Source organism: Pseudomonas entomophila (genome assembly GCF_013523125.1).
Lineage (GTDB): Bacteria > Pseudomonadota > Gammaproteobacteria > Pseudomonadales > Pseudomonadaceae > Aquipseudomonas > Aquipseudomonas entomophila_B.
Map to the genome: position 1 here is coordinate 1 of NZ_JAAMQJ010000013.1, position 57,671 is coordinate 57,671.

Here is a 57,671-nt window from a genome sequence, read left to right on the forward strand (position 1 = left end):
GGCAGCAACGAGAACACGAACGGCCTGCTCCGGCAGTACTTACCCAAGGGCACCGATTTGTCGCTGGTTAGCCAGGAGCGGCTGGACGAGATTGCCGACTTGCTCAACACCCGACCTCGTCAGACATTGGGCTGGAAATTCCCTGTTGAAGTGTTGACGGATCATCTGCAACTGCTGGCAACCAATCGGCTCAACATTATCAACTGACTGTTGCACTTGGAACCTGAGGCCGCCGTGTCGATCCTGAGCGTCCTGCGTCTCTGGTACTCTGTGACCCCTAGAGTAAAGCACTTATTCAGTCAGGAAACATTCATACGCTTGGAGGCAATGTGTACCTTACCATTATGAGACCCGAAATCGTCGATTGGGTTGCGATGCTTTCAGGGGGGCTAGGAATCCTGCACTGCGATATATCGAGGTTGGACAGCACGGTGCTGATCATCAAAGCATCGAAAGAAACGATCCTCACGGCCAAGGTTAATGGTGAGTTCAAATTCTACCTGGCGCCGGTGCAGATTGGCGGTAAGAGCTGCCTGGCGGTGATAACGGCATTCTTTGACGACCCTGATAACCCCCTCACCATCCTCTCCCCTCTAATCGTAAGCGAGCGCTTACCTCAAGACCTGGAGCGCTTGCCGGATGCATTCAACGTTTGCTTTTTTGACGAGCAGAATCGTGAAGTCTTTGCCTGCAAAGCCGATGCTGAGTTGACTGACTTCCGAAAGGCTTTACAAGCATGTGTCAAAGCTGCACGTAGCGAAGGTAGTCACCTGATGGAATGCGCGGAACGTTGGTTCGCTCAGCGCACTGAGTGCGATGATCTGAAAGCATTCACAGTGAAGCTGAACGACATCCTGTGCCCGCGCGAGCTCGCTCATTACAATTTGCGAGAAGACGACCATCGCTATCTAGGATCACGAGGTTTCTCGTGCACCACGTTGCGCCGACCCGAGCCAGGGTCACAACAAGAGTTAGATATCGTCATGCTCTTGCAGCGCGTTTATGCGCCTAGCCGGATAGTCCACTCCCCTACAAAGGTGACGGACAACGAGGAGCTGGTCGACATCGCGGTGGCTGGAGCCCATTACACCTTGCTCATCCAAGCGAAAGACAGTCCTAACACTGACCAAACGCTGAGGACATCTCTCGCGCGTAAGCAGAGTAAGTCAGTAAGTCAGCTTAAAGGGGGGCTTTCACAGCTCGGGGGCGCAGTGTCGTGCATCCGACGAACCACAAGCCTGGAGCTCAAGCTCGCGGAAAAAGATAAACTCGACATTGATCTGTCTGCCCGTCCTTTGATAGGCGTGGTCATCGTGAAGGAACTTTTTCCCGGCAAGTTTGATGCCTACAGCGATCTGGCCATCAAAACCATGAAAAAACTTAGGTTGCCTGTAGTTTTCTTTGACTATCCAGAGTTTGAGCGAATGACTCGGCACTGCACATCTGAGGCGGAGTTGATTTCGGCCTTTGATCAGATCCTCGAGGTCGCGATCGAGACTGGAATTTACCCTCGAATGAGCTTCGAAACATCCCAGGCTTGACTATCGCTAGCAAACAATGCGGCTCAACGGTTAATGAGGACGAGGCCAGCGCGTCTGCCTCAGACCTAATATGCGGCAGCTGTAGATACCAGCTAGAGATGGACTAGGACATATGGAATCTGCCCAAGCCGCTGTACACCCGCCTTGGAAAACCGGGGCGAGTACAGATTATCAGAAAATCTCATCGTCATCATGGGTCACGGCGAAGCCGGACAGGTCAACGTCGAATGCCCTGTTCAGCTGCAGAAGCACGCGATCATCGGGTGGATCTTCTGCGTCGATACATCCTGAGGCATCTGCAAAAATGACGATCGCCTTGGCTCCAGTCTTGGAGCTTGGGTAGATGATCCCATCAATTTGATGATCATCGTCGGTGCGGTAAACGTGTCGAAAGTACTCGGTGACGACCTGGGTGGGAACATACTCAGCATGGGCACGATCGCTTCGTTCGATAGGCTTCATGAAGTCCTCAATGAAGTCTCTCATGAAGCGGTAATACGCTCTCAGGCTCTGCAACTCCGGATCAAATAGGCTTGGTACGAAGAAGGATTCAGACAGGTCAACAACACGTAGATCCCTGACGGCCGAAAACACACCAGTAGCAGCTTTCTTTGCCGATTTTTCCGAAAAGTCAAAGGTCTCACGTACAGCGGTGGCGAGATCGAACGCGCCATGGAACATGGGTATTCCGACAGGACTCATCCTGTTCGGCATATTTGCATACTCGGCGGGCGGCGGCCCAAGATCACTGGCACGACGAAGATCGACTTCGGGTTCAACTATACGAACTCGGAAGATAGGTAGGCCAGCCGGCACCGTGCTGATCAGCTGCAGCTTCTTAGCCACGCTTCCTATCGCTTCGAGAATGTCGACAGGGTTCATCTCGTCGTGCTAGTCAGCAGCATAGGATGTGTTGACCGCTTTGTAGAAAACGAAACGCGCCGTGTGAATGATGAATCGACTGAAGCTCTGCCAGCCATACACCAGCGTCCGGTCTATTGGCAATGAATAAGGATCTGTCTCGCACCACGGTATGTCATGAATGGCGCCGGCAATTGTATCCAATACCTCTTCTGGGCAATCCGGGCCATGGTTGTACATGAGTTCCCAGGCGTTACACACATTTCCTTGCCATCCGCCCTCACGGGTTTCGTACGCGAGCCCCTCATTCGCGGCATCACCCCACTCGAGCAAAATACTTTTGTACACGTGCTCAATGACATGGTTCATGTCGGCAACTCTGCAGGTCTTATTGCAGTAGCTGCATATCCCTATCGACCAGTTGCTCCTAACGATCGTTTGGAGGCACTCATCCTCAATGCAGCGTGCGCAAACATATGTATCGTCAACGAGCGAGTAGCCGCGCTCCATTTCCTCTTCCATCAGCCTCTTAATCCCGCCCATACCACTGACCTCCCTAGGCCCCCAGGCACCGCAGTAGAAACGAATCACCTTCGTGGATCGCATCACAGCTAGCGATTTAGCTCGGTGCGCAGCGCCCTATCGCACCACCTCCGATAAACCAGCGCATGCTTAACTGAAGGTTGACATTCTCAGAATTATGCACAAAAATCACGGTTGACACTATAGATTATTTGCACGCTTTTCGGAGAAATGCATGCTTGAATATCAGCATCCAAGCGAGCTTGAGCCAAAGCTCAGCCGCGCCCAACTCGACGTCGTCTGCAACAACCTCTTGGATGCTGCCTACAAAGCACTCGAGGCTACATCAACTGAAGATGACACCAACTGGACGAAGGGGGTTTTTCCTTACGGCCGCATCCATGGTCGCTTTAAGCGATTGCATCGTGACGGTGACCTCCCTTGGTTCAAGCTCGTCAACAACACGCTGGATTACACGATCAGCATTGATGGGGTTTTGATGCAGGTGGTGACGGATGATCCGGACACACGCAAGAAAGGATATCGCGTGGAGAAGAACGTCGTTGAGCTCTACCACGACAGTTTGCTTGGGCCAGCCACTGACGGGAACGTTACCTGGCGATTGTATGTCGACAGCGATAGGAACCCAGATGGCCCAACGCTGACCGTCTCTGTCTTGGGCTTCGATACCAACCACAATGTCATCAGCAAGTGGACACACAATTACGAACTTCTGGTTTCTGTCCGCACCACTGAACTCTCTCCTGTTGTTGAATTTGATGATTCTCTGCCAGTTCGTCGCGACAAGGGCGCTGGGCAGAGAGAAAGAAAAGACGCTGAATTGAAAGATGAATGACACAACAGGCCTCCTGCCTCTAGGTGATGAGTTTTCACCCGACAAGCTCCGTCTCGCCAGGTGCGCGGCGGGGCGATCTCTCGCAGAAATCGGTGAGCTTTTGGATGTGACCCGGCAGTACGCTCATAAGCTGGAAATCAACTCAATTCCTAACCAGAGCCAATTACGTCGGCTGTGTGAAATCCTGAAGGTGCAGGAAGGTTTCTTCTTCGCCCCCCGCAAGAGTGGCGTGGAGCTTGAGCAGTGCCACTTTCGAAGCGTGCGTACGTCGACCCAGACCCTCAAAAAAACCATCGCGGCTCAGGTAGAGATGTTTGAGTTGCTGGTTGATGAATTGGATAAAGAGGTAGCGTTCCCCGTAGTAAACTTCCACGCGATCGAGGATCCGGTTTCCGGCGCAGGGAAAATCGAGCAGGTAGCCGAGCAATTCAGACGAGAACAAGGGATAGGCTTGGGCCCCTTATCGAGCGTAACCAAGCTCGCAGAAAAGATAGGCGTACTCGTAGTGAACCTGGCAGAGGCGGATGATCGAATCGATGCATTCTCGTTGTTCAACAAGCGACCTCTCATTGTTCGAAACACTTCGAAGGTCAACCCAGGGAGGCAACGCTTCGACCTCGCTCACGAGCTAGGTCATCTAGTGATGCACCAAGGCATCGAGACAGGCTGTCATGCCACTGAGGAGCAAGCTAATCAGTTCGCCAGCGCCTTGCTGATGCCAAGGGCTAGCTTCGCTGCAGAGTTCCCTGCAATGAAAGGCAAGTATCTGAATTGGCCGGCATTAAAGGATCTCAAGCTCCGCTGGAAGGTTAGTTTCAAGGCCTTGATTTACCGTGCTCGTACTTTGAATCTGCTGACCGCAGATCAGGCGAAAAGCGGATTCACGTACCTCGCTCGGAAAGGTTTTACCAAGCACGAAGAATTCGATGAACTGATTCCAATGGAGGCTCCCCTCCTCGTTCAGCGGGCGATTGACCTTCTAGACTTTACAACTTGGAATCGAGTGCTTGCCTGCGCTGGACTGACAAGCGAGATGGTTAAAACAAAATTCATGTTAACGGTGCCAGCCTCGCCGCTGCGGCTTGTCGATTTCAACCATGATCAGGTTTAGCAAAGATTACATCAGTTCCACGATTTTAATGCCCATTGAAGAAGAAGTGGCTTAAAAGCATTTGAGCATTGGGCACAAGCGCCAAGCTCTTTCATGGAGTGAGTCATCGCATGATAGCAGTTCTAGACGACAGCACGGATTCTCCCGGCACCCATGCTCTAGTCATCGGCATAAGCGCATACGAACATCTTGTGGGCACTAAAGGTGTGACAAGTGAACAGGGCCAGGAATCTGGCCTCGGACAACTTACCGCTCCTGCAAGGTCAGCTTCTTGCTTTGCAAACTGGTTAATGGATGGCTATCGCCGAAAAGATGCGCCATTAAAAAGTTTACGAGTGCTCCTTGCGCCCGTCAGTGAAGATGAAGTTCCGGAAAACCTAAAGCATTTATTAGGAAGCGGTTCAATACCTAACAGAAAAAATGTCGGCCAGGCCTTCAGTCAATTTCGAATTGCCGCAGCAAGCCACCCCGATAATGTCGCAATTGTTTACGTAGCAGGCCATGGAATACAATTTACCACTACCGGGGCGGTGCTTCTACTAAACGATTTTGCTGATCCCGATCACGAGCATGAACGTTATCGCGGAGCAGTCGACATGAGAGCTATGCATGAAAGCATGACTTACGACGACAATGCTAAATCTCAGTTCTGGTTTGTAGATATCTGCAGACAACGGCCACCAGAAGCTAGTGAATTTGAGAAGCTAGCTGGCGTGCTGAAACATGACAAAAAAATCATAGGCGCGGTTCCATGCTCGCCTTTGTTTTTAGCAGCATCCACTGGAGAGCAAGCATTTGCTAGAATCGGACAGCTAACACTATTCTGCGAAGCATTGATGCTCGCGCTTGCTGAAGGCCATGCGGCATCCTCTGAAGGAGAGCGAGCATCTCCATGGTTGGTAACAACCAGCGGGCTGCAAATGTTTTTGAGAAGAACTGTCAAACTACTGGCAGATGAACGTGATGAAAGCCAGCTGACTGAATGCACAGGGGTGTTTAATGACGAAATATTTCATGAGTGCGTTTCCGCACCTGCGGTTGACCTGACCGTCCAGGTTAAAAGCGGACTGCCTGCATTCGACTATATGGCGAAGATATCCCAATTGGATAGGATTCTTTTTGACAATCACTGCGAGTGGCCTCTCAACACGAGGGTTCCTGCCGGCTTGTACAAGATAGAGGTTACAACTCTATCTACTAGCGAAAAGGATTCAGACCACCTCAATCTTACGCCCCCAAGCCGCTTGAGGGAGCTACCGCTATGAGCACTACGATTTCACAAGAACCAAACCTTAAAATTAAGGTTAAGTCAAAATTCAATTATGGCGGACGAAACACAGAGATTGACATCAGGGATAGCGAACTTATTCTAGTAAAAAAAGCAACAACCGAGCGAGAATTCTGTTTACCTTTTGGATTGTATGAAATCAGCGCGTTTCTTGGGGATGGTAAGCGAGCAGCTAAGGTCATTGAGATATTACCAAATTATGTTGCAGAGGTAACCTTCGAGCCTGAATTTGACCCTCAGCCCTCCGCTCCTGGAGATGATCAAGAGTTCAGAAGTGTTTCAAGGCTTGAGCAAAGTGACAGCCAAAATATCAAGGTAATTGATACAGGCTCAGATTTCAGCATATATCCAACTGATAAGTATTGGATAATTCAGCACAAAGCATCGATGCATCATGTTTCGGTGCTGACATGTGTCCAGGATGACAATAGAATTCAAGTAAGCCTCCCAATCAGTGAAGGTCACGTCTACTCTGTCACCTGTCACGTAGGTAGAAGTTCTAGCCCTTCCTATTCCCCTATTGCTGTCAATATCTCGCAATCTCGATCCATCGCATTCGGATTGGAAAGCATGCTAAAAAGTGGACAGATTACTAAAGCTGCCACTGTGGCAAGTAATGCATTGGAGACACTAATCGATACTTTCATAGATCCAACAGGAGCACTCCTCGCAGCGCTAATATTATACAAGACAGGTAAAATCAATAGCTGGGAGCAGAATCTTCTCAAAAGACTTGAGCAAAGTCACAGCTGGCTACCAGATTGCAAAGTCATATTAGCATTACACTTTGCCGCGAATGACAAGTCCGCAGATGCCCTCCAGTTAGCCTGCGAAGCGAGCAAAGATCGCATCCTTTTGACTGAAACTTTTTCGCTATTGCTAGACTTATTGAGATACTGGCCTGACGCAACCGCCAACAAGGAAAGAAATGATGCGTTGAGTCGAATGGCGCAAATAGCCCCTTTAGTGAAGTGGGATTCAATGTATTTAACAACTATCACAAAGAGAATTTGAAGTGCTCACAATCCAAATGCTGCCGGCGCGGGAAGGAGATGCAATCTGGGTGCGATGGGGGGATAGAGACAACCCATACCAGATGCTTGTGGACATGGGCACTGAAGAAACCGGTAGATATATATGGGATATGCTCGCCAATCTGCCAGAACATCAGAAAATCTTTGAAGCCGCTGTCATAACTCACATCGATGTGGATCATATCGGAGGTATCCTGAGTTGCTGCATAGATCAAGATTTACCTCCAGGGGTAGTTTTTAAAGACTATTGGTTCAACGGATATCACCATCTTACCCCCCAAAGCAGCAAGGGATGCTTTGAATCATTGGGTGGGGTTCAAGGTGATAGGCTTAGCAAGTGGCTTCAATCTCAGCCCTGGAATCTCTCGTTTAATGGCGCTGCAATATGTCGCGAAGCAAATGCCCCCCTTAAGACGACAGAGTTGCAAGGAGGAATGCGAATCACTGTTCTAGGCCCGACACTTAACCGTCTAAAAGAATTAAAGCCTCAATGGGATATAGAAGTACGCAAAGCCCTTGAAAGAAAGGAACAGAAAAGCCCACCTTCCGATTTAGAGGCGTTGGGAGGCAAGCAAGAACTAAGCTTAACAGATATAAATTCGCTACGACTACTTTCCAAGCAGCGACCAAAGCGAGACACGAGGCCGGCAAATGGTAGCAGTATAGTTTTACTTCTGGAATATGATGGCAAATCGATTCTCCTCGCAGGGGATGCGTTTCCCAATGATATAGCTGAAGGATTAATGCAGTTTTCCCCGGAAACTACTGCTGTAAGATTGGATGCATTCAAAACCCCGCATCACTGCAGCCGCGGCAACATTAATGACAGATTGTTAACTGCCATCGACTGTAGCAACTGGTTAATATCTACAGACGGAAGTCGCCACAGACATCCAGATGATGAGGCCATAGCAACTATTTTAAAGAACAGATCAGGCAGTGGCACACACCTTCTTTTCAATGTTGCGAGCGATTACAATGCGAAATGGTCAAACCCTAGCTGGCAGTCGCGCTTCGATTTTACAGCCCAATACGGAACAAGCGATATAGGCTTGAAGTTAGACTTAAGCTAACGCATGCAACAAGTACCAAATAGAAACAAGCCACCTGAAATTCGAACTACAAAGGCATCATCTCGCGCAAATAAAAAATGTATATGCCAGTAAGTTTTTCTGAATCAATTTGATTTGTTTAAGAATTAGCATCTGGATTACTGCCTATATAAACGCAAACCGCAAACCGCAAACGATGGATCCTATGCCTCCAGATAGTAGCTGCTTCGATAGCCTTTCAACGATCAACACGTGCCGGCTTTTTGCTCAAAAGGTGATGCGGATGACGATGCTACAAAACGTTGTGAACTCGTTTCGACTGGGGGTAGAGGACTTCAAGACTGCTGCTGAGGATGAGGCTCGTGCCTTCTCCTCGATCCGTAACCTTGTTACTACTTTTCAAAGTGAAGCTACAGGCCCTAAGCCCACCCGGCTCCAAAGAAGCGCTGCTCAAAGATAGAGTGACCCCCACAGTAGGCCCAGGCGGCGAAACCTTGTCGGTCGGAAGCGGAACCAAAACCTTGAACGTCGCTTCGGTAATTTCTCGCCTTAATGGCTTGAGTGTGGGTGACGTAGAGTGGAGTTTGCTCGAAACCCTCACCCAAACTAGGAATGAGGTTGAGCACTACCACACTACTCGCCCTACGGCTGTGCTCCTAGAAACCGTTGCAAACTGCTTTTACCTCATCCAGCAGTTTGTACCTCGGTATCTTGAGGTAAGCCCTATTAGCCTGCTAGGCCCAGAAGTATGGTGCTTCCTGACAGAGCACGAAGCGTTCTACGAACGAGAACGAAAAATCTGCATGAAAACACTGGCACGCGTCAGTTGGCCAACAGGCATCCTTTCCGGCGCAATAGAACATCTGAGCTGCCCACACTGCAGAGCAAAGCTGGTGAAAGCGACGGGAGACCTCAACTCCCTATCGACTGTGTCTTCCCATTGCACCCGATGCGATGCCAGCTCATCCTTTATGGATGTAGTGGACTCGATGATCACAGGGCGCTACTTCGCCGACCTCTACATTGCCGCTACTCAGGGTGGTGAGGATCCATTGGAGGTCTGTGACCGCTGCTTGCACAACTCATACGTCGTCGAAGAAGAGAAATGCGCCATCTGTGGGGATGGCCCTAAAGCGCCAGAATGCAGACAGTGCGGCACCACGTTGGATGAAGAAGACGGGGATGATGACGATAGGATCTGTGGCCACTGCCGTTATGTTTTAGAGATAGATTGAGCCAGAGATTGAGAGGCCTCAAAAAACGCTCGTCTAGCGCGCTCGACATTCCTACGCAAGCGGAGCGCGCAGGCCAAACGGCCGAAGAGCGTGAGGATGGAAGCCCGTAGGGCCGAGCCGCCGAAGGTGGCTCGGTCTACGACAGCCGTCCGCGGATGCGGCACGCCCAGAAATCCCCGGATCTAACTCTCAGCTGTCGCCGACGATACCTCAGGATGCTGAAGTGTTAGCACGAGGCTGTCAACGTCATGAATCTCGCCTGACTCGAGGGTATTACGCCATGGCGATTTGCAGGAAATTTCGAAGGGAATTCCTACCGCCTTCTCGACGAAACGCAGCCATCACATAGCGGCTACCCTCTACCGTGGTCAGCACCCAAAACCGCCCTTCCTTCTCTACTCGATCGACCTTTGCAGTCTGAACAACACGACCATCAGCATTACGGCCTGCAGGATCCTCACCTTCAAACCCAAACACCACGCCTCCGCCTACACCGGACATGATGAAAGCTTCTGTCAAATAGGCCGTGACAGGTTCAGCGAACCCCTGCTCCATAGCCCGGGCGATTCGCCGCAGATCGAAGTCAGAATGACGCTTGCTCTGAAAGTCGAGATTGATGGAGGTGCTCATTGAGTGTCCTTACATGAAGCGCTGGCAGATAGCTCGCTGAGGGCATCAGCTTCGAAAGCCGGCGACGCGGTTCTTAGAAGAAAGAGAAGATGGTGCTGAGACTGGCTTTCTGACGACGGCCAGGCCCTAGCAAGACGTAGACAGTATTCCTGGTAGAAGCGAAGACATCATCCACTAAAGAGGTACACATCGTCGACCGCACCCAACCGCCTGGAGGGAAGCGTCCCTCACTGTCATCAACAACACAGTGGGCAAACACAATCAGCGGCACCAGGCCCGCGGCTTTCACCTTGGCGTGCTCATCCTCGGTAAGGTCAGGCTCAAACAGCGTCCAGTCTTCGACGATGCAGTACGACCTGCGTGGGAAGCGCTTAGCAACCAAGGCACGAGCAGCTTCAGCAGAAATCTCGAGGCCCGCGGCTGGTACATGATTCTCTGTGAGGAGATCACTCTCGGCAGAGCTGCCTAGCTTGGGATCACTCATTGCAAGCTCCTCTCAGCGTTGAGAGCGTCGTACAAAACCCGCATGTTGGTGAGCGACGTCACATCTAGATTCGAACGGTAGGAATCGTGATAGACAGCCCCATCTTCAACCGTGATTACACACACGGCATCACGATCCTGTTCATCGCCGATCGTTAATTTGGCAACCTTCTCCATCTGCCATGTTCCGCTGCCATTCATATTCGCAGGGGTAACGACCCGGATTTCCTTGACGTAAACCTCGTCGTCCTGGGATTGGAGGACTTGCTGCAGTTTCAGCTCGTCATTGACCATGAGCTCACCCTCATGGCCCTTGCCCTCCCCGACCATCACCACCGTGAGGTGGAACCAGTGCTTCCGGAGCATCCGGCTAATGGCATGCCAGTGAGCGAGGCCATGGCCAAACATACCCGGTACGCCTGCCAAATCATTGTCGTCTGTTCTGAACATCGATCATCTCGGTGAAGCGATCGCCGAGGCGATGCATTGAAAATTCGGGTTGTTCGCCTGCCTTGGCGCCGCCCTACAAGACTGTTGTCTTCCGAGCATCCATCTCATCCCTAACCTTGTGGCAATATTTGAAAATTACGGCTCTGAAGTGACGAGCCGCCACAGGTACAAATATATCTGTTTGTGCGGCGGCAAGCAAACGCGGCATACCGTCTGCTTTTGCAGGAATCATGAAATGTCGCTGCGTCAATCTTATGCGTCAGTGCTGCGGCTTCTACGCACCCTCAAAGGTATGTCTCAAGAAGATCTCGCAGGATCTGTCACACAAGCAAACGTCAGTAGTCTTGAGCTAGCTAAAAGCTCGGCCACAGTTGACACGACTGCCAAGCTCGCCGACGCCTTGGGTGTGGAGCCGCTTACCCTGCTTGCCTTTGTAATGGCGAACAACGAGAACATTTCAGCACGGGATGCACTACTGGCTTCATTGCATGAACTGGATTTGCTGGGGATAGGAGACAGTCCGCTTCCGCCGGTTACTCAGCCCTTCAAACCCAAACGGGTGCTGGAAGCCCAGAAGAAACTTGCTGATGTTCAGGATTTCAAGTTGCGAGGCTACTCGCAGTCTGAAACTGCGCGAGAACTTGGGATACCTGAAAGCACGCTGCGTCGCCTGTGGCACCGCGCCAGCGAAGCTAAAAGCTAGCACCGTAAGAGGTATCATCTGGATGCGATGGCACAGAGGGCGGAGCCAGTTGCGGGCAATGAGCTGACATCCTGGCCACTCGTCAGCTCTTCAGCATGCAACCTTCCCTCTACCACCCCTTAAGCAGCTGACTGATTAAAGGAATTCGGCCAGCCAGCTGACGAGGATCACTTAAACGTGGGACGAATCGCCCCCTCCAGCAATGAGCCAGGATGCCGCTCTCCTCTTAGTATATTTTCTGTAGGGCCCAATCCTGGTTATTTAGTGTAGTTAAATATTTACTGATTCTGTTAGTCAGCCATTCTTCTTGCCGCACCCTTCACGTCTGTTTCTCTCGACTCAATCGACTGCTGACTATCTGTCCTTTACCCATCAACGCGTCACCGCCCGTCAGCCTCTCTTCCGATAGATCGACCCCTTTCTTCCAGTCCATCTCCAATGTTTCAAGGGCCTCCAAGTCCCTATCTCCCCACGCTTCACCCAAGGAGTCCACGATGTCCCTCACACTGAACATGGGTGGCGGTAACGCCCAGAATGACTGGCCGGAACTGGAACGCGAGATCGATGACAACGACGGCCAGACGCCCGACCCGGATGCCGATCCCAACCTGACCGACGACGAACCTCGTGGCGTACCGGCCAGCGATCCGGAATCGGGTGCCTGATACCCTGCCCGTTCACGCCACGCCCACCGAACGCCAGACAAAAAACAGCCCGCCGGAGCGGGCTGTTTTCATGTCCGCCGATCAGACCGCAGCGGCCTTCTCGGAGCCCGAGGGCAACTCCCCCGTGTTCGGCCCGGGCACCTGGGTCGGTGCCGGGACGGTAGAGGTCACCACAGGCGCGCCGCCCCCCGAGACACGCCATTGCACGTCGGTGATCCCATAACGCTCGGCCATGGGTCGGCTGACCTTGCGAATCTTTTCGCGACCGAACTTGGGGATGATGCCGACGCCGGCATCGCAGCTTGCCCAGTGCCAGGCTTCGGCATTGTCCATCCGGTCCAGCCGGATGATGAAGTTGCGAGAGTGCCCATGCAGGCGATATTCGATGATGTACAGCTGTGGGGTTGGCATCGTTGGGCCCTCCTCTTCTCCATGGATGACACCGTCATTGATCGGGGTTTTCCGAGAAGATTCAAAAGATTAACAGACAAAATGATCAAGCGGCCTTGCGTCCTTTCCGAGGGGGTCACTGACCGGCCGGCACCAGCTGGATGGCCAGGCAGAACACCCCGAGCAGGATCCAGAACACCAGGAAGATCCAGGGCGTACGCATGGAGAACAGCAACGACTTTCGATAGCCGCGATGGCTCGATTCCGCCTCGTTGAACAGCGGCCAGTCGTCATAGGGCATCCCCACGGTGGGTTCGTTCCTCAACAATTGGCTTTGCTTGAAATGCCAATGGTCGATGATGCCGTAGCTGGTCTTGAGGCCCGGCAGCGCGTTGAGCGTGCTCAGGATGCCCAAAAGCGCCAGAAACGGTGGCACGAACAGGGTGAACAGGTTGCCCCAGGACGGGTTGACATTGGCCATCGAAGAGCCGAATGCGATGACCAGGAACGATTGCGCCGCCAGGTAGCCGTCGGTTCGGTTGGCCAGCATGGTCGTTTCGTACTGGATTTCGCGGCGATAGAACTCCAGGCGCTCGCGTGGAGAGCTGAAGACCAGCCCTCCTTCCGCAGCGCTCAAGTCGTCACTGTTGACCGATGTGATGATACGACTAGGCATGATTGGTACTCACGAGTGCTCCTCTACGAAGCCTGTGCCGGTAGCCATGCCGGGCTTGAGTACCACCTTGCGGCAATAGTCCTGCTTCTCGTCGAAGATCTCGTAGCAGCGGGCAGCGTCTTCCAATGCGGCGGTGTGGGTGATGATCGCTTCCGGGTTCAGTCGGCCGGCTTCGATGTGCTCGAGCAGCTCGGGCAGGTAACGCTGCACGTGGGTCTGGCCCATCTTGAACGTCAGGCCCTTGTCGAACGCGTCGCCGAACAGGAAGCCATGGATGAACCCGGCATACACCCCTGGCACGCTGACCACACCGCCCCGGCGGACGGCGGCCATGCATTGACGCAGCGCCTTGCCGCTGCTGCCTTGCAGCTTCATCGTGGTCAGGACGGTCTCGGTCGTGCTGCCCTTGGCTTCGAAGCCGACGGCGTCGATGACGGCGTCCACGCCGCGATGCCCGGCCGTGTGCTCGATGATGTACTCGGCGGGGTCGTCGATCTCGTGGAAGTTGACCGGAATGACGCCGTACTGCTGCTGCGCATAGCGCAGCCGATACTCGACATCATCGACCATGAAGATCTGCTCGGCCCCCAGCATGCGTGCGCACTCGGCCGCCAACAGGCCGACCGGACCTGCGCCGAAGATCGCCACCGACGAGCCTTGGCCGATCTGGGCGTTGACCACCGCCTGCCAGGCCGTCGGCAGGATGTCCGAGAGGAACAGGACCTTCTCGTCCGCCAGGGTGCCTGGGACCTTGAACGGCCCGGTGTTGGCCTTGGGTACCCTGACGTAGTCAGCCTGCCCGCCTGGGATGCCTCCGTAGAGGTGGCTATACCCGAACAACGCTGCACCCGGTGGAATGGCCTTCTTGTTGAGAATGGCACCGCGCCCGGTGTTGGTGGTTTCGCATGCGGCGAACAGGTCGTGGTTGCAGAAGAAGCAGCTGCCACAGGCGATCACGAACGGGATCACCACCCGATCGCCCTTCTTCACCGCGGTCACGCCACTGCCGACGTCTTCGACGATGCCCATGAACTCATGGCCCAGGATGTCGCCGCTTTCGGTTTGCGGAATCTTGCCGTGATACAGGTGCAGGTCCGAGCCGCAGATCGCGGTCGCGGTCACCTTGAGGACGATGTCGTCGTCTTGCTGGATGGTGGGGTCTGGGACGTTGTCGACTCGAACGTCGTTGGCGCCATGGTACGTCAATGCGCGCATGCGGTTATCTCCGTCGGTATCGTTGACGACGCTCTCTCCTGATAGCGAATCCGACACGGCAAGAGGTCGACACGGGCATGGGCCGTGCCTAGTTGGGAACCGCAAGAGCGTGCCAAAGCTCCATCGGTCATGAGAAAACTGACAGACGGTAGTGGTGAGACAGCGCGGCCTTGCACGACGCGTGGCCTTTCCTGTCCCTGGTGGCGTCGGCATGCCCGCTCCCGATCAGCGCACTGTAAAACGAGGGAACATTTGCGGCGGAACCTTGCTCCTACCTTCATTCCCACCCATTCAGGACCGGAATCCGCATGAAGCCTGCCAAGCCGCGTGCTACCGTCATCTGCCGCCATGCCAAGCAGGGCAGCAAGTGGCTGTGGGTGCGTAAAGCCAATGCCGACTGGACCTTGCCAGGCGGCAAGATCGAGCCAGGCGAGACGCCTCGGGAAGCGGCCCTGCGCGAATTGCTGGAAGAAACCGGCCTGCTGGCCGAGGACCTGCGCTTTCTGATGCGCTATGAGGCGCCGGGGCGGGTGCATTACGTGTTCGAGGCGGACTTCGCCGGGGCGCCCTGCCCGACTGCCAGGAACGAGATCGCCGACTGTCGCTTCGAGCGCTTCGACCGTACGCCTGAAGTGAAGACCGAAATCAGGGCAGTGATTCGTTCGCTGCTGGCCTGCGACAAGTCGATGGCGGCCTCCGTTCGCTAGGCTTTGTACGACAATTCGCTGAGCTGTGATCAGGCAAGGCGAAAAGAGGCAAGGCTGCAGCCTCCAACCGTCCTACCACAATCACGCATGCACGCTCCACTGACACGTGTCCTTCTCCATGGGCAACTCATCGATCGCGTGGATCATGCCGCTACCCAGGGCTTCGTCAGGCCCCAGGATCCGTGGGCTGGCCATCAGGTAACGGGGCACGTCCAGACGCTCGTGCGCCCCCTCGGTTCGCTCGGCCACGATCTCGGCGTACAGGCGCAGGTCGTAGTCCAGGCTCATGGCGTATTCGGCCATGCGCGAGTGATCGACGGAGCCGTGTAAGGTCCAGTGAAACGGATGGAATAGAAACTTACTGTAACGACATGCCGTGCGGTGCTCGCCTGCGAGAAACAGGATGTTGCCCATCGACTCGACCGTCCCCAGGTTGTGGGTATGCACGGCGATCGGCAGCGCCCGCAAGTAGTTGTACAAGGTGAATCCGTAGCTGCACTCTCCGCCCATGGTCGCGATATTGAGCTGCAAGAGATCGGCGCCCTTGTCGATGGCCCGTGAACAGGTGCTGATCAGGTTGCCGCAGGTCGAAGAGTTGATCGGGCCAGTGTAGTGGATGATGTGACGTGCCATGAGGTCCTCCAACAGTAGCGCCAGGCGAATATCCAGAAGCTGTCACTTTCCAGGATGCCTGCCGGGCCACGGTTTCAAAAAGAATGCTCGAGCGATGGCGCCCTAGCCATCGCTCGGCATGCAGCGGCCTGACCGCCTCTTACTGCGGTCCACCTTGGTCTTCGGTCGCCCCTTCGATGTCCGGATCGTCCGGCAGCACCTCAGGCTCCTCTTCCGCATCCAGCCCCAGCGCCTGCTCGGGTTCATCCAGTTCGTGTTCATCGACGATCAGCGGTTGATCAGCCATGGCCGTACTCCTGAGGGTCATGCACCCGCCTGGGGGCGAGCGTCTTCTTGGTGGAATCGACGACGGAGGCAAAGTTCAACCGGAACGCAGGTTCACCGTCTGCCTGGGGGCTGAAAGGAACCAGCCCCAGGCGAAACAGGTCGTTAGCAATGAATACCCGCGCTTTGCGGGCACTGTATTGCGAATGATTCGAGGGAGGCCGAGATGCCCCATCCGCTGACACGGCATCATGCCGAAAAGCGCCTAGGCGCCGCTTGTCCGATCTGCCTGGAGTGAGCCTGTGATCAAGACCCAGCCGATCCTCACCCCTGAGGTCGACCCTGCCACAGCGGTCCACCGCCTGAACGTGCTGACGATCAACGTGCACAAGGGCTTCACCGCCTTCAACCGGCGTTTCATCCTGCCGGAACTGCGTGAAGCGATGCGCGCCACGGGCGCCGACCTGGTGTTCCTCCAGGAAGTGCACGGCAGTCACAGCCAGCACGCCCTGCAGCACGCTGCCTGGCCTGAGACCTCGCAGTACGAGTTCATGGCCGACAGCATGTGGCCGCAGTTCGCCTACGGGCGTAACGCGGTCTATCCCCACGGCGACCATGGCAATGCGCTGCTGTCCAAGTTTCCCATCATCACCCATGACAACCTCGACGTGTCCATCAAGGGCAACGAAGAGCGCGGCCTGCTGCACTGCCGGCTCGACGTACCGGGCCATGACCAGGTGCATGCCATCTGCGTGCACCTGGGCCTGCGCGAAGCCCACCGGCAGCGACAAGTGCAGTTGCTGCTTGAACTGCTCGATCGGTTGCCGCCCACGGCACCGGTCATCATCGCCGGCGATTTCAACGACTGGCGACTGAAGGCCGATGACGTGCTGTCCCAGCACCTGGTGGAAGCCTTCGGCGAAAAGTTCGGCGCACCGGCACGCAGTTTCCCGGCCCGCCTGCCGTTCCTGCGGCTCGACCGCATCTACCTGCGCAATGCCATGCCCCATGGGGCGCAGGTGCTGTCCAAATACCCATGGTCCCACCTCTCGGACCACGCCCCTCTCGCTGCGGAGATCAACCTGTGAGTCGACCCTGGACCGATGGCAATCATGTCGACCTGCTGATCAATGGCGAGGCGTTCTACCCTCGCGTGTTCGAGGTCATGGCAGCGGCGCGCGAGGAGATCCTCTTCGAAACCTTCATCATCTACGACGACAAGGTCGGCAAGGAGCTGCGCGCGGTGCTGATCGCCGCCGCCCAGCGCGGCGTGCGTGTGGAAGTGGTGGTCGATGGGTATGGCACCGCCGAGTTGCCCGATGGCTTCATCGCCGGCATGACGGCCGCCGGCGTGCACTTCCACGTCTTCGACCCACAACCCAGGGTCGCCGGCATGCGCACCAATCTATTCCGGCGCCTGCACCGCAAGATCGTGGTGGTCGATGGCGAGCGCGCCTTCGTCGGCGGTATCAACTTCAGCGCCGACCACCTGGGCGACTTCGGCCCCATGGCCAAGCAGGACTACGCGGTGGAAGTCACTGGCCCGGTGGTGGCCCAGGTGCACGCCAGCAGCCGGCGCATGATGGCCCCTGTGCTCAAGCCCAAGCGCCTGGTCACCCCCGTCACCACACCGACCGGTCAGGTACGGGCGTTTCTGGTCGAGCGCGACAACCAGCGCCATACCACTGACATCGAGCGCGAATACCTGGAGGTGATGCGCACGGCCCGTCAACGCATCGTCATCGCCAACGCCTACTTCTTTCCGGGCTACCGTCTGCTGCGCGAGCTGCGCAACGCCTCGCGTCGCGGTGTGGAGGTCACGCTGATCCTCCAAGGTCAGCCTGACATGCGCTGGGTCCGTGCGTTGTCCCGGCTGCTGTACAACTACCTGCTGCAGGAAGGCGTGCGCATTCACGAGTACTGCGAGCGGCCGCTGCACGGCAAGGTGGCATTGGTCGATGACGACTGGTCCACGGTGGGCTCGAGCAACCTGGACCCGCTCAGCCTGTCGATGAACCTGGAGGCCAACCTGATCCTGCGTGATCGTGCGTTCAATGCCCAGTTGTACACGCACCTCAGCGAACTGGCCGGCAAGCAGTGCAAGGCCATCACCCTGGAACGCATGATCCGGGGCTACTGGTGGCGGGCGCCGCTGATCTTCGCCTGCTTCCACGCCACACGCTATTTTCCGCGCATCGCAGGGTGGCTGCCTGCCCACCGGCAGAAGCTCAAGTCGCTGCAGCCGAACGCCGAACTGCAGATCACCGGCCAGGAGGGCAACGTCTGATGGTCTCTAAAACCTGGCTGACCTGGGGCAAGCGGCTGTTCACCGTCCTGCTGCTGATCCTGATCCCTGCCCTGCTGTTCTCCCTGGCGCGCAACCTGGACTGGAACGAGGTCAAGCAGTCGCTCCTGGCCTACGAACCGAGCACCCTGGCGATCGGCCTGCTGATCGCCCTGTGCAGCTACCTGGTGTTCGCCAGCTACGACCTGCTCGGGCGCGCCTATACCGGGCATACGCTGCCGGTGCGCCAAGTGTTGCCGGTGGCCTTCGTGTGCTACGCCTTCAACCTCAACTTCACCACCTGGGTAGGTGGCGTCGCCTTGCGCTATCGGTTGTACGGACGCCTGGGGCTGGACACCGCGACCATCACGCGGATCCTGACCCTAGGCCTGCTGACCAACTGGATGGGCTACATGCTGCTGGCCGGCAGTGTGTTCGCCTTGCGCCTGGTGAAGCTGCCGGACAACTGGGCGGTAGGCGCGACGGGCCTGCAGATCATCGGCTTCGCGCTGCTGGCCATCGCCGCGACCTACCTGCTGGCCTGCGGCTATGCCAAGCGTCGTACCTGGCACATTCGCGAGCACGAGATCACCCTGCCCTCACTGCGCTTCGCCGCGTGCCAGATCGCCCTGGGCGCGACCAACTGGGCGCTGATGGCGCTGTTGATCTACTGGCTGCTGCCTGAGCATCTGTTTTATCCCTCGATCCTCGGCATCTTCCTGATCAGCTGCATCGCTGGGGTGGTCGCCCATATCCCGGCGGGCCTGGGCGTGCTGGAAACCGTGTTCCTGGCCCTGCTGGCCGGTCAACTCGGGCAAGGCACCCTGGTCGCCGCGCTGCTGGCCTATCGCACGCTGTACTACCTGATCCCGCTGATCGTGGCCGTGATCACATACCTGGTGCTCGAAAAGCGCGCCAAGCACATGCGCCAGCACACGTCTTCAGCCGTCAGCAAATCCTGAACCCCACCCCGTAGGAGTGCATCCCATGGCACAAGGTAGCAAAGCCAAGTACACCGACAAGCAGAAGCGCAAGGCCGAGCACATAGAGGCAGGTTACGAGGACAAGGGCCTGTCCAAAGCCGAAGCCGAGAAACGTGCCTGGGCCACGGTCAACAAGCAATCGGGCGGTGGTGAACGCAAAGGCGGCTCCGGACAGAAAACCAGCCAGCACGCCAAGGACGAAGCCAAGCACGATTCAGCCAAGCGTGCGGCGGCGACCCGCAAGGGCGAACCTCGTGCGGGTGAACACCTGGAGGATCTGACCAAGGCCGAGCTGCTCGAGCGTGCGCGTGCCCAGCAGATCGCGGGGCGCTCGACGATGCGCAAGGCGGAGTTGGTGGCGGCTTTGAAGTCATAACGCAAACGACACCCAAGGCAGTTGGGGCATGGGCTTGTTCACTTTGAATGTGAATGAGTCCATGCCCCTAGTTCTGTAGGTTTTCAAGTTCTGCAGGTGCTCATTAACCCACAGGAGTGATCCTGCTCTCAAGTTACTTAAATCGTGACGACTTCGAAAACAGTTCAGTCATGCATTGAAAAGGCTTCCGTGCTCTGACATTTGGTAATCCAGGCCATCACTGCTGACACCCTCATTCGGTTACGCCTACAAAAAAATCAAGCCCAGAAGGCTGCGACTTCTCAAGTAATGAGAAAATCTTTTCAGCTTGTCCAGCAGTTAAAAGCAACTCTCCGTCACACTCATCAGCTAATGACAACCAGCCTAACAGGCTCATGACATCAGCCTCCTTATGACGAGGAATGATTTCTTCGTATTTCAAAGAATCATCACTATTATTGTCCGGCAAAAAACCAGTTAACGAAATTTTCATCGAAAGTCCTTATTTGGATTTAGGCGTTTTCCGACCAGGCTTGGCAGGCTTGGTTTGATGCCCTGAAACAGGGTCGAACTCACCCGCGTGCTTGCCCTGTTTGTCGTAGATTTCAACCTTGCCATGCATGCTATCCCATTCATAAATGCGTCCCTTGCTATCTTTCCAACGTCTGCGCGTTTTGCCGCCCCCTTGCACGCCGCTTTTAGCTCTGACGCGCCTTGCATCAGGGAAAGCAATGAGATCGTTAGGAGCCGGATAATAATGATGATCATTGAGCACTATATAGAGTGGATCAAGCCCGGCCTCTGCCGGGAAGGTAACAATCAGATCATGACCATCAGGCAGTATGCCAGGGTAGGCTTCAACATTAATCTCAAGCGGTTCCAGCTCCCCACCTGCGTAGCTGGGTCGAAGTGGAGGAACGATCGGAGTAGTCGTAGGGGAAGAGGTAGCTGGAGTTCGCGCAGGTGTCCAAGTGAGGGTCACAGGAAGCCCTCCTGTTGAGCCTGGCATTGCTATGTCTACTCTGTAGCGACCTGCCTGCAAATCAAGCGTTGCTTCGCGTATGGGTATGCTCTTGGAAACGCGCTCACCGTCAGGCCTGACCATCAGCACGTGATACCGGCCATCGCCTTTACTGTCGTAAATCAGTCTGTACGGCAGCTCGACCTTCCCTTCGGCAGCTGTCGCAGCAGGTAAGACAGCATCCGCTGAAAAGCCGATCTCGCGGGCATCAATGCTCAACCCAAAGCGAAAATGCGAAGGTGGTCTGTCCTGCTCCTCACTGGCGGTCGAACTGGAATAGAACAGGGCAGCTACACCGGTAGTAACAGCGCCGCCGGATCCTAACGTAGCGACCTTCCCTAGTGAGGCCGCCGCTTGCGTGATCGTTTGACGCAAGGCCGAAAGGGCTGTCTCCGCCAACGGGACGATACCGTGCCCAGGCAGTGAAAGCCCAACAGGCGCACGGCCAGCAAAGCGATAGGTATTGAGTAGCTGAGCAAGGGACCTTTGAGCGATGCCAGGCAATGCCTGAAGCTGGACATGTGCAGCTTCAACGGCGGCAGTGACGGTCGCAAGCACTTCTTGCGATTTGGTACTGCCTGACGTGGAGGGTTGAGTCAAGTGAGCCTCGAACTCGTTCGACAGCCCCCCGGAAACCTGCCGCAAGTGCTGGTCGATCGCTTCAGCGTTTTCGTAGGCTGGGCCATTTTGAAGCTGAGCAGTGGCTTCGCCGAGTTGTGCGTGCAGGCGATTAAGGGTGCCATCCACTGCTTGAGTGATCGCCTGTTGCTGAGCGTCCATGAACGCACTGGCGTCAACCATCAGCCGATCCACTACGCTCGTGAGGTCAGCCACGATCGTGGCCGCCTGCGCTTTCAGTGTCTCATTGAGCTGAGCCAGACCTGCCGGATCAATCCTCTTGTTGACCCGCGAGATGATGACTTCGATTTCTTGATAAAGGCGTTCGACAGATTCTTGGAATGCGTTCTTTGCAGATTGGACCTGGAGCGAGGTCTGAGAGGACAACATGGCGAGGTGTGCTTTCAGCGCTTCAGCTTTTTGTGTCACCTGCTGGCTGGTGTGGCGCGCTACCTCAGTCGCTTTTGCGGCGATGGCGTCACGACGTTGCGCGCGTTCCAAGCTGGCCTTCAGACGAGCCAAGCGCTCTTCCAAGGCCTTGATCATTTCGCCCGTGACACGTGCTTGCAAGGCCGCATTGTATGACCTTTGGTATAAGCTCTGCTCTGCTTCAGGAAACGCATCCCAGGCTCTCCAGTGTCGAGGCACACGCGACAGGGTCGCTGCCTTTATATCGGTCGCTTCGAGCTGAAGCACGTCACTGCCTGAAAAGGCCGTAGCGTCCGATGACGATACAGTGAGGTCATGACTCGCCTGAGCCAGCAGCGTTTCGACCGTGCTGATGTAACCCAGAATCTCAGCCTCGCTACGAGACGAGGTATCTTCTGGAACGCCAAGCTGGCTCAGCGTATCCAAAACAGATTGACGGGCACCCGCGATCAAGGGTTCATAAGAAGCGTCCAAGTACGCTTTGACACGCGCCAGCTCATTTGAAATGTCTTGCATCATGCGGTTGTACGTTGCGAGTTGCTGCCTGCCTTGCCTGTCACGCTCACTATAGAGGTAACCGAATGAAACAGCATCGAACGGTAAAGGTTCGGGTTCCGGGCGCACAATGATGGGCGCAACTCCATCTGCATGAAATCAATCCTCCAGGTCAGTTTTAAACCCACAGCGGCGAGCCGGAAAGTTATACGGCCATGATCAAGCGCTCAACACGGAAATCCAATCAAGATGTAAATATCGTGACGCCGAAGTTCGGCAAAACTGAAGCAGTGCTCTGACGAAAATTTTCTACATCCACCTGTTCTAAGCCATCACTTATATTGCTGTAGGAACGTTAAGCTATATGCGTAGGAAATTTAAAAAATTACCTTAACGGCATGCACTTAATCTCCCGTATCGTCTACGGTATTCGCTACGCCCTATCACGCCCCCTTGCAGCCTGCCGCCTACCCCTTTAGGGTGTGCACCACTCCCCCCACAGAGCCTGCCGCCATGCGCGCCTGCCTTTTCATGATCCTCGGTTTGTCGTGTACCCACCTGCTCGCCCAGGAAGCCCTGCCGGCCATTGCCCAGGTGCGGACCACTGGCTGGACGCTGAACGACCAGTTCGACAAGGGCTTCACCCTGGACGACGGCACCCGTGTCCTGATGATCGCGCGCAGCCTGTCCAGCGCACGGCTGGTCAACAATGCCGTCGAACATACGCCCGACGGGTATCTGAGCGAGCGTGGCGTGGCCTATGTGGCCGATATCGAGAAACTGCCGCGTGTGGCCCAGGCGGTCCTGGTGCCGACCATGCGCTCGGCGCGTTACCGTATCCTGCTGGACCGTGATGGCCAGGTCGCCGAGCGCTATGCCGGTGACCGCGACAGCGTGCAATGGCTGGAGCTGAAGAATGGCCAGGTGACGCGTGAGCAGCGCTTTACCGATCTGGTGGGGCTGCGTCAGGCGCTTGCGGGGTTGGTCAGTGCTCAGGCAGCGCCTTGAGCCTGTGCTGGGTCGTATGGCGTTGATGCTCGGTTGCCTTGGCTGGCGGTGATGGCCTGGTAGACGGGGTTGGCTGGTTTTATGGCCCCTGCGGGGCCAATCGCGGCACTGGGGCCGCTCCCACAGGTGACCGCGATAGCCTGCAACCCTGCGGTGGGACTACGGGTGTGAGCGGCCCCTGTGCCGCGATCGGCCCCCCGCCAGGGGTCGCCAGGACAGCCCCTAGATCCGATCTCCCACAGGTGACCGCGATAGCCTGCAACCGCGCGGTGGGGCTACGGGTGTAGGAGCGGCCCCTGTGCCGCGATCGGCCCCGCCAGGGGCCGCCAGGACAGCCCCTAGATCCCCGATCTACTTGAAGCTCGAAGTGTCCTACCATCCCCCCTCACGACGCCTTACGCGTCCGCTTGGCCGGCTTCTTCTCTTTTTCCTTCTCGGCAGACGCCTTGCCGGCCGCCGTTTTCCGGGTCGTCTTCCTCGGCTCGGCCGGCTTCGTCGCAGCGGCCTTGGCCGCGCCGCGCTTGCTCCCCAGACTGCGCTTGAGCAGCTCGGTCAGGTCGAGGATATCGGCGCCCTTGCGCCCTTCCTCGTCGCTCTCCTTCTCGACCACGCTGATCTTGCCCTTGCTGGCCTTCTCTTCCACCAGCTCCATGATCGTGTCGCGAAACGCGTCGTGATAGTCCTCGGGCTGCCAATGGCCGCTCATGTCGCTGACCAGCCGCTTGGCCATGTCCAGCTCACGCTTGTCGAGCTTGGCCTGGGTCACGCTCTTGTCCAGCTCCAGGGCCTCCAGACCCCGTACCTCGTTGGGCCAGCGCAGGGTGATCAACACCAGGGCGTCTTCCAGCGGACGCAGCAGGGCCAGGTGCTGCCGGGTGTGCAGGACCACGGTCGCCAACGCCACCTTGCCACTGCCCGCCAGCGTCTCGCGCAGCAGCGCATACACCTTGCCACCGCGCTTGTCGGGGCTCAGGTAATACGGGGTGTCGAAGTGCTGCAGCGGGATCTCGCTGGCGTCGACGAACGAGAAGATGTCGATCGTCTGGGTCGCCTCGGGACGCGCATCGTGGATCTCCTCTTCGCTGATCACCACGTACCGGCCTTTCTCATGCTCGACGCCCTTGACGATGTGCTCGCTGGCGATCTCCTTGCCGGTGACCTTGTTGATCCGTTTGTAGCCGACCGGCTCCATAGTGCGCTTGTCGAGCCAGTCGAAATCGATTCGCTCGCTGCTGACCGCCGTGTTCAGGGAAACCGGGATGTGCACCAGGCCGAAGCTGATGGCGCCTTTCCAGATAGCTCGAGGCATCGTGATGCTCCTGATGAAAGTCCATTCATGACACGAACGAAGACGAGCGCCGCAGCGCTCGTCTTCAGTCTAGCGTGAGCCCCGCACGGCGTCGGTCGAACCGAATGGCCGTGCGTCCGGCTTCATGGCAGCGGATCGCCGCCGGTGACGCCGAAGATCTCGCCGGTGATGTAGCTCGACTCCTGGGTCGCCAGCAGCACATACAGCGGTGCGCATTCGGCCGGCTGGCCGGGGCGCTTCATCGGTACCTGGCTGCCGAACTCCGGGATCTTCTCCTGTGGCTGGCCGCCGCTTGGCTGTAGCACGGTCCAGACCGGGCCGGGCGCCACGGCATTGACCCGGATGCCCTTCTCGATGACCTGACCGGCCAGGGCCTTGGTGAAGGCCACGATCGCCGCCTTGGTGCTGGCATAGTCGAGCAGGGTCGCCGACGGCTGGTACGACTGGATCGACGCGGTGTTGATGATGGTGGCGCCAGCGGGCATCAGCGGCACGGCCTCCTGGCACAGCCAGAACAGCGAGTACACGTTGGTCTTCATGGTGTGGTCGAACTGCTCGGAGGTGATCTCGCTGATGTCCTTGCGCGCTTCCTGCTTGCCAGCCACGTTGACCAGCACGTCCAGGCCACCCAGGGCCTCATGGGCCTTGCGGGCCAGGCTGCGTGTGAAGGCTTCGTCCTTCAGATCACCAGGCAGTGCGACCGCCTTGCGGCCTTCAGCTTCGATCAGCTTCACCACTTCCTGGGCATCGGGCTCTTCTTCGGGCAGGTAGTTGAGCACGATGTCGGCGCCTTCACGGGCGAAGGCAATGGCGGCGGCACGGCCAATACCGGAGTCGGCACCGGTGATCAGCGCCTTGCGCCCCTTCATGCGACCGAAGCCCTTGTAGCTGTCTTCGCCACAGTCCGGCTTGGGCGTCATGCCCTTGTCCAGGCCAGGCGGGTTCTGCGGCTGGGCCGGGAACGGCGGTTGCGGGTACTGGGTCAGGGGGTTCTGCATGCTGAACTGATCGCGAGTGGTGTTGGACATGGGACCTGCCTCCTGAGAAAAATGCCTTGCGCCAAACGACGCGCTCATGGAATACGAGGTCTGGAACGTGACGAGGGTTTGCCGCGATGCAGACACGTCCCGATGAACGGTAGAGGCAGGCTGAAAGGTTTGAGCTATGCCTGTTCGCAGAGGCTGACGCTACGTCAGGAGCGGCATGAAAAAGGGCAGCTCGAGGCTGCCCTGTGTGTTGCGTATCACCTGCGCGGCGAAGGGCCTCTCAGCCCTTGCTGTGTTCGTCCGAGGTCGGCCCCGTGCCGCGCTTGATGCCGCGAGGCCCCATCAGCGCCCAGATCACCAGCCCGAGCACGGGCAGCACGATGACCAGCACTGCCCACATCAGTTTGGTACCCGACGGTTTCTCGCTGCGGAACACGCTGGCGATGACCCAGACGTCCATCAGCACGACAAGGATCGTCACGATGGTCCAGAAGTAACTCGGCATGTCGCCCATGGTCTTTCTCCTTTCAAACGTGGATCAGTGATCCTTCCAGCTGCCCTCGACAGCCACCGGGGGCAGTGCTTTTCCTTCAGTGAACGCGTGTCACGGTCAGGCTGATCGCAGCGATGCGCTCGACGATTTCATAACCGGGCTCTTCGAGCTGCTCGCCGAATACATCGGGGTCGATTTCTTCGTAGGTCCAACTCCAGGCCCGATCGGCCAGCCGTTGGCGCACGGCCTCGAGGAAGCCATCCCGCCCTTCGACGATCGCGATCCCCGAATACAGCAGCAGGCTGCCGCCCACGCTCAGGCGCTCGCACGCCTGCTCGAGGATGCGCAAGGACAGGTCGCTGCCCAGATTGCCGCCGCCGTGGCGATAGGTCCGCTGCTGCCCATCGATCATGTACGGGGGGTTGGCCACGATCAGGTCAAAGGTGCCTGTAGTGTCGGAGAGAATGTCGCTACGCTGTACCGTCAGGTTCTTCACACCAGCGGTCGCGGCGTTGACCTGGGTATAGCGCAGCGCCAGCGGGTTGATGTCTACGCCCAGCACCTCGGCATGGGGAGCGGACTTGGCGATCAGCAAGCCACCGATACCGCTGCCGCAGCCGATGTCCACGGCGCGTTGAATACGGTGATGGTGGCTCTGCAGGTGCGCCTGGATGACGCGGGCGAAGCGATAGCTGTCCGGGCCGAAGAACACCGCATCGGTACGATCGGTCGGATAGCCCGAATGCACCAGCAGCAGATCGTCCAGGGTCGACCAGCGCACCTGGCTGCGGAACGTCTTGCCCTGCTCGGCCACCACCTCGGCGGCTGCCATCAGCTGCAGGCGGTCGTCATCGAGCAAGGCAAGGGAAAAAGGACGGTTCCAGCCGAAGACATCGCGCAACGTGGAGGCCTGCTGGGCGGCTGCCCGGGCGTTGTTGCGCTGGTGGGTGACCGGCGTGACGCTGGTGAAGCGATAACGCTCCTGCTTCAGCCATCGGGCCAGTTCCAGCAAGGCCGCATCGGCCTGAGTCACGTCATGATCATGAATCGGGGTGTCGGACAACACCATCAGCAGGGTCTCCCTTCCGCTAGGCCGGTATGGCGAATGTAGTCACGTGTCGCTTGCAGGCCTTCAGGCAAGGCATGCCGGCTGCCGAACATCTGCTCGATCAGTTCGGTGACCGAGGCTTTGCTGGCGCGCCCTGCCGAGGGTTCCTCGATCTTGAGCGACGCTTCCCATTTGCCTGGCATCACCCGACGTGGTGCCGGGCCTTGCCAGTCGGCGGCGATCCAGTCATGCCATAGCTGGCGCTCGTACGGGCTGAAGACGCCGAACATGGGCGCGGTTGGACCTTCCAGCAATCGATAGAAACGACTCTCCATGGGGTCGGCCCCACGGCGAACCCAGCGCTGGTTTTCCAGCGCGGTCAGGAAGGCCGACATGCTTTCGCCAGGCGCCAGCCACTGGTTGATGGTGCGGCCTTCGAGGCGGCAGTGATCGGCATGCATGAACTGACCGAACACCCGCTTGCGCTCCAGGCTCGCGACCAACTCGCCGTGCAGGTCGAAAGCGCCGATCAGCGACGGCGTGTCGATACCCAGGTCGTTCAGGCGGTAGCCTTGGCGTACGCGTTCGTAGAAGGCTTCTGCCTCCTGCGCCGGGCAAAGCTGGTGCAGGGCCTCGATGGCCTTGCGCGCATGTCCGCTAGCAGCATTGTCGATGGTGATGTGCAACTGGAAGTAGAAGCCGTCGATGCCCAGTTCGGCCAGTTCGTACGTGGTGATGAGCAGGTGCAGCGGGGGCTGTTCGTAGCCCAGGTTGTAGCCGATGACTTCCGGCAGGAACGCATCGCTGTGCATGCCAAGCGCCAGCTGGATGCCACCTTGCAGGTAGCGCCCATCGTCCAATGGCACCGCCTCGAGACAACCGAGCCGACTCATCAGACGTTGATAGATCGAGACATGGTTGCTGCGCAGGTCACCATCGCCAAGCTCTTCGAGGTAGGTACGGATCAGCCCGTGGTAGCGTGGGTCCTGCCAGTGCTGCAGGGTCCCATACAGCCAGGCGCCGTCAACCAGTTTGGTCGGCGTCACCTGTTGGAGAAAATAGAGTGCTTGGGAGCGGTTGGCGAAATAACGTCGGGGTTCGCCGTCCTGACGGGCCTTGAGGTAGGCAGCATAGGCCGACGCGACACGGGCGGCGTGCCGCGCGGTCCAGTCGTCCAGGCCAGCGGCAGTGTCCGGCAGGTCGTCAGCCATGGCGCGCGTCCCTTCCAGCTGCTGGGCAAGCCAGCGCGCGCTGTCGACAGGATGGCCGGCCAACAGAGCCTGGTAGCGATCCTTGAGCGTGGTGGCAGTCACGGGCACGTTGGCTGGAGCGGCGGTTCGGACGATGGTCGCCTTGCGGGTCATGACGGTCATGGGGCGGCCCTCTTGGACTTCAATGATCTTGTTCTGAGGAAGACGTAGGTTCGGTTTCAGCCGTAGGGCTCGTGATCGGCTTGTCGGGTTGCTTCATCAGCAGGGAGGGTTTGCTCTGGTCAGCATCCTTGGCCGGGTGGTCGCTGCGATCGAAGCAGCCGCCCAACAGGATCAGGCCGGTGGACAGGCAAAGGATCGAGATGATGCGCATGGAATGCTCCTCGAGGCTCGACAACGCGCGGCGTCACAGGCAGGCGCCGCGCGTCGCACGTTAGGATCGACCGCCTTTGCGTCCGGATTCCGAGGACTTGTCATGAGAAGTCCCGGAGGCCTTCCCGCCTTTCTTGCCGGCCTCGGAGGCCTTCTCGCGGTCGTTTGCGAAGTTGCCACTACCTTTCTGACCGCTACCGCTCTGGCTACCGCCTTGCTTGTTACTGGCCATGATCGTTCACCTCATGAGGGTTATAGGACACGGGCTTCGCACCGTGCATAGGTTCCGATCGACGCTTTCGCAATAGATTCGATTTTTCTGCACCAGGTCGGATCAGCGGTCGGAATACCTGTCGCCTCGGCCATTGGCACGATGGTCTGTGCGCCGATTCCGTTTTCTGCTCTCGCTCAGGCCCAAGCCAGGGCCTCTGCTGGCGATTGTTCAACACTGTTTCGAATATTGTCGGACGTGCCAAATTCTCGACGTAATGCCTCTTCCGACGAACGGTTTACCGTTTGCCTTGCACGGGTGTAACGCAATATTTACAGGTGCCTATGGGATCCCATTGCCTATTCCGAGGCGCTTTTTTGACCCCTGGTCGAGTTTTTGACGCGCCTTCAGGTGAAATCTGCCGCGCTATACCCCTATTCAGCCATAGGGCCATAGATCGCTCGTTGACGTCAGAAATTGCCAGGGGGACTTCACTCAGTAAGGGCGCACCCCGCCCCGCCGGAGGTGTCGAACAAACCGCCTGGCCTGACCTCGGCAGCACTCGAGGAATGGAACAGGAGTTGTCATGGAAAACATCGTCGTCGCCGATAAAGCCACATCACAGATCAGCAACCTGCAAGGCAATTCCTTCCAACTCAGCGGGCCCGGCGTGGTGCAGATGCCCGTCTCACCCTCTCAGGTCGCGTCGGTCAGTCGCAGTGGCCAAGACCTCACGATCAACCTGAGGTCGGGCGAGCGCATCCACATCGGCAACTTCTTCACGCCCGACGCCGACGGCAACCAGAGCGACATCGTGTTCACCGGCGACGACGGTGTCATGTGGCAGGCCCAGTACAGCACCGAACCCTTCGACGGGTTCACCTTCAACGAAGTCGAGTCGCTGGACGAGCTGTTGGCGAGCAACGAGGTGATCTCCGCCAACCAGACCTTCGCCTTCGCCGGTCTTGGCCTGTTGGGCGCAGGGGGCGCCGCCGCAGCGGCGGGGGGTGGAGGTGGTGGCGGTGGCGGTACGCCGACTCCCGTCACCCCAACGGCACCGGCCAACCTGGCGTTGTCCGCCGACGGCTTGTCGCTGACCGGGACCGGCATCCCGGGCGCTACGGTGAACGTGCGCGGCCCGGACGGTACCTTGCTGGGCAGCACGGTGGTCGGTGCCGATGGCAACTTCACCGTGCCGCTCGACACACCGCAGAACAATGGCCAGACCGTGGTCGTCGACCAGACCGACCCCACGGGCGCCACTTCCGACCCCGTCGTCATCACCGCGCCCGACACCCAGGCCCCCGCCGCGCCAGCCAACCTGCAGCTGAGCACCGACGGCCTGACCCTGACCGGCACCGGCGAGCCAGGGGCCACCGTCACCGTGCGCGATGCCAATGGTGCGGTCCTGGGCACCGCCGTGGTCGCTGCCGACGGGACGTTCAGCATCGGCCTGAGCGCGCCGCAGCTCGACGGCCAGACTCTGACGGTCGATCAGGCCGACGCCGCCGGCAATACCTCCGCCGACGCGTCGCTGACCGTGGCCGACGTGACCGCACCTGCAGCGCCGGCCAATCTGGCCGTGAGCGCCGACGGCCTGTCGCTCAGCGGCACCGGCGAGCCCGGTGCCACGGTCACCGTGCGTGGTGCCAATGGCGCCGTGCTCGGGACGGCCGTGGTGGGCACCGATGGTACGTTCAACGTGCCGTTGGGCACCGCACAGACCGACGGCCAGACCTTGAACGTCGAGCAGACCGATGCCGCCGGCAACGTGTCTCCGACTGCCTCGGCAGTGGCACCGATCGGTGCGGATGCACCGCCGGCGCCTACGGCGCTGGCCCTGAGCGCCGATGGCCTGACCTTGACCGGCCGCGGCGAGCCTGGCGACACCGTCACCGTCCGAGGTGCCAACGGTGCCGTCCTGGGCACCGCCGTGGTCGCCGCCGATGGCACCTTCAGCGTGTCGCTGGGCAGTGCACAGCTCAACGGCGAAACCCTGAGCGTGGTCCAGGCCAACCCCGAGGGCCTCGTCTCGCCGACAGCCACCTTCGTCGCGGCCGACGTCACGGCCCCGGGTGCCCCCACTGGTCTGCAGGTCGGCGACGATGGGCTGACCCTGACCGGTACCGGCGAGCCCGGCGCTACGGTTACCGTACGCGGCCCTGACGGTGCGGTGCTGGGGACGGCCATCGTCGCGGCCAATGGCAGCTTCACGGTCACCCTGGGCAGTGCCCAGCTCGAGGGTCAAACCTTGACCGCCACCCAGACCGATGCGGCCGGCAATACATCGCCAGCGGCGGTAGCGACCGCACCGACCGGCACGGAGGCACCGCCTGCGCCTGCCGATCTGGCCTTGAGCGCCGATGGCCTGACCCTGACCGGGACCGGCCAGCCCGGCAACACGGTCACGGTCCGCGCCGCCGACGGCAGCGTGCTCGGGACGGCCGTGGTCGGTGCCGATGGCACCTTCACGCTCACCCTGGCGACCGCTCAGCTCGACGGCGAGACCCTTTCCGCCGTGCAGACCAACGCTGCAGGTCTCACCTCCAGCGTCACCACCTACACCGCCGCCGACGTCACCGCGCCGCCGGCCCCGACCGACGTACAAGTGGCCAACGACGGCCTGAGCCTGAGCGGCCGCGGTGAACCGGGTGCCATTGTGACCGTGCGCGATGCCAACGGCGCCGTCCCGGGCACCGCCGTGGTCGCAGCGGACGGTACCTTCACCGTGGACCTGGACACCGCCCAACTCGACGGCCAGCAGCTGAGCGTCGAGCAGGCCGATGCGGCCGGCAATGCGTCGCCCGTGGTCTCGGCCTTCGCGCCCAACGGTCCCGACGCGCCTGACGCGCCCACCGACCTGACCCTCAGCGCCGACGGCCTGACCCTGAGTGGCGTAGGGGAACCAGGCAACATCGTCACGGTACGTGGCGCCAACGGCACGGTGCTCGGTACCGCGGTGGTAGCGGCCGACGGTACTTTCGCCGTCACGCTGGCCACGGCGCAGCTCAATGGCGAGGCCCTTTCGGCCGTGCAGACCAACGCTGCCGGTGCGACCTCGCCCTCTGCAGCCTATACCGCTGCCGACGTCACCGCGCCCGATGCACTCGACGACCTGCAGCTGGCCGCCGACGGTGTAACCCTCACCGGCACCGGCGAGCCCGGCGCCACCGTCGCCGTACGCGACGCCTCGGGCACCGTGCTCGGCAGCGCCATCGTGGCCGCTGACGGCACGTTCAGCGTGACGCTGAGCAGCGCGCAACTGAACGGTCAGACCTTGTCGGTCGAGCAGACCGACCGCGCCGGCAATACGTCGGTCGCGAGCGAAGTAATAGCAACCGATGTGACCCCACCCGTGGCCCCGACCAACGTGTCGGTCGCCAACGACGGCTTGAGCCTGAGCGGTGTCGGCGAGCCAGGCGCCACCGTCACTGTCCGCGATGCCGATGGTGTCGTGCTGGGGACAGCGGTCGTCGCAGCCGACGGCACCTTCATCGTCGAGCTGGGCACCGCGCAACTCGAAGGCCAGGCGCTGACGGTCGAGCAGACCGATGCGGCCGGCAACGTGTCGCCGACCACCAATGCCTCCGCACCCATCGGGGCCGATGCCCCCGACGCACCGACGAACCTCGCCCTGAGCGCCGACGGCCTGACGCTGTCCGGCATCGGTCAGCCCGGCGCCACGGTCACCATCCGCGGTGCCGACGGCAGTGTGCTGGGCACCGCCGTGGTCGCAGCCGATGGCACCTTCGCCGTCACGTTGGCTACCGCCCAACTCAATGGCGAAACCCTGACGGCGGTCCAGGCCGACGCCGACGGCGCCACCTCGCCTTCGGCGTCCTACACCGCCGCCGACGTCACCGCACCACAAGCGCCAGGCGCCCTGCAACTGGCCGCCGATGGCGTGACCCTCACCGGCACCGGCGAACCCGGCGCCACCGTCAACGTCCGTGATGCCTCGGGCACCTTGCTCGGCAGCGCCATCGTGGCCGCTGACGGCACGTTCAGCGTGACGCTGAGCAGTGCGCAACTGAACGGCCAGACCCTGTCCGTGACGCAGAACGACGGTGCCGGCAATGCGTCTGCCGCCGTCGAGGTGCAAGCCACGGACGTGACCGCACCGCAAGCGCCAACCACCGTCGCCGTGTCCAACGATGGGCTGAGCCTGAGCGGGGTGGGCGAACCCGGCGCTACCGTGACCGTTCGTGACGCCACTGGCGCCGTCCTCGGTACCGCCGTGGTGGCCGCCGACGGCACCTTCACCGTGGCCCTGGGTACCGCCCAGCTCGACGGCCAGACATTGAGCGTCGAGCAGGCCGACGCCGCCGGTAACGTCTCCCCTGCCACATCCGCCTCCGCCCCCATAGGCGCCGACGCCCCCGACGCTCCAGCGAACCTGGCACTCAGCGCCGACGGCCTGACCTTGTCGGGTGTCGGCCAACCCGGCGCCACGGTCACCGTGCGCGGCGCCGACGGCTCCGTGTTGGGCACCGCCGTGGTCGCAGCCGATGGCACCTTCGCCGTCACGTTGGCTACCGCTCAACTCAACGGCGAAACCCTGACCGCCGTGCAAGCCAACCCCGCCGGCGCGACCTCGCCGTCGGCGTCCTACACCGCTGCCGATGTCACAGCACCGCAGGCGCCGTCCGACCTGGCCCTGAGTGGCGATGGCCTGACCGTGACCGGCACCGGCGAACCCGGTGCCAGCGTCACCGTCCGTAGTGCCAATGGCAACGTCCTGGGCACCGCGACGGTCGCCGCCGATGGCACCTTCAGTGTCATCCTGGGCAGCGCCCAGGTGGACGCGACCACTCTGACAGTCACCCAGGCCGATGCCGCAGGCAATGCCTCCCCTGCCAGCGAACTGGTCGTGGTCGACGTCACCGCACCCGCCGCGCCGACCGCGCTGCAGGTGACCACCGATGGTCTGAGCCTGCGCGGCCTCGGCGAGCCTGGGGCGACCGTCACCGTGCGCGATGCCTCGGGCGCGACCCTGGGCACGGCCGTGGTGGCGACCGATGGCACCTTCACCGTCTCCCTGGACACCGCTCAGCTCGACGGCCAGCAGCTGGTCGTCGACCAGACCGATGCCGCCGGCAACGTCTCGCCCACGGCCTCGGCCTTTGCGCCGGTAGGCGCCGATGCGCCCGAGGCACCGACGGGTCTGGCGCTCAGCGTCGATGGCCTGACCCTTTCCGGCACCGGTGAGCCGGGCGACACCATCACCGTCCGCAGTGCCGATGACCAGGTCCTGGGCCGCGCCGTGGTCGGTGCCGACGGCCGCTTCAGCGTGACCCTGGGCAGCGCCCAGCTCAACGGCGAGACGTTGAGCGTGGTGCAGACCAACCCCGCCGGCGCCAGCTCGCCGTCCACTGCCCTGGTCGCCGCCGACGTCACCGCGCCGCAAGCCGTGACCGGCCTGCAACTGGCCGATGACGGTCGAACCCTCAGTGGCACTGGCGAACCTGGCGCGCGAGTGACCGTCCGGGATGCGGCAGGCACGGTTCTGGGGGTCGCCACGGTCGCTGCCGATGGCACCTTCAGCGTGCCGCTCGGCAGCGCCCAGCAAAATGGTCAGACCCTGTCCGTGGTGCAGGCCGACGCTGCGGGCAACGCCTCGCCGGCCACATCGCTGTCTGCGCCGGACGTCACGACGCCCGCCGCGCCAGGCGCCCTGGAACTGGCAGCCGATGGCGTGACCCTCACCGGCACCGGCGAGCCCGGGGCAACCGTCAGCGTGCGCGACGCCCAAGGCACCGTGCTCGGCACGGGCCTGGTCGGTGCCGACGGTACCTTCAGCCTGACCCTCAACCGTCCGCAACTCGACGGCCAGAACCTGACCGTCCAGCAAACCGACACAGCCGGCAACCTGTCGCCGACCACGCCCCTGACCGTCGCCGACCTGACCGCACCGGCTGTGCCGACCGAACTGAGCGTGGCCGGCGACGGCTTGAGCCTGAGCGGTCGCGGTGAAGCCGGCGCCACGGTGAACGTGCGCGATGCCGACGGCAACCTGCTCGGCAGCGCCACGGTCGCGGCCGATGGCACCTTCACCGTCACCCTCGACACCGCGCAACAGCAAGGCCAGCCGCTGAGCGTCGAGCAGATCGACGCGGCCGGCAACGCCTCGCCCAGCGCGACGGCCTTCGCCCCGCAAGGGGCCGACGCCCCCGATGCGCCGACGGCCCTGGCCCTGAGCAGCAATGGCCTGATCCTGAGCGGTACCGGTGAAGCCGGTGCCACGGTGACCGTGCGCGATGCCAATGGCGTCGTGCTGGGCACGGCGCAGGTCGGCGCCGACGGTACCTTCAGCGTCACCCTGGACACGGCGCAGCTCAACGGCGAAACCCTCGACGTGCGCCAGGCCACGGCCGGTGGCACCTCGCCGTCTGTCGCCCTGGTCGCCGCCGACGTGACCGCACCGGTCGCGCTCGATGACCTGGTGCTCAGCACGGATGGCCGCACGGTCACCGGCACCGGTGAGGCCGGCGCCACGGTCACCGCGCGTGCCGCCGATGGTCGACTGCTCGGCAGCGCCCTGGTCGCTGCCGACGGCACCTTCAGCCTGGTGCTGAGCACGCCGCAGCGCGATGGCCAGGCCCTGTCGCTGAGCCAGACCGATGCGGCCGGCAACGCCTCACCCGACGTGGTGCTCGACGCGCCGGACGTCACCGCCCCAGCCGCACCGGCCGACGCCGTGCTGAACGCCGAGGGCCGTGTGGTCAGTGGGCGTGGCGAGCCTGGCGCCACGGTCACCGTCCGGGCGGCCGACGGCAGCGTCCTGGGCAGCGCCGTGGTCGCCACCAATGGGGTATTCGATGTCACGCTCGACGTGCCGCAACGGGCGGGCCAGCGCCTGACCCTCGAGCAGACCGATGCCGCTGGCAACACCTCGGCGGTCACCAGCCTGACCGCTGCCGACACTACCGCTCCGCTGGCACCGAGCAATCTGCAAGTGGCCGCCGACGGCCTGAGCCTGACCGGTACCGGCGAGCCCGGTGCGCGCATCGAGGTGCGCAGCGCCGACGGCAGCCTGCTCGGCAGCGCCGTGGTCGCGGCGGACGGCACCTTCAACGTCAGCCTGGGCGCCGCCCAGTTGGCCGGGCAAGTGCTGAGCGTCTCGCAGACCGACACGGCGGGCAACCTCTCCCCGACCGTCTCGGCCACCGCCCCGACGGGGGCCGATGCCCCGGCAGCGCCTGGCGGCCTGCAACTGAGCGCTGACGGCCTGACCCTGACCGGTACCGGCGAGGCCGGTGCCACGGTCACGGTCCGGGATGCCAATGGCGCCGTGCTGGGCACGGCCGTGGTCGGCACCGATGGCGCCTTCAGCCTGACGCTGGGCACCGCGCAGCTCGACGGCGAAGTGCTGCGCGTCACCCAGACCGCCGACGGTCAGACCTCGGCGTCCATTTCCCTGACCGCGTCGGATGTCACCGCGCCCGCTACACCGACCGGCCTGGCGCTCGGCGCCGATGGCCTGACGCTGACCGGCACCGGCGAACCTGGCGCCACGGTCACCGTGCGCGACGCCGAAGGCCGCTCCCTGGGCAGCGCCCAAGTCGCCGTCGACGGCAGCTTCCGCGTCACCCTGGACAGCCCGCAGCTCAACGGCCAGACCCTCGCGGTCGAGCAGGTCGACCGTGCAGGTAACCTGTCGGCGGCGACGCCACTGACCAGCGCCGACGTCACCGCACCGGTCGCACCGACCGACTTGCAGGTCAGCACCGACGGCCTGACCCTGAACGGCCGCGGCGAAGCCGGTGCCACGATCACCGTGCGCGGGCCTGACGGCGCGGCCCTGGGCACTGCGCAGGTCGCTGCCGATGGCACTTTCAGTGTGGCGTTGAGTGCCCCACAACGGGCCGGCCAGGCGCTGACCGTCGAGCAGGCCGATGGCGCAGGCAACCTGTCGCCTGCCGCAACCGCCTATGCGCCCCAGGCGCCCGTCGATGGCGAGGTGCCACCTGCGCCTGGCAACCTGCAGGTCAGCGCCGACGGCCTGACCCTGCGCGGTACCGGTGAAGCCGGCGCGACCGTGACCGTGCGCGGTGCGAACGGCGACATCCTCGGCACCGCCGTGGTCGCGGCCAATGGCACCTTCAGCGTGCCGTTGGCGACCCTGCAGACAGGTGGCCAGAGCCTGTCGGTGCAGCAAGCCGACGCCGCCGGCAACGTCTCGGCCAGCGTGCAGGCCACGGCGCCGGCTGGTGCCGGTGCACCGCCAGCGCCGACGGGGCTGGAACTGAGCGACAACGGCCTGACCTTGACCGGCACCGGCACGCCCGGCACCTTGGTCACGGTCCGCGGACCGACCGGTGCCACCTTGGGCACGGCAGCCGTAGCGGCCGATGGCTCCTTCGTGGTCAACCTGGGCAGCGCTCAGCTCAATGGCGAGCGCTTGACCGCCGTACTGACCGATGCCGCGGGCAACCGCTCGCCGTCGGCCGACCTCACCGCGCCGGACGTGACCGCACCGGCTGCGCCCACCGACCTGGCCATCGACACCACTGGCCTGGTCCTGACCGGCGCTGGCGAGCCGGGTGCCCAGATCACCGTGCGCGACGCCGACGGCAACCCGCTGGGCACGGCCCTGGTCGATGCCCAAGGGCGCTTCACGGTCGAGCTGAACACACCGCAACTGGCAGGCCAGACGCTATCCGTCGAACAAGCCGACCTGGCCGGCAACCTGTCCGGCACGGGCACGGCGACCGCACCGTCCAGCCCGGATGCCCCCGAAGCGCCGACCGGCCTGTTCCTCGGCACCAATGGCACGACCCTCAACGGCACGGGCCAGGCAGGTGCCACGGTCACCGTGCGCGATGCCGCCGGCAACGCCCTCGGCACTGCCGTGGTGGGCGCCGATGGCAGCTTCACGGTGCCACTGGACCAGGCTCAGCTCGATGGCCAGACCTTGACAGTGGTGCAGGAGGATGGGGCGGGCAATGTCTCGCCGTCCATCACCGTACAAGCCGATGACGTCACCGCACCTGTGGCTGCCACGGGCCTGCAGGTCAGCGCCGACGGCGTCACCCTGTCCGGCACTGGCGAAGCCGGCGCCACCGTGACCGTTCGCGGCCTGGGTGGCGTGTTGCTGGGGACCGCCGTGATCGCCGCCGACGGCACCTTCAATGTGCCGCTGGGCACGCCGCAGACCGATGGCCAGACCCTGTCGGTCATCCTCACCGACAGCGCTGGCAACGTCTCGCCGCGCATCACCGCCCAGGCGCCGGAAGGGGCCCAGGCGCCGGCCGCGCCGGCCGCCTTGCAACTGAGCGAGGACGGGCTGACCCTCAGCGGCACTGGTGCCGCCGGGACCACCGTCAGCGTGCGGGGTACCGACGGGACCTTGCTGGGCAGTGGCACGGTCGGCGCCGATGGGCGCTTCAGCGTCGCGTTGGGCAGCGCCCAGCTCGATGGCGAAACCCTCAACGTGGTCCTGACCGATACCGGTGGCAACGCCTCGCCGTCCGCCGCCGTGGTCGCCGACGACAGCACCGCGCCGACCCTGCCGAGCGACCTGCAAGTGACCAGCGATGGCCTGAGCCTCACCGGCACCGGCGAGGTCGGCGCTACGGTCACGGTACGCGCTGCCGACGGCACCCTGCTCGGCAGTGCCGTGGTCGCCGCCGATGGCACCTTCAACGTGCCGCTGGGCACCGCGCAACTGGATGGACAGACCCTGTCGGTCACGCTGACCGACACGGCGGGCAACGACTCGGTCCCCGGCTCGGCCAGCGCACCGGCCGGCGCCGATGCGCCAGCAGCCCCCGACGCCCTGCAACTGAACCTGGCCGGCACCGCCTTGAGCGGGACCGGTGTCGCCGGCGCCACGGTCACCGTGCGCGCCGCCGACGGCAGCGTGCTGGGCACCGCCACGGTGGCCGCTGATGGCACCTTCAACGTCGACCTGGCCTTGCCCCAGCTCGATGGCGAAGTCCTCAGCGTGACCCAGGCCACGGCAGATGGCACCTCGCCGTCGGTGCCGTTCGCCAGCTCCGACGTGACCCCGCCGGCCGCGCCGACCGACCTGGTCTTCAACGACGCGGGCGACCGCCTTACCGGCGTCGCCGAAGCCGGCGCCACCGTGCAGGTACGCGGGCTGGGCAACAGCGTGTTGGGCACGGCGGTCGCCGCCGCCGATGGCAGCTTCACCCTGGTCCTGTCGCCGGCCCTGAACCCAGGGCAGACCGTCTCGGTGGTCGCCACCGACACGGCGGGCAACGCCTCGACGCCTGCGCCGGTCACCGCCCCTGGCACGCCGACCGACACCGTCGCCCCGGACGCGGCCGCGAACGTGGCGATCAACGCCAGCGGCAACCTGCTCACCGGCAGCGGCGAGGTCGGCACCCTGGTCACCGTCACCAATGGTGCGGGCGTCCTGCTCGGCACCGCCACCGTCGGCAGCGACGGTGCGTTCGCCGTGGTGCTGGCACCGGCCCAGGACATCGGCCAGCCGTTGAGCGTCACCTTGACCGATGCGTCGGGCAACGTCTCGACCGCCACGTCGTTGCTGGCGCCCAACCTGATCCAACCGCAAGCGCCGGCCGACCTGGCGGTTTCCACGGACGGTGCATTCCTCACCGGCCGCGCCACACCCGGCCTGCGCATCTTCGTGCGCAGCTTCGGCGGACGCCTGCTCGGCTCGGCGGTGACCGCCGTGGACGGCGCCTTCGTGGTCAGCCTCTCGCCCGGTCAGACCGATGGCCAGGCCTTCGATGTCACGGCCGTCGATGCACGGGGCAACGTCGCCCCTGCCGAAACCCTCACCGCACCGGACACCACGCCACCGGCGGCGGTCACCGCCCTGGTGGTCAGCCCCGACGGCGCCAGCCTGGCCGGCAAGGGCCAGGCCGGTGCCACGGTGACCGTCCGCGACCCGGCCGGCACTGCCCTGGGTACCGCTACCGTGGACGACACGGGCAGCTTCCTGGTCGACCTGGCGCCGCCACTGGCCGAAGGTCAGGCGGTGACGGTGGTGCAGGTCGATGCCTCGGGCCTGCCGTCCGACGCGGCCCCGGCCGAAGCGCCGAGCGCCGATGCGCCGGCTCCGGCCACGGGCGTGGCCATCGATGCCCAGGGCACGACCGTCACTGGTAATGGTGCCCCCGGCAGCACGGTGGAAGTCCGTGACGCCGACGGCAACGTGATCGGCAGCGCCGTGGTCGACGCCGACGGCACCTTCAGCGTGCCGATCGCCACGCCACAGACCAACGGCCAGGCCCTCGACGTAGTGGTGCTGAACCCCGCCGGCGAGTCGCTGCCGACGGCGATCACCGCCACCGACAGCACGCCACCCGCGCCGGCCGACACCCTCGCGGTCAACCCCAATGGCCTGGTGCTGTCCGGGCAAGGCGAAGCCGGGGCGACGGTCACCGTGCGCAATGCGGCGGGCACCGTCATCGCCACCGGCGACGTGGGGCCGACCGGCAGCTTCTCGATCACCCTGCCCGAGGCGCAGAACCAGGGCGAGCGTCTGGAGGTGACGCTCACCGACGCCAGCGGCAATGCATCGACGCCGGCGGCGGTCGATGCGCCCAATGTGCTCAACCCGCTGCTGCCAGGCGGCGTGACCCTCGACGCTGGCGGCACGCAACTGAGCGGCATCGGCCAGGCCGGCTCGACCATCACCCTGCGCGATGCCGACGGTGCGGTGCTCGGCAGCGCCACGGTCGGTAGCGACGGCGTCTTCACGGTGCCGCTGAACACCGCGCAAACCAATGGCGAATCGTTGTCGGTGATCGGCACCTCGCCGGCCGGCCAGAGCAGCGACCCGGTCAACCTGGTGGCACCGGACACGACGATCCCTGCGCCGGTCACCGACCTCGTCGTCGAGGCCTCCGGCGACCAGCTCGGCGGCACTGGCGAGCCAGGTGCCCAGGTCGTGGTCCGCGATGACAGCGGTGCGGTGATCGGCAGCACCACCGTGGCCGCCGATGGCAGCTTCGTGGTGTCCCTGACTGCGGCACCCGCGGCCGGTCAGCCACTGCAAGTGGTGCAGATCGATCCGGCAGGCAACCGCTCCGAGCCGGTCCTGGCCGTGGCGGCCGACACCACGCCGCCTGCGGCGCTGGTGGACGTCGCCATCTCCGCCGATGGCTCGATCGCCTCGGGCACCGGCGAGGTCGGCGCCCGTGTCGAGGTCTTCGCCGATGGCCAGCGTGTGGGCACCGGCCAGGTGGGCGACAACGGTCGCTTCCAGATCACCCTGACGCCCGTCCAGGCCAATGGCCAGGCCCTGACCCTCACCCAGACCGACGCGGCCGGCAACGTCTCGCCGAACGCCGACGTCACCGCGCCGGACATCCAGGCGCCGGAAGCCGTCACCGACCTGCTGCTGGCCGATGACGGCCTGAACCTGACCGGTGCCGGCGAGCCCGGCGCCACGGTGCAGGTGCGCGACGCCAATGGCGCGATCATCGGCACCGGCACGGTCGAGGCCGACGGGCGCTTCGCGCTGACGCTGGACACCGCCCAGCTCGACGGCCAGGCCCTGAGCGTGGCGCAGGTCGACGCCAGTGACAACGTCTCGCCCAGCGCGCCGTTGCAGGCACGCGACATCACCCCACCGGAGCCGGTGCAGAACCTGGCCGTGTCCAGCAATGGCGCGACCCTGACCGGTACCGGCGAAGTCGGTGCACGGGTCACCGTCACTGACGCCAACGGCGCCGCCCTGGGCAGTGCCACCGTCGCTGCCGATGGCAGCTTCAGCATCGCCCTGAGCACGGCCCAGGTCAGCGGTCAGACCCTGACCGTGGTGCAGACTGACGCCGCCGACAACGTCTCGCCTTCGGCCGAGGTCGATGCACCGGTCGTGCTGCTGGCACAACCGTCGGCCCTGCTCCTCGACGCCACCGGCACCGTGCTCAGCGGCAATGCGGCAGCCGGCGCCACGGTCGAAGTGCGCAGTGCCGATGGCACCCTGCTCGGCCGCGACGTCGTGGCCGCCGATGGCACCTTCGACGTCACCTTGAACGCCGCTCAGCTGAACGGCGAGACCCTGCAGGTCGTGGCCATCGACGGCGGGCGCACCTCCCTGCCCGTGGACCTGGTGGCGGAGGACACCACGCCACCAGCGCCTGTCACGGCCTTGCAAATCAGCGCCGACGGGGCGACGGTGTCTGGCACCGGCGACCCGGGCAGCGAGGTCACCGTCACCCGCGGCGGCGTGACGCTGGGCACCGCCACGGTCGATGACGCGGGCGTGTTCGTGGTCACCCTCGCTCCGCCGGCGGTCACCGGCGATGCCTTGTCGGTGGTCGCCAGCGACGCCGCCGGTAACGACGCGGCGGCCGTCACCCTTGATGGCCCATTGGGCACGGAACTGGCACCACCGACCAACCTGCAGCTGTCCGCCGATGGCGTGACCCTCACCGGCAGCGCGACGGTCGGTGGCACGGTGACCGTTCTCGGACTAGGCGGCGTGATGCTGGGCACCTCGGCGGCGGTCGGTGCCGACGGTACCTTCAGCCTCACCCTGTCGCCTGCGCAGACCAACGGCCAGACCCTCAACGCCAGCGTCACCCTCGGCGACCAGACCTCGGTCTCGACCTCGCTGGTCGCGGCCGACACCACGGCTCCCGAGGCGCCGGTCACCACGACGGTGGCCGCCGATGGCAGCGTGCTCAGCGGGCGTGGCGAAGCCGGTGCCTCGGTGCGCGTCACCGATGCCAACGGTACAGTGCTCGGCACGGCCACGGTCAGCGCGGCAGGTCTGTTCACCGTCACGCTGGCGCCTGCCCAGGCCAATGGCCAGGCCCTGACGCTGACGCAAACCGATGCAGCCGGTAACGTTTCGGCCGAAGCCACATTGACCGCGCCGGACATCCAGCCACCGAGCGCACCGACCGAGGTCGTGCTGAACGCCGCAGGCACCGTGGTCAGTGGCCGTGGCGAGGCCGGCGCAAGTGTCCAGGTGCGCAGCGCCGATGGCACCCTGCTGGCCGACGGCGTGGTCGATGCCAGCGGTGCCTTCCGCGTGACCTTGCCGGCACCGCAGCTGACCGGCGCCGCCCTGCGCGTCGAACTGACCGATGCCGCCGACAACACCTCGGCCGCGACCCCATTGCTCACGCCTGACCGTACGCCGCCAGCGGCGGTCACCGACCTGTCGGTCAGTAGCGATGGCAGCGTGCTGGTCGGGCGTGGCGAAGCTGGAGCCAGGGTCGAGGTGCGCGATGCCAGCGGCACCCTGCTCGGCACCGCCTCCGTCGCGGCCAGCGGCGACTTCTCGGTCCGGCTCGCACCGGCACCGGCCAACGGCCAGACGGTCGAGGTGGTCCAGGTCGATGCGGCGGGCAACGTGTCCGACGACGCTCTGGTCACTGCACCGGACATCAGCGCGCCGGCCATCCTGACCAACGTCGTCATCAACGGTGACGGGCAGATCGTCACCGGCAAGGGCGAACCGGGCGCGACGGTGTTCGTGCGCGGCCTGGACGGCACCGAGCTGGGCTCGGCGCTGGTCAATGCCAATGGCTCGTTCAGCGTCACCTTGAACCCGGCGCAGATCAATGCCGAGCCGTTGACCATCAACCAGGAGGATCCACCCGGCAACGAAGGGCCGGCCATCGACCTGACCGCGCCGGACCTGACCCCACCGGCCGCACCCAGCGAGCTGGCCCTGAGCGTCAACGGCCTGCAGTTCAGCGGCACTGCCGAAGTTGGCAGTACCGTCACCGTCAGCGCGTTCGATGGGCGCGTCCTGGGCCGTACCGTGGTCAACGCCACGGGCCGCTTCCAGCTCACCCTGGAGCAGGCCCAGCTCGATGGTCAGGTGCTGAGCGTCACGGCGCGCGATGCCGCCGGCAACGTCTCGCCCTCGACGCTCCTGACAGCCGTCGACCTCACCCCGCCAGGCATTCCGATGGACCTGTCGGTGTCGGTCGATGGCAGCACCCTCAGCGGTCTGGGTGAGCCCGGTGCGCTGATCATCGTCAGCAGCGCCTCGGGCGTGCCCTCGGGCAGCGCCACCGTCACCGCCAACGGCACCTTCAACATTCCGCTGATACCGCCGGTCCAACCGGGTACGGTCCTCAGCGTGGCGCAGAGCGACGCGGCCGGTAACGTCTCCGGCCCCGTGGTGATCACCGCGCCTGGTGAACTGGCCCCGGACACGCCGAGCGATCTGGCCCTGAGTGCCAATGGCCTGGTGGTGACCGGTACCGGCACGCCGGGGTCGAGCATCGCCGTGCATGCACTCGACGGTCGCTTGCTCGGTGTGGCCCAGGTCAATCCGGATGGCAGCTTCCGGGTGAACCTGACCACTGCCCAGCTCAATGGCGAGGTGCTCACCGTCAACGCCAGCAACGCCGACGGCATCAACTCCGGCCCCAATCAGCTGATCGCCGCCGACCTTACGCCACCGGCCGCCTTGACCGACTATCAACTGTCGATCGACGGCCTGACCGTGACCGGGCGTGGCGAAACCGGTGCCCGCGTCATCGTCAGTGATGCCAACGGCCTGGATCTGGGGACGGCCGTGGTCGGGGCCGACGGGCGCTTCAGCGTCACCCTCGACAGCGCGCAGCTCAACGGGCAGACCCTGAGCCTGACCCAGACCGACGACGCCGGTAACGAATCGGCTGCCGTCAGCCTGCTCGCCGCCGACCGTCAGGCGCCGCTGGCGGCGACCGACGTGGCGATCGACCAGACTGGCACGTTGGTCACCGGCGTCGGCGAAGCCGGCAGCACGGTGACGGTCACCAACGCCGCCGGCCTGGTGCTGGGCACGGGCGTGGTGCGGGTCGACGGCACCTTCGCCGTCGCGCTGACGCCACCGCAGATCAACGGCCAGGCCCTGGACGTGACCCTGACCGATGCCGCCGGCAACGTGTCGCCGATCACCGACGCCACGGCCATCGACACCACCGCGCCCCTGGCGCTGAGCAACCTGGCGTTCAACGCCACCGGTGCCAGCATCACCGGCCGCGGCGAAGCCGGAGCCGTGGTCACGGCACGCAATGCCGCCGGCGACAGCCTGGGCACCGTGGTGGTCGGCGCGACCGGTGCCTTCACCCTGGTGCTCACCCCGGCGCAGGCCAATGGCGAAGCCGTCACCTTGGTGCAGGCCGACGCCAGCGGCAACGTCTCGCCGGCCTCGAACCTGGTGGCGCCGGATATCACCGCACCGCTGGCCCTGCAGAACGTGGCCATCAACGCGGCCGGCAGCGTGGTCACCGGCGCCGGTGAAGTGGGCGCGCAGGTCACCGTGCGCAGCGCGACCGGCACCCTGCTCGGCAGCGGTACCGTGCAGGCCGATGGCAGCTTCGCCATCACCCTGAACACGCCGCAGATCAACCTGCAGGCCCTGAACGTGCAGCAGGCCGACGGCCAGGGCAACCTGAGCCCGATCACCGCGCTCACCGCGCCGGACCTGACGCCGCCAGCCGCTGCCACCAACCTGGTGGTCGCCGGCAACGGCACGGCCCTCACCGGCAGCGCCGAAGCCGGTGCGCAGGTGCGCATCAGCCGGGTCGGTGGCGAAGTCATCGACACGGTGACGGTGGGCGCCAACGGCACCTTCAGCGCTACCCTCACCCCTGCTCTGGTCAACGGCGAAGCGCTGGCGGTGGTGGTCATCGATCCGGCCGGCAACCTGTCGCCGACCAGTACCCTGACGGCGCCCGATATCACGGCACCGAACCCGGTGGCCGACCTGTCGATCAACCCGGCTGGCACCCAACTGGCAGGCACCGGTGAACCCGGCGCCACCGTCAACGTGTTCCTCGGCGCCACACGCCTGGGCACCGCGACGGTCGATGCCAGCGGCAACTTCGTGGTGACCCTCAGCCCGGCGCAGCTCAACGGTCAACTGTTGAGCGTGGTGCAGGCCGATGCCGCAGGCAATGCCGCCACGGCGGTCGAGCTGGCTGCACCGGACACTACACCGCCTGCGGTGCCGACCAACCTCGCCCTGGCCAGCAACGGCCTGGCCGTGACGGGTGTCGGCGAAGCCGGTGCGCGGGTGCAGGTCACGGCGGCCGACCAGACGGTACTGGGCGTCGCCCAGGTCGGCACCGATGGACGCTTCAGCGTCACCTTGTCCAGCGTGCAGGCCAACGGTCAGACCCTGACCGTGCGCCAGGTCGACGCAGCGGGCAACAGCTCGCCGACGGTGGCCTTGCAGGCCCCTGACACCACCGCGCCGGTCGCCGTCGCCGACCTGACGCTGAGCGTCAATGGCCTGGTGCTGTCCGGCACTGGCGAGGCCGGGGCCACGGTCCGCGTGAACGGTACCGGTGGCGTGTTGGGCACGGCCACGGTGGGCGGCGACGGAACCTTCTCGGTCACCCTGGCCAGCCCGCAGCTCAACGGTCAGGCCCTGTCCCTGGTGCAGGTCGACGCCGCAGGCAATGTGTCGCCGTCGGCGGCCTTGACCGCCCGCGACATCACGCCGCCCGGCGTGCCGGTGATCGAAACGAGCGAGGTCGGCTTCCTCATCGGGACGGCCGAGGCCGGTGCCCGCGTCACCGTGACCACGGCCAGTGGTACGCTGGTCGGCACCGCCGTGGTCGAGGCCAACGGCAGCTTCGCGGTGGTCTACACCACGGCGCAGCAAAACGGAGAGCCCCTGACCATCACGGTTCGGGACGCCGCCGACAACGTCTCCACACCGCTGGTGATCACCTCGCCGGACATCACCCCACCGCTGCCGGTGACCGACCTGTCGCTCAACGCCGGCTTCAACCAGCTGTTCGGTCGTGGCGAAGCCGGGGCCACGGTGACGGTGCGCATCGGTAACGGTACGGCGCTTGGCTCTGCCGTGGTCGGTGCCGATGGGCCCTTCGTGGTGACCCTGTCGCCCGCAGCGTCGTTCCTGCAGGTGCTCAACGTGACCCAGGTGGACGCGTCGGACAATCCCTCGTCCGTGGCGACCATCACCGTACCGCTGGTGCTGCCGCCGGAAACGCCGACCAACCTGGTGCTGGATACGGCAGGGACCACGTTGACCGGGCGTGCGACGCCCAACGTGCGCATCGACGTGTTCGGAGCCGACCGCACCACCCTGCTCGGTTCCACCACGGTGGCTGAAAACGGCGCGTTCAGCGTGCAGCTGAGCGCACCGCAGACCAATGGCCAGAGCCTGACGGTGACCGCCAACATCGCGTTGGTCGGGCCTTCCCTGCCCGCCATCGTCATCGCTGCCGACACCACGCCGCCGGTGGCCTTGGCCAACCTCTCGCTCAATGGCAGCGGTACGATCGTCACCGGTACCGGTGAAGCGGGCGCCACGGCGATCATCAGCACGGCCGCTGGCGTGGAGCTGGGCCGCGCGGTCATCGGAGCCAACGGCAGCTTCAGCGTGACCTTGAGCAGTGCCCAGACCAACGGGCAGGTGCTGAACGCCGTGCAGGTCGACGGTGGCGCCAACTTGTCGCCTGCGGTGCAGCTCACCGCCGCCGACACCACTGCGCCTCTGCTGGCCACCAACCTGGCGCTCAACGCGGCTGGCACTCGCCTGACCGGCATCGGCGAGGCCGGGACGGTGGTGCGTGTCACCAGCGGCACCACACTGCTGGGCCTGGGCACGGTCGCCGCCGACGGCACCTTCGCCATTACCCTGACGCCGCCGCAGACCAATGGCCAGTCCCTGGCTGTGACTCTGACCGATGCTGCCGCCAATGTCTCCGACGTGGCGACCCTCGTCGCAGCGGACATCACCGCACCGGTGGCGCCAGGCAACCTGGCGCTGGTCGGCAACGGTCTGCAACTGACCGGCACCGGCGAAGCGGGTGCGATCGTCTCGGTCAGCACGGCGGCCGGTCTGCCGCTGGGCAGTGCCCGGGTCGGTGCCGACGGCAACTTCAGCGTGCTGTTGGCCAGCCCGCAGACCAACGGCCAGGTGCTGACCGTGCGCCAGGCCGATGCGGCCGGCAACCTGTCGCCGACGGTCACGACAACGGCGGGCGACACCACGCCTCCGGCCCTGGCGAGCAACCTGGCCGTCACCGGCAACGGCGCCACCCTGAGCGGGAGCGGCGAGGTCGGTGCGCAGGTGACGGTGACCAATGCCGCCGGGCAGACCCTGGGCACCGCGACGGTCGGTGCGACGGGCCAGTTCAGCGTCACCCTGTCGCCGCCTCAGCTCGACGGGCAACTGCTCAACGTGCGCCTGACCGACGCCGCGCAGAACGTCTCGGCCCCGGCCGTGATCACCGCGCCGGACACCACCCCACCGGTGGCCCCGGCCAGTGCCACGGTCAATGCCTCGGGTACCCTGGTCAGCGGCACCGGCATCGCCGGCGACCGCATCGTGGTCAAGAACGGCGCCGCCGAACTGGGCACGGCCGTGGTGGCTGCCAACGGCAGCTGGTCGCTGGTGCTGAACCCACCGCTGACCAACTTCCAGGCCCTTACGCTGACCCAGCTGGACGCGGCCGGCAACGTCTCGCCAACCCTGGTGGTCAACGCGCCGGACCTGACGCCACCGGTGGCGGCCAGCGGGCTGCAACTGAGCACCGATGGCCTGACCCTCTCAGGCTCCGCCGAAGTCGGTGCCACGGTCAGCGTGCGTGGCCTGGGCGGCACGGTGCTGGGCACGGCGGTGGCGCAGGCCAACGGCAGCTTCAGCGTCGGCTTGCGCACGGCGCAGATCAACGGTGAGACCTTGACCGTGGTGGTCACCGACGGACGCGGCAACGCCTCGCCAGCCGCGACCCTGGTGGCGCCGGACATCGATGCCGACCGTCCGGTGGTGGCCAGCGACAACCTGGCCACGGCCACGGTAACCCTGGCGCCGGTGACCTCGGTGAGCAACCAGAACGAGACCTTCCCCACGTTGATCGGCGTGGGCTTCACCCACACCTTCAACTTCACCGTGGCGGCGGGTACCACCGCCAAGCCGACCCTGACCCTGACCAACGCCGGCGTGCTCGATCTCAGTACCCAGGCGACCTACACCTTGCAGGTCAAGGACGCCAATGGGGTCTGGCAGACCATCGGCGCCACCGGCAGCGGCGGTCTGCTCGACCTGCAACTGCTCAGCGGCACCGGCGTGCGCATCAGTGCCGGCACCCTGCAGGCCGGCGAGTATCGCCTCAACTTCGTCAGCAACAGCGTCAGCGTCATCACCAACATCGACTCGAACCTGCGCCTGGACGTTACCAGCCTGACCCAGTTCCAGGGCACGGCAGGGGCGGCGGTCACCGGCAACGTGATCAACGACCTGGGCACCGACGGCACGGCCGACATCACCGGGCCGGACAACGGCGCGGTGCTGCGCGTGCAGAGCGGCGGGAATTACGTCAACGCCGAGACCGGCACGGTGGTGCAAGGCCTGTACGGCACCCTGACCCTCGATGGCCAGGGCAACTACAGCTACCGCGCCACCGGCACGGCCAGCAGCGTGGGCAAGGTCGATGTGTTCAACTACCAGCTGGTGCACCCGAACGGCTTGTCCGATACCGCCACGCTGTACGTGCGCATCGACAGCCCGCAGGCGGTCGAGGTCTGGAACAACGCCAACCTGGCGGCCCCGGCCGTGGTGGTCGACGCCATCAACGACGTGGCCAGCACCCGCATCAGCCTGGCCAACCTGGAGACCACCACCACCACCAACCTGGGGACGGTCACCTCGATCGCGCTCACCGGCGGTTCGGGGCAGTACGGCTTCACCGTCAGCCCCAACACCGTCAGTGACCTGACCTTGACCTTGACGTCCACCAGCCTGGCGTCGCTGGCCAACTCGGTCAACCTGAGTCTGTCCAAGCTCAACACGGCGACCGGGCAGTACGTGCTGGTCAAGAGCTGGAACGGCGCGGCGCTGGTGACGCTGGGCGGCGGCAGCCGCGGCGTGATCATCGAGGACCAGACCCCGGGTACCTACCGGGTCAACGTCAGCGTCGGCGGCCTGGCGGTGCTGACCAGCCTCAACGTCAGCCTCACCAACGTGGCCACCTACACCAACCAGTTCGTGGTCGGCAGCTACACGCCGGTGACCGGCAACCTGCTCACCGACACCGCCGGTGGCAGCGCCGACGTGCTCGGTTCGGCCTTCACCACGCTGTCGGTGCTGGCGGCGGCCAACACCTACGTGCAGCCGGGCTACAACGGCACCAGCATCGCCGGCACCTACGGCACCCTGCTGGTCAAGGCCGATGGCAGCTATGCCTACACCTTGAACGCCGGGCTCAGCTCGACGGTGATCGGCCAGACGGACACCTTCACCTACCGCTTGACGCACCCCAACGGCACCAGCGACACCGCCACCCTGACGGTCGGGCTGAACCAGGCCGGTGCGGTATCGGCGCGCATGGCCCTGGCCAGCGTCGACAGCGACGACACCGCCCTCCATGCGCTGGCGGCGTCCGACGAGCATGCGCTGCTGGGCACCGACGGCAACGACACGCTCGACGGCAGCCAGGGCGGCGCGGTCACGCTCGGTGGCGGTGCGGGTGACGACACCTTGATCATCAGCGACCTGAACTTCGCTTCGGTCGACGGTGGCACTGGCACCGACACCCTGCTCTGGGCCGGTGGCGATGCGGCGATCGACCTGGGCGAGCTGCAGGACCGCCTCAGTCACATCGAGATGATCGACCTGAACGACACCAGCGCTGTGGACCTCACGGTCAGCCTGGCCGACCTGGTCTCGATCACTGACAGCGACGCCGGCACCCTGCTGATCAAGGGCAACGACCAGGACAGCGTGCACTTGTCTGGCGATTGGAAAGCAGATGGCCTACAGGTTGCTGAAGGTCTGACCTACACTCAATACACGCCACAGGAGGACCCGACTCACCAACTCTGGGTACAGAACGGCATACACGTGGTTTGACACAAGGACGGCGTCGCACGCCTGACCGGGGGCAACCCCGGCTTGGCGCGCCGCGTCAGTATTATCAGTAAGGGAATAATGTGATCGCAGCCTATGCCGGAAGTAACTGCCGTACCGTGCCTTTTTCTGCTGACGACCCTGGCACTGCTCATCCCTCGCGCCGCCTCGGCGGCCGACGACACGATAGACCCTGCGTTGCTCGACCTGAGCCCGCAACGACTTCACCAGGCGCCGGCCAGCCGTGCCGCCGCCCCACCCAGCGTGCCGACCGGCGCCGTCGGCCCACGCCTGAGTCTTGACCAGGCCATCGGCCAGGCCATTGCCTGGCACCCGGACATCGCCCAGGCGGTGGCCGACCTCTACCAGCAAGGCGAAGGCATCAACGTCGCCGAAGCTGGCTACTATCCGCAGATCAGCGGGGGCATCCGTACCGGCATGGACACCGGGTACGGCGGCGACCGCAATACCCAGGCGCTGAACATCTCGCTCAAGCAGATGCTCTACGACTTCGGCAAGGTGGACAACACCGTCGAGTCGGCCAAGGCCCGTGCCGCCCGCGCCCAGGCGCAGATCCTGCTGGCCATCGACCAGACCGGGCGCCAGACCGCCTACGCCTGGATCGAGGTGCAGCGTTATGCCCAGCTGATCGAGATCGCCCGCCAGCAGATCGACGGCGTCGGCAGTATCGTCGAGCTGGCCCGCCAGCGCAGCGAACTGGGCGCCAGCGCCCGGTCCGACTTCATCCAGGCGCAGTCGCGAGCCGACGGTGCCGTGGCCATGCTGCAAGACTACAAGGCCCAGTACGCCCGCTGGCAGGCCGCCCTGGGCGCACTGATCGGCCGAACCACGGCCGTGGAGGTGACCGACGACTTCCCGTCGGGGCCGACCGCAGCCTGCGAGCGACCGCCGTCCGACACCAACCTGCTGCCTGCCGTGCTGGTGGCCCAGGCGCAACGCAGCGAAGCCCAGGCGGACCTGGCCCGGGCACGGGCCGAGGCCTACCCGACGCTGTCGCTGGAGCCGAGCGTGAACCACTACCTGGACAGCAGCTACAACGACAACAACCCCGCCGTGGACCGCACCCAGGCCGGGATCTACCTAAGCCTGGAAGTACCGATCTACCAGGGCGGTGCGATCAGCGCCCGCAGTCGCGCGGCCGGCCATGCCCTGACCGCTGCCGACGCCGCCCAGGACACCGCCGTGCTGCAGGCCAGCCAGGGCCTGGCCGAGGCCCGCGTGCAGACCTCCAGCCTGGCCTACCGGCAGGCCGCCTTGCGCCAGCGCCAGGAGGGCATTCGCCAGGCGCGGGTGCTGTACGGCCAGCAGTACCTGGACCTGGGCACCCGCCCGCTGCTCGACCTGCTCAACGCCGAGCAGGAGATCCACCAGTCCCGATTCGAACTGGCCGGCACCCAGGCCGATCTGCGTCGCCTGCAGATCGATTGCCTGTACAACAGCGGTGGCTTTCGCCGCGCCTTCGGCCTTGAAGACCGCCTGGTACAGGGCGTGAGGATTCTGCCATGAACGACGCTGTGATCATCGCCCCACCATCGGCCGGCCAGGCCACCGAACCGCCTGACGTGCAGCCCTGGATGCAGGCCATCCTGCTGGTGGCGCAGCATTACCGGCTGGACGTCTCCGAAGAAAGCGTGCGCATCGCCGGGCAGCGCACCGACCGTGTCCTGGAAGACGTGCTGCGGCAGATGGCCCGCCAGGCCGGCCTGACGGTCAAGTTCAGCGGGCGCCAGCGCCAGCCGCTGGGCCAATGGCGCACCCCGCTGGTGGTCGAGCTGGACGACGGCCAGGTCGGCGTGGTGCAGAGCGTCAGCGGCGACGAGCTGGGCATCGCCTTGAGCGGCGACCAGGGCCTGCAGCAGCGCATGCCCCTGGCCGATCTCGACCAGCGCGTGCGCCGCACGGTGATCCTGCGCCCGGCCCGGCCGCTGTCGGACGTGCGCACCGACGACTACGTGCAGCCGTTCGACGAGCACTGGTTCCGGCGCATCGTGCTGCGCGACCTACGGCCCTACGGCAATGTGATGGTCGCCTCGCTGGTGGCCAACCTGCTGGGGATGGCCGGCGTGCTGTTCTCGATGCAGGTCTACGACCGCGTGGTGCCGGCCGAGTCGCTGCCGACGCTGTACGTGCTGTTCGGCGGCGTGCTGCTGGCGGTGCTGTTCGACTTCACCTTGCGCATCATGCGCCTGCGCATCACCGACCTGCTGGGCAAGCGCGCCGACCTGCGCATCTCCGACCTGGTCTATGGCCACGCCTTGCGCCTGCGCAATTCGGTCAGGCCCAAGTCCACCGGTACCTTCATCTCGCAGCTGCGCGAACTCGAACAGGTCCGCGACCTGATCACCTCGAGCACCGCCACGGCCCTGGCCGACCTGCCGTTCTTCTTCCTGTTCCTGTTCATTTTCTACCTGATCGGCGGGCCGCTGGTGGCCATTCCGGTGGTGGCGCTGGTGGTGATGCTGCTGCCGGGGCTGCTCTACCAGCGCAAGCTGGCGCGCCTGGCCAACGCCAACATGCGCGAATCGGCGCTGCGCAATGCCATGCTGGTGGAGAGCGTGCAAGGCATGGACGACATCAAGGCGCTGCAGGCCGAGCAGCGCTTCCAGGAACAGTGGAACCACTACAACGCCGCCACCGCCGACACCGCGCTGCAACTGCGCGGCCTGACCAATGGCCTGGTGACCTGGACCCAGACGGTGCAGAGCGCGGTGTTCGCCGTGGTCATCCTGTTCGGCGCGCCGATGGTAATCGCCGGCGACCTGACCACCGGCAGCCTGGTGGCGGCCTCGATGCTGGCCTCGCGCATGATGGCGCCGATGGCCCAGCTCAACCACGTGCTGACCCGCTGGCAGCAGGCCAAGGTGGCGCTCAAAGGTCTGAACAACCTGATGGAGCAGCCGGTCGATCACCCGGACGGCAGCAAGCGCGTGCACCTGACGGCCATTCAGGGGGACTTCCACCTCAAGCAGGCGGCGTTCCGCTACGCCGCCGATGGCCCGGCGGTGCTGGAAGTCGCCGACCTGCGCATTCGCCCCGGCGAGCACATCGCCGTGCTCGGGCGCAACGGCGCGGGCAAGTCGACCCTGTTGCAGGCCCTGGCCGGTGCCATGGACATCGCCACCGGCGAGGTCACCCTCGATGGCATCGCCCTGGCCCACCTGGACCCGGCCGACCTGCGCCGTGACGTCGGCCTGCTGCACCAGCAGGCGCGGCTGTTCCACGGCACCCTGCGCGATAACCTGGTGCTGGGTGCCGGTCGGGCCAGCGACCAGGAGATGCTTGCGGCGCTGGCGATCACCGGCGCGCTGGACTTCGTTCGGCGCCTGCCCAAGGGCCTGGATCACCTGGTGCTCGAAGGCGGCCTGGGCCTGTCCGGCGGCCAGCGCCAGAGCCTGCTGCTGTCGCGCCTGCTGCTGCGCCAGCCCCATGTGCTGCTGCTCGACGAGCCGACCGCATCGCTCGACGACGTCACCGAACGCCGCCTGCTGGACGAACTCAAGCGCTGGTGCGACGGGCGCACGCTGGTGGTGGCCACGCACCGCCTCAGCGTGCTGCAGAAGGTCGACCGGATCATCGTGGTCGACAACGGCCGGATCGTCATCGACGCGCCCAGGGACGTCGCCCTGGCGCGCCTGAAAAACCCTGAAGGAGCCCAGGCATGAGCCAGAACGTCGCGCTTCACCCGCCGGCCGCGCCGGCGTCGTACCTGGACGGTAGCGACGACCGTGCGGTCTCGCGGGCCAACTGGGTGGTCTGGGTCTGCGCCTTGATGCTCGCGGCCTTTCTGGTCTGGGCCGCGCTGTTCAGCGTGGTCGAGGTCTCCAGCGGCACCGGCAAGGTGGTGCCCAGCTCGCGCGAGCAGGTGATCATGTCGCTCGAAGGCGGGATCATCACCGAGATGAACGTGCGTGAGGGCTCGCGGGTCGAGCGCGGCGACGTGCTCGCCCAGCTCGACCCGATCAAGACCCAGTCCAACGTCGGCGAGAGCGAGGCCAAATACCGCGCCGCGCTGGCCAGCGTCAGCCGGCTGCAGGCCGAGGTCACCGGCAAGCCGCTGACGTTCCCAGCGTCCCTGGAAGACTGGCCGGAGCTGACCCGTGACGAGACCGAGCTGTACAAGACCCGTCGCCGTGGCCTGCAGGAGACCCTGGCCGGGATCGAGCAGTCGCTCAAGCTGGTGCGCAGCGAGCTGGCCATCACCGAGAAGCTGGCCCAGGCCGGAGCCTCGAGCCGGGTCGAGGTGATCCGCCTGAACCGTCAGCGCTCGGAGCTGGAGCTCAAGGCCAGCGAAGCCCGCTCGGAGTACATGGTCCAGGCCCGCCAGGACCTGGCCAAGGCCAGCGCCGAGGCCGACTCGCTGGCCGAGGTGGTGCGCGGCCGGGCCGATTCGCTGTCGCGGCTGACCTTCCGCTCGCCGGTACGCGGCATCGTCAAGGGCATCGAGGTGACCACCATCGGCGGCGTGGTGCCGCCCAATGGGCAACTGATGCAGATCGTGCCGCAGGACGACAAGCTGCTGATCGAGGCGCGCATCAACCCGCGCGACATCGCCTTCATCCACCCGGACCAGACGGCCAAGGTCAAGATCACCGCCTACGACTACTCGATCTACGGCAGCCTGGACGGCAAGGTGGTGACCATCTCGCCCGACACGATCCAGGACGAGGTCAAGCCGGAGATCTACTACTACCGGGTCTACATCCAGACCGAGTCCGACGTGCTGCGCAACAAGGCCGGCACGGCGTTCTCGATCGTGCCGGGCATGGTGGCCACGGTGGACATTCGCACCGGCGAGAAGACCGTGCTGGACTACCTGATCAAACCGCTCAACCGCGCGCGCGAAGCCTTGCGCGAGCGCTGACAGGCCTCAGTGCGCCGCCGCCACCGGCAAGCCGGCCGGTGCCGGCGCAGGCTTGATGCCGGCCTGCAGGTTGGCGAAGCGCTGCCATTCACGCTGGATCTGCGCATAGGGCAGGAAGATGCTGACCCGGTCACGTCCGGCCAGGTCAGGGCGCTTGATCTTGCTCAGCGCGCCCTTGTCGAGGTTGGCGACGTTGATGCCGACCACCGAGCCGTCGGTGGCGAACACTGGGCCACCGGACATGCCGACCACGGTGGGGCCATCATGGGTGGCGTACATCACGCCACCGTCCTTGGCATCCAGACGCACCAGCGCCGGCAGCGCCTGGCCCTGCCCCTGCATCGGCAGGTAGAAGGCGTTGAAGCCCACCGCGGTGAGCGACTCACCCGGCTGATAACTGCGCCACAACGGCAAGGCTTTCTTGGCCTTGTGACGGAAGAACTGCACGTCCCCTCGCCCCTGGAACTCGGACCCGCCCACGAACGGCAGGTGCTTGACGGTAACGGCATAGTCCTCGTTCCACTGCACGGCGCTGCCCATCATCATCAATGGGACAGGGCCGCCGGAATGCACGACGAAGGCTTGGTCTTGAAGGGAGGGATCCTGATGTGAAGCGAGGGGCATTCCGTTGCACCCGCTGAGCAGCATGGTGGCTGCCAGGAGCGACTTGAGTGGGCGCATGAAATCACGACGGTGGTGGGTGGATGGCGCGCAATACACCATGCCGGCACAGATGAAATCAATGTGCCATCACTACCGCCGGTCGAATTTATATAAAAATTTAATTAAAATTAGGATCCAAATTCAAAAAAGCTATAGATAAAAATGTTAACTGATATTTCTTAGAATTATTTCAAGCACTTGGATCCAATAGCTCGACTCATATTGATCTTTTATATCGACGCCATTACTCCATTTTCGCCCTCGCCTGGCCCAATCGGTATCCGGTCACCGCCCATACCGCAGCCAGCCCTGCACCGATCCACAACGCCAGCTGCGGATGCTCGCCCAGCAGATCGAGCCCCCGCTTGAGCCATCCGCTCACCGCGTCGCCACCGCGATAGACCACGGTGTCGATGAAGCTCTTGGCCTTGTACTTGTCCTCGGCCGGCAGCACGGTGAACAGCATTTCCCGGCCAGGCCGTACCAGCGCGTACTCACCGGCGCGGCGTGCCACCATCACCACCACGAACACGGCGAATACCGGTGCCAGGACCAGCCAGAGGAAGCCCACGGCCATGGCCAACGGCACCCCCACCAGCAATGCACCGACGCCCAGGCGCCTGGCCAGGCGACCGGTGAAGAACACCTGCGTCAGGATCGCCAGGGCCTGCACGCCGGCATCGATCAGGCCGAACACCTGTGTCTGCCGGGCTCGGTCGGTGAAGGTTTCACTGACGATGCGCGCCTGCTCGACGTACAGGAACGTGCTGACACTGGCCAGCAGTACCACGAACAACGACAGGCCCAGCAGGTAGCGGGAGCGCGCTACTGCCAGGGCACCCGCCAAGGGATTGCCGCCCAAGGGCCGCGAGGGCGGATGCCTGACATCGTCGGGCAGTGGCTGCCGCGTGCGCCACCGGCGCAGGTAGCGCGCCGCCGCCACGCTGCCCAGCAGCATCAGCGCGGCCAGCACCAGCAGCCCGGCATGCCCGAGCGGGGCCACCAGCGCAGCGCCGAGCAAGGGGCCGCTGAGCCCGCCCAGACTGGCGCCGGCCGCCAGCAGGCCGAACAGGCGCTTGCCCTGTTCATTGGAGAACAGGTTGGCCAGCACGCTCCAGGCCAGCGAAATGCTCAGCAGGTTGAACACCGACAGCCAGATGTAGAACGCCCGTGCGCTCCAGACGTTGTCAGGGTCGTGTGTGAGGATCGCAG

Annotated in this window: 41 protein-coding genes (1 of these 41 running past the window's edge); 20 read left to right on the plus strand and 21 right to left on the minus strand. The window is 63.4% G+C overall.

What is annotated here, in order from left to right:
- Together G7007_RS09280 and G7007_RS09285 are read left to right on the plus strand one after the other, a co-directional pair.
- Nucleotides 1–207 (plus strand): IS30 family transposase (locus tag G7007_RS09280; protein WP_181101077.1); only part of this gene is annotated, 207 nt, incomplete at its 5' end.
- Between the two features lie 224 nt (nucleotides 208–431).
- Entirely contained in the window at nucleotides 432–1,541 is a 1,110-nt protein-coding gene (locus G7007_RS09285) for a hypothetical protein (RefSeq protein WP_258198525.1), read from the plus strand.
- Nucleotides 1,542–1,712: 171 nt separating this feature from the next.
- Here the strand turns inward: G7007_RS09285 and G7007_RS22185 are convergent, their stop codons facing one another.
- Together G7007_RS22185 and G7007_RS22190 are read right to left on the minus strand one after the other, a co-directional pair.
- Nucleotides 1,713–2,423 (minus strand): RES family NAD+ phosphorylase, encoded by a 711-nt coding sequence (locus tag G7007_RS22185; RefSeq protein ID WP_258198526.1) that lies wholly within the window; start codon nucleotides 2,421–2,423, stop codon nucleotides 1,713–1,715.
- A 9-nt stretch (nucleotides 2,424–2,432) separates the two neighbouring features.
- Nucleotides 2,433–3,008 (minus strand): HEPN-associated N-terminal domain-containing protein, encoded by a 576-nt coding sequence (locus tag G7007_RS22190; RefSeq protein WP_308852290.1) that lies wholly within the window; start codon nucleotides 3,006–3,008, stop codon nucleotides 2,433–2,435.
- Between the two features lie 151 nt (nucleotides 3,009–3,159).
- On the opposite strand from G7007_RS22190, the gene G7007_RS09295 reads away from it, so the two are divergent.
- The 6 genes from G7007_RS09295 (at nucleotide 3,160) to G7007_RS09320 (ending at nucleotide 9,500) form a co-directional block, all read left to right on the plus strand.
- Nucleotides 3,160–3,780, plus strand: coding sequence for a hypothetical protein (locus G7007_RS09295; protein WP_181101079.1), 621 nt, complete (start codon nucleotides 3,160–3,162; stop codon nucleotides 3,778–3,780).
- A complete protein-coding gene (locus G7007_RS09300) occupies nucleotides 3,773–4,891 on the plus strand; it encodes an XRE family transcriptional regulator (protein WP_181101081.1) in 1,119 nt (372 codons plus the stop codon). Before G7007_RS09295 ends, G7007_RS09300 begins: the two co-directional genes overlap by 8 nt.
- A gap of 110 nt (nucleotides 4,892–5,001) precedes the next feature.
- Nucleotides 5,002–6,156, plus strand: a complete 1,155-nt coding sequence (locus G7007_RS09305; protein ID WP_181101083.1) for a caspase family protein — start codon at nucleotides 5,002–5,004, stop codon at nucleotides 6,154–6,156.
- Nucleotides 6,153–7,193 (plus strand): hypothetical protein, encoded by a 1,041-nt coding sequence (locus G7007_RS09310; protein ID WP_181101085.1) that lies wholly within the window; start codon nucleotides 6,153–6,155, stop codon nucleotides 7,191–7,193. Before G7007_RS09305 ends, G7007_RS09310 begins: the two co-directional genes overlap by 4 nt.
- Before the next feature lie 94 nt (nucleotides 7,194–7,287).
- Nucleotides 7,288–8,286, plus strand: coding sequence for a hypothetical protein (locus tag G7007_RS09315; RefSeq protein WP_181101087.1), 999 nt, complete (start codon nucleotides 7,288–7,290; stop codon nucleotides 8,284–8,286).
- A gap of 782 nt (nucleotides 8,287–9,068) precedes the next feature.
- Nucleotides 9,069–9,500 (plus strand): hypothetical protein, encoded by a 432-nt coding sequence (locus G7007_RS09320; protein WP_181101089.1) that lies wholly within the window; start codon nucleotides 9,069–9,071, stop codon nucleotides 9,498–9,500.
- A gap of 273 nt (nucleotides 9,501–9,773) precedes the next feature.
- Here G7007_RS09320 and G7007_RS09325 read toward each other — a convergent pair whose 3' ends face one another.
- The 3 genes from G7007_RS09325 to G7007_RS09335 all read right to left on the minus strand — a co-directional run bounded on the left by G7007_RS09325 (nucleotide 9,774) and on the right by G7007_RS09335 (nucleotide 11,063).
- The gene (locus tag G7007_RS09325) at nucleotides 9,774–10,130 is read right to left on the minus strand and encodes a hypothetical protein (RefSeq protein WP_181101091.1); all 357 of its coding nucleotides are present in this window, start codon (nucleotides 10,128–10,130) and stop codon (nucleotides 9,774–9,776) included.
- A 73-nt stretch (nucleotides 10,131–10,203) separates the two neighbouring features.
- A complete protein-coding gene (locus tag G7007_RS09330) occupies nucleotides 10,204–10,614 on the minus strand; it encodes a DUF6957 family protein (protein WP_181101093.1) in 411 nt (136 codons plus the stop codon).
- On the minus strand, nucleotides 10,611–11,063 hold the full coding sequence (locus G7007_RS09335; protein ID WP_181101094.1) for a hypothetical protein: 453 nt from the start codon (nucleotides 11,061–11,063) through the stop codon (nucleotides 10,611–10,613). Before G7007_RS09335 ends, G7007_RS09330 begins: the two co-directional genes overlap by 4 nt.
- 235 nt (nucleotides 11,064–11,298) lie before the next feature.
- Here G7007_RS09335 and G7007_RS09340 point away from each other — a divergent pair, with 235 nt between their 5' ends.
- Nucleotides 11,299–11,766, plus strand: coding sequence for a helix-turn-helix domain-containing protein (locus G7007_RS09340; protein WP_181101096.1), 468 nt, complete (start codon nucleotides 11,299–11,301; stop codon nucleotides 11,764–11,766).
- A gap of 494 nt (nucleotides 11,767–12,260) precedes the next feature.
- Nucleotides 12,261–12,431, plus strand: a complete 171-nt coding sequence (locus tag G7007_RS09345; RefSeq protein ID WP_181101098.1) for a hypothetical protein — start codon at nucleotides 12,261–12,263, stop codon at nucleotides 12,429–12,431.
- An 81-nt stretch (nucleotides 12,432–12,512) separates the two neighbouring features.
- Here G7007_RS09345 and G7007_RS09350 read toward each other — a convergent pair whose 3' ends face one another.
- The 3 genes from G7007_RS09350 to G7007_RS09360 all read right to left on the minus strand — a co-directional run bounded on the left by G7007_RS09350 (nucleotide 12,513) and on the right by G7007_RS09360 (nucleotide 14,712).
- A complete protein-coding gene (locus G7007_RS09350) occupies nucleotides 12,513–12,842 on the minus strand; it encodes a DUF6555 family protein (RefSeq protein WP_258198527.1) in 330 nt (109 codons plus the stop codon).
- Between the two features lie 115 nt (nucleotides 12,843–12,957).
- Nucleotides 12,958–13,497 (minus strand): hypothetical protein, encoded by a 540-nt coding sequence (locus G7007_RS09355; RefSeq protein WP_181101100.1) that lies wholly within the window; start codon nucleotides 13,495–13,497, stop codon nucleotides 12,958–12,960.
- A gap of 9 nt (nucleotides 13,498–13,506) precedes the next feature.
- A complete protein-coding gene (locus G7007_RS09360; RefSeq protein ID WP_181101102.1) occupies nucleotides 13,507–14,712 on the minus strand; it encodes a zinc-dependent alcohol dehydrogenase in 1,206 nt (401 codons plus the stop codon).
- A 308-nt stretch (nucleotides 14,713–15,020) separates the two neighbouring features.
- On the opposite strand from G7007_RS09360, the gene G7007_RS09365 reads away from it, so the two are divergent.
- The gene (locus G7007_RS09365) at nucleotides 15,021–15,419 is read left to right on the plus strand and encodes an NUDIX hydrolase (protein WP_181101104.1); all 399 of its coding nucleotides are present in this window, start codon (nucleotides 15,021–15,023) and stop codon (nucleotides 15,417–15,419) included.
- An 81-nt stretch (nucleotides 15,420–15,500) separates the two neighbouring features.
- Here the strand turns inward: G7007_RS09365 and G7007_RS09370 are convergent, their stop codons facing one another.
- Nucleotides 15,501–16,052, minus strand: coding sequence for an ATP-dependent Clp protease proteolytic subunit (locus G7007_RS09370; RefSeq protein WP_181101106.1), 552 nt, complete (start codon nucleotides 16,050–16,052; stop codon nucleotides 15,501–15,503).
- Nucleotides 16,053–16,191: 139 nt separating this feature from the next.
- Nucleotides 16,192–16,338, minus strand: a complete 147-nt coding sequence (locus G7007_RS09375) for a hypothetical protein (protein WP_181101107.1) — start codon at nucleotides 16,336–16,338, stop codon at nucleotides 16,192–16,194.
- 280 nt (nucleotides 16,339–16,618) lie between these two features.
- Here G7007_RS09375 and G7007_RS09380 point away from each other — a divergent pair, with 280 nt between their 5' ends.
- Genes G7007_RS09380 through G7007_RS09395 form a run of 4 tightly spaced genes read left to right on the plus strand, consistent with a single transcriptional unit; the run spans nucleotide 16,619 to nucleotide 19,959 of the window.
- The gene (locus G7007_RS09380; RefSeq protein WP_181101109.1) at nucleotides 16,619–17,404 is read left to right on the plus strand and encodes an endonuclease/exonuclease/phosphatase family protein; all 786 of its coding nucleotides are present in this window, start codon (nucleotides 16,619–16,621) and stop codon (nucleotides 17,402–17,404) included.
- Complete coding sequence (gene clsB / locus G7007_RS09385; protein ID WP_181101111.1) at nucleotides 17,401–18,603, plus strand: cardiolipin synthase ClsB; 1,203 nt, start codon at nucleotides 17,401–17,403, stop codon at nucleotides 18,601–18,603. The genes G7007_RS09380 and clsB overlap by 4 nt, the downstream gene beginning before the upstream one ends.
- A complete protein-coding gene (locus G7007_RS09390; RefSeq protein WP_181101113.1) occupies nucleotides 18,603–19,562 on the plus strand; it encodes a lysylphosphatidylglycerol synthase domain-containing protein in 960 nt (319 codons plus the stop codon). The genes clsB and G7007_RS09390 overlap by 1 nt, the downstream gene beginning before the upstream one ends.
- 25 nt (nucleotides 19,563–19,587) lie before the next feature.
- The gene (locus G7007_RS09395; protein WP_181101114.1) at nucleotides 19,588–19,959 is read left to right on the plus strand and encodes a termination factor Rho; all 372 of its coding nucleotides are present in this window, start codon (nucleotides 19,588–19,590) and stop codon (nucleotides 19,957–19,959) included.
- A 232-nt stretch (nucleotides 19,960–20,191) separates the two neighbouring features.
- On the opposite strand, the gene G7007_RS09400 is transcribed toward G7007_RS09395, so the two are convergent.
- Both G7007_RS09400 and G7007_RS09405 read right to left on the minus strand, forming a co-directional pair.
- Nucleotides 20,192–20,431, minus strand: coding sequence for a pyocin S6 family toxin immunity protein (locus tag G7007_RS09400; RefSeq protein ID WP_181101116.1), 240 nt, complete (start codon nucleotides 20,429–20,431; stop codon nucleotides 20,192–20,194).
- Between the two features lie 9 nt (nucleotides 20,432–20,440).
- On the minus strand, nucleotides 20,441–22,525 hold the full coding sequence (locus tag G7007_RS09405; RefSeq protein WP_181101118.1) for a colicin E3/pyocin S6 family cytotoxin: 2,085 nt from the start codon (nucleotides 22,523–22,525) through the stop codon (nucleotides 20,441–20,443).
- A gap of 489 nt (nucleotides 22,526–23,014) precedes the next feature.
- Between G7007_RS09405 and G7007_RS09410 the strand changes: the two genes are divergently transcribed.
- Nucleotides 23,015–23,509, plus strand: coding sequence for a hypothetical protein (locus G7007_RS09410; RefSeq protein ID WP_181101120.1), 495 nt, complete (start codon nucleotides 23,015–23,017; stop codon nucleotides 23,507–23,509).
- 385 nt (nucleotides 23,510–23,894) lie between these two features.
- Here G7007_RS09410 and ku read toward each other — a convergent pair whose 3' ends face one another.
- The 7 genes from ku to G7007_RS09445 form a co-directional block, all read right to left on the minus strand.
- Nucleotides 23,895–24,818 (minus strand): non-homologous end joining protein Ku, encoded by a 924-nt coding sequence (ku, locus tag G7007_RS09415; protein WP_181101122.1) that lies wholly within the window; start codon nucleotides 24,816–24,818, stop codon nucleotides 23,895–23,897.
- 122 nt (nucleotides 24,819–24,940) lie between these two features.
- Entirely contained in the window at nucleotides 24,941–25,846 is a 906-nt protein-coding gene (locus G7007_RS09420) for an SDR family oxidoreductase (RefSeq protein ID WP_181101124.1), read from the minus strand.
- Nucleotides 25,847–26,084: 238 nt separating this feature from the next.
- Nucleotides 26,085–26,318, minus strand: a complete 234-nt coding sequence (locus tag G7007_RS09425) for a PLD nuclease N-terminal domain-containing protein (RefSeq protein WP_181101126.1) — start codon at nucleotides 26,316–26,318, stop codon at nucleotides 26,085–26,087.
- 76 nt (nucleotides 26,319–26,394) lie between these two features.
- On the minus strand, nucleotides 26,395–27,366 hold the full coding sequence (locus tag G7007_RS09430; RefSeq protein WP_181101128.1) for a methyltransferase: 972 nt from the start codon (nucleotides 27,364–27,366) through the stop codon (nucleotides 26,395–26,397).
- Nucleotides 27,366–28,718, minus strand: coding sequence for an iron-containing redox enzyme family protein (locus G7007_RS09435; protein WP_181101130.1), 1,353 nt, complete (start codon nucleotides 28,716–28,718; stop codon nucleotides 27,366–27,368). Before G7007_RS09435 ends, G7007_RS09430 begins: the two co-directional genes overlap by 1 nt.
- A 19-nt stretch (nucleotides 28,719–28,737) precedes the next feature.
- A complete protein-coding gene (locus G7007_RS09440; protein ID WP_181101132.1) occupies nucleotides 28,738–28,929 on the minus strand; it encodes a hypothetical protein in 192 nt (63 codons plus the stop codon).
- A 60-nt stretch (nucleotides 28,930–28,989) separates the two neighbouring features.
- Complete coding sequence (locus tag G7007_RS09445) at nucleotides 28,990–29,160, minus strand: KGG domain-containing protein (protein ID WP_181101134.1); 171 nt, start codon at nucleotides 29,158–29,160, stop codon at nucleotides 28,990–28,992.
- Nucleotides 29,161–29,725: 565 nt separating this feature from the next.
- Between G7007_RS09445 and G7007_RS09450 the strand changes: the two genes are divergently transcribed.
- From G7007_RS09450 to G7007_RS09465, 4 genes are all read left to right on the plus strand, one after another.
- Entirely contained in the window at nucleotides 29,726–50,917 is a 21,192-nt protein-coding gene (locus G7007_RS09450; protein ID WP_181101143.1) for a BapA/Bap/LapF family large adhesin, read from the plus strand.
- Between the two features lie 93 nt (nucleotides 50,918–51,010).
- Nucleotides 51,011–52,441 carry a TolC family outer membrane protein gene (locus tag G7007_RS09455; protein ID WP_181101145.1) on the plus strand — a complete coding sequence of 477 codons (1,431 nt, stop codon included), beginning with the start codon at nucleotides 51,011–51,013 and terminating at the stop codon, nucleotides 52,439–52,441.
- Nucleotides 52,438–54,597 (plus strand): type I secretion system permease/ATPase, encoded by a 2,160-nt coding sequence (locus G7007_RS09460; protein WP_181101147.1) that lies wholly within the window; start codon nucleotides 52,438–52,440, stop codon nucleotides 54,595–54,597. The genes G7007_RS09455 and G7007_RS09460 overlap by 4 nt, the downstream gene beginning before the upstream one ends.
- Nucleotides 54,594–55,796 carry an HlyD family efflux transporter periplasmic adaptor subunit gene (locus tag G7007_RS09465; protein ID WP_181101149.1) on the plus strand — a complete coding sequence of 401 codons (1,203 nt, stop codon included), beginning with the start codon at nucleotides 54,594–54,596 and terminating at the stop codon, nucleotides 55,794–55,796. Before G7007_RS09460 ends, G7007_RS09465 begins: the two co-directional genes overlap by 4 nt.
- A gap of 6 nt (nucleotides 55,797–55,802) precedes the next feature.
- Here G7007_RS09465 and G7007_RS09470 read toward each other — a convergent pair whose 3' ends face one another.
- Complete coding sequence (locus G7007_RS09470) at nucleotides 55,803–56,420, minus strand: trypsin-like peptidase domain-containing protein (RefSeq protein WP_181101151.1); 618 nt, start codon at nucleotides 56,418–56,420, stop codon at nucleotides 55,803–55,805.
- A 283-nt stretch (nucleotides 56,421–56,703) separates the two neighbouring features.
- Nucleotides 56,704–57,671, minus strand: partial view of an NTP/NDP exchange transporter gene (locus G7007_RS09475; RefSeq protein ID WP_181101153.1) — the 3' portion only. 304 nt of this gene lie beyond the right edge of the window; only the last 968 of its 1,272 coding nucleotides appear in the window; its start codon lies beyond the right edge, outside the window; the stop codon is at nucleotides 56,704–56,706.

Coding starts and splice junctions, on each gene's coding strand:
- G7007_RS22190 (WP_308852290.1), bottom strand. CDS start 3,008: ATGCGATCCACGAAGGTGATTCGTTTCTACTGCGGTGCCTGGGGGCCT.
- G7007_RS09360 (WP_181101102.1), bottom strand. CDS start 14,712: ATGCGCGCATTGACGTACCATGGCGCCAACGACGTTCGAGTCGACAAC.
- G7007_RS09420 (WP_181101124.1), bottom strand. CDS start 25,846: ATGTCCAACACCACTCGCGATCAGTTCAGCATGCAGAACCCCCTGACC.
- G7007_RS09325 (WP_181101091.1), bottom strand. CDS start 10,130: ATGAGCACCTCCATCAATCTCGACTTTCAGAGCAAGCGTCATTCTGAC.
- G7007_RS09460 (WP_181101147.1), top strand. CDS start 52,438: ATGAACGACGCTGTGATCATCGCCCCACCATCGGCCGGCCAGGCCACC.
- G7007_RS09350 (WP_258198527.1), bottom strand. CDS start 12,842: ATGCCAACCCCACAGCTGTACATCATCGAATATCGCCTGCATGGGCAC.
- G7007_RS09340 (WP_181101096.1), top strand. CDS start 11,299: ATGTCGCTGCGTCAATCTTATGCGTCAGTGCTGCGGCTTCTACGCACC.
- G7007_RS09465 (WP_181101149.1), top strand. CDS start 54,594: ATGAGCCAGAACGTCGCGCTTCACCCGCCGGCCGCGCCGGCGTCGTAC.
- G7007_RS09425 (WP_181101126.1), bottom strand. CDS start 26,318: ATGGGCGACATGCCGAGTTACTTCTGGACCATCGTGACGATCCTTGTC.
- ku (WP_181101122.1), bottom strand. CDS start 24,818: ATGCCTCGAGCTATCTGGAAAGGCGCCATCAGCTTCGGCCTGGTGCAC.
- G7007_RS09345 (WP_181101098.1), top strand. CDS start 12,261: ATGTCCCTCACACTGAACATGGGTGGCGGTAACGCCCAGAATGACTGG.
- G7007_RS09355 (WP_181101100.1), bottom strand. CDS start 13,497: ATGCCTAGTCGTATCATCACATCGGTCAACAGTGACGACTTGAGCGCT.
- G7007_RS09395 (WP_181101114.1), top strand. CDS start 19,588: ATGGCACAAGGTAGCAAAGCCAAGTACACCGACAAGCAGAAGCGCAAG.
- G7007_RS09455 (WP_181101145.1), top strand. CDS start 51,011: ATGCCGGAAGTAACTGCCGTACCGTGCCTTTTTCTGCTGACGACCCTG.
- G7007_RS09430 (WP_181101128.1), bottom strand. CDS start 27,366: ATGGTGTTGTCCGACACCCCGATTCATGATCATGACGTGACTCAGGCC.
- G7007_RS09440 (WP_181101132.1), bottom strand. CDS start 28,929: ATGCGCATCATCTCGATCCTTTGCCTGTCCACCGGCCTGATCCTGTTG.
- G7007_RS09405 (WP_181101118.1), bottom strand. CDS start 22,525: ATGATGCAAGACATTTCAAATGAGCTGGCGCGTGTCAAAGCGTACTTG.
- G7007_RS22185 (WP_258198526.1), bottom strand. CDS start 2,423: ATGAACCCTGTCGACATTCTCGAAGCGATAGGAAGCGTGGCTAAGAAG.
- G7007_RS09450 (WP_181101143.1), top strand. CDS start 29,726: ATGGAAAACATCGTCGTCGCCGATAAAGCCACATCACAGATCAGCAAC.
- G7007_RS09390 (WP_181101113.1), top strand. CDS start 18,603: ATGGTCTCTAAAACCTGGCTGACCTGGGGCAAGCGGCTGTTCACCGTC.
- G7007_RS09300 (WP_181101081.1), top strand. CDS start 3,773: ATGAATGACACAACAGGCCTCCTGCCTCTAGGTGATGAGTTTTCACCC.
- G7007_RS09435 (WP_181101130.1), bottom strand. CDS start 28,718: ATGACCGTCATGACCCGCAAGGCGACCATCGTCCGAACCGCCGCTCCA.
- G7007_RS09310 (WP_181101085.1), top strand. CDS start 6,153: ATGAGCACTACGATTTCACAAGAACCAAACCTTAAAATTAAGGTTAAG.
- G7007_RS09365 (WP_181101104.1), top strand. CDS start 15,021: ATGAAGCCTGCCAAGCCGCGTGCTACCGTCATCTGCCGCCATGCCAAG.
- G7007_RS09400 (WP_181101116.1), bottom strand. CDS start 20,431: ATGAAAATTTCGTTAACTGGTTTTTTGCCGGACAATAATAGTGATGAT.
- G7007_RS09335 (WP_181101094.1), bottom strand. CDS start 11,063: ATGTTCAGAACAGACGACAATGATTTGGCAGGCGTACCGGGTATGTTT.
- G7007_RS09370 (WP_181101106.1), bottom strand. CDS start 16,052: ATGGCACGTCACATCATCCACTACACTGGCCCGATCAACTCTTCGACC.
- G7007_RS09320 (WP_181101089.1), top strand. CDS start 9,069: ATGAAAACACTGGCACGCGTCAGTTGGCCAACAGGCATCCTTTCCGGC.
- G7007_RS09295 (WP_181101079.1), top strand. CDS start 3,160: ATGCTTGAATATCAGCATCCAAGCGAGCTTGAGCCAAAGCTCAGCCGC.
- G7007_RS09470 (WP_181101151.1), bottom strand. CDS start 56,420: ATGCCCCTCGCTTCACATCAGGATCCCTCCCTTCAAGACCAAGCCTTC.
- G7007_RS09305 (WP_181101083.1), top strand. CDS start 5,002: ATGATAGCAGTTCTAGACGACAGCACGGATTCTCCCGGCACCCATGCT.
- G7007_RS09330 (WP_181101093.1), bottom strand. CDS start 10,614: ATGAGTGATCCCAAGCTAGGCAGCTCTGCCGAGAGTGATCTCCTCACA.
- G7007_RS09445 (WP_181101134.1), bottom strand. CDS start 29,160: ATGGCCAGTAACAAGCAAGGCGGTAGCCAGAGCGGTAGCGGTCAGAAA.
- G7007_RS09410 (WP_181101120.1), top strand. CDS start 23,015: ATGCGCGCCTGCCTTTTCATGATCCTCGGTTTGTCGTGTACCCACCTG.
- G7007_RS09375 (WP_181101107.1), bottom strand. CDS start 16,338: ATGGCTGATCAACCGCTGATCGTCGATGAACACGAACTGGATGAACCC.
- G7007_RS09315 (WP_181101087.1), top strand. CDS start 7,288: ATGGGCACTGAAGAAACCGGTAGATATATATGGGATATGCTCGCCAAT.